The sequence below is a fragment of the Glaciihabitans sp. UYNi722 genome, assembly GCF_040549465.1.
Classification (GTDB): domain Bacteria; phylum Actinomycetota; class Actinomycetes; order Actinomycetales; family Microbacteriaceae; genus Lacisediminihabitans.
In genome coordinates this window covers 112206-153838 of sequence record NZ_JBEPTL010000008.1, presented here as the reverse complement: position 1 = coordinate 153838, position 41633 = coordinate 112206, and the positions used below count along the sequence as shown (strand labels likewise).

General features: G+C 65.7%; 42 protein-coding genes. 27 read left to right on the top strand and 15 right to left on the bottom strand.

Features of this window, described 5'->3' with window-relative positions; translation table 11 throughout:
• The first annotated feature begins 458 nt into the window (after positions 1–458).
• Genes ABIB56_RS08265 through ABIB56_RS08255 form a run of 3 tightly spaced genes read left to right on the top strand, consistent with a single transcriptional unit; the run spans position 459 to position 2558 of the window.
• The gene (locus tag ABIB56_RS08265) at positions 459–1856 is read left to right on the top strand and encodes an LLM class flavin-dependent oxidoreductase (protein WP_354568676.1); all 1398 of its coding nucleotides are present in this window, start codon (positions 459–461) and stop codon (positions 1854–1856) included.
• Positions 1853–2077, top strand: coding sequence for a hypothetical protein (locus ABIB56_RS08260; RefSeq protein ID WP_354568675.1), 225 nt, complete (start codon positions 1853–1855; stop codon positions 2075–2077). Before ABIB56_RS08265 ends, ABIB56_RS08260 begins: the two co-directional genes overlap by 4 nt.
• Positions 2034–2558 (top strand): acyl-CoA dehydrogenase family protein, encoded by a 525-nt coding sequence (locus tag ABIB56_RS08255; protein WP_354568674.1) that lies wholly within the window; start codon positions 2034–2036, stop codon positions 2556–2558. The genes ABIB56_RS08260 and ABIB56_RS08255 overlap by 44 nt, the downstream gene beginning before the upstream one ends.
• A gap of 18 nt (positions 2559–2576) precedes the next feature.
• Here the strand turns inward: ABIB56_RS08255 and ABIB56_RS08250 are convergent, their stop codons facing one another.
• The 3 genes from ABIB56_RS08250 to ABIB56_RS08240 all read right to left on the bottom strand — a co-directional run bounded on the left by ABIB56_RS08250 (position 2577) and on the right by ABIB56_RS08240 (position 5317).
• Positions 2577–3260, bottom strand: a complete 684-nt coding sequence (locus ABIB56_RS08250; protein WP_354568673.1) for a methionine ABC transporter permease — start codon at positions 3258–3260, stop codon at positions 2577–2579.
• Positions 3257–4282 carry a methionine ABC transporter ATP-binding protein gene (locus tag ABIB56_RS08245; RefSeq protein WP_354568672.1) on the bottom strand — a complete coding sequence of 342 codons (1026 nt, stop codon included), beginning with the start codon at positions 4280–4282 and terminating at the stop codon, positions 3257–3259. Before ABIB56_RS08245 ends, ABIB56_RS08250 begins: the two co-directional genes overlap by 4 nt.
• A gap of 75 nt (positions 4283–4357) precedes the next feature.
• A complete protein-coding gene (locus ABIB56_RS08240) occupies positions 4358–5317 on the bottom strand; it encodes a MetQ/NlpA family ABC transporter substrate-binding protein (RefSeq protein ID WP_354568671.1) in 960 nt (319 codons plus the stop codon).
• 268 nt (positions 5318–5585) lie between these two features.
• On the opposite strand from ABIB56_RS08240, the gene ABIB56_RS08235 reads away from it, so the two are divergent.
• Entirely contained in the window at positions 5586–6002 is a 417-nt protein-coding gene (locus ABIB56_RS08235; protein WP_354568670.1) for a GntR family transcriptional regulator, read from the top strand.
• Positions 6003–6090: 88 nt separating this feature from the next.
• Here ABIB56_RS08235 and ABIB56_RS08230 read toward each other — a convergent pair whose 3' ends face one another.
• The gene (locus tag ABIB56_RS08230; RefSeq protein ID WP_354568669.1) at positions 6091–6525 is read right to left on the bottom strand and encodes a hypothetical protein; all 435 of its coding nucleotides are present in this window, start codon (positions 6523–6525) and stop codon (positions 6091–6093) included.
• A 179-nt stretch (positions 6526–6704) separates the two neighbouring features.
• On the opposite strand from ABIB56_RS08230, the gene ABIB56_RS08225 reads away from it, so the two are divergent.
• Positions 6705–7181 (top strand): hypothetical protein, encoded by a 477-nt coding sequence (locus ABIB56_RS08225; RefSeq protein ID WP_354568668.1) that lies wholly within the window; start codon positions 6705–6707, stop codon positions 7179–7181.
• Positions 7182–7338: 157 nt separating this feature from the next.
• On the opposite strand, the gene ABIB56_RS08220 is transcribed toward ABIB56_RS08225, so the two are convergent.
• A complete protein-coding gene (locus tag ABIB56_RS08220) occupies positions 7339–7539 on the bottom strand; it encodes a hypothetical protein (protein ID WP_354568667.1) in 201 nt (66 codons plus the stop codon).
• Between the two features lie 186 nt (positions 7540–7725).
• Between ABIB56_RS08220 and ABIB56_RS08215 the strand changes: the two genes are divergently transcribed.
• From ABIB56_RS08215 to ABIB56_RS08205, 3 genes are read left to right on the top strand one after another with little or no spacing between them, the layout of a single operon-like run.
• Entirely contained in the window at positions 7726–8298 is a 573-nt protein-coding gene (locus ABIB56_RS08215) for a TetR/AcrR family transcriptional regulator (protein WP_354568666.1), read from the top strand.
• 2 nt (positions 8299–8300) lie between these two features.
• Complete coding sequence (locus tag ABIB56_RS08210; RefSeq protein ID WP_354568665.1) at positions 8301–11213, top strand: MMPL family transporter; 2913 nt, start codon at positions 8301–8303, stop codon at positions 11211–11213.
• Positions 11210–13066, top strand: a complete 1857-nt coding sequence (locus ABIB56_RS08205) for a YhgE/Pip family protein (RefSeq protein ID WP_354568664.1) — start codon at positions 11210–11212, stop codon at positions 13064–13066. The genes ABIB56_RS08210 and ABIB56_RS08205 overlap by 4 nt, the downstream gene beginning before the upstream one ends.
• Before the next feature lie 164 nt (positions 13067–13230).
• Here the strand turns inward: ABIB56_RS08205 and ABIB56_RS08200 are convergent, their stop codons facing one another.
• Entirely contained in the window at positions 13231–14106 is an 876-nt protein-coding gene (locus ABIB56_RS08200; RefSeq protein ID WP_354568663.1) for a sugar phosphate isomerase/epimerase family protein, read from the bottom strand.
• A 55-nt stretch (positions 14107–14161) separates the two neighbouring features.
• On the bottom strand, positions 14162–15130 hold the full coding sequence (locus ABIB56_RS08195; RefSeq protein WP_354568662.1) for a magnesium transporter CorA family protein: 969 nt from the start codon (positions 15128–15130) through the stop codon (positions 14162–14164).
• A gap of 92 nt (positions 15131–15222) precedes the next feature.
• Between ABIB56_RS08195 and otsA the strand changes: the two genes are divergently transcribed.
• From otsA to ABIB56_RS08160, 7 genes are all read left to right on the top strand, one after another.
• On the top strand, positions 15223–16722 hold the full coding sequence (otsA, locus tag ABIB56_RS08190) for an alpha,alpha-trehalose-phosphate synthase (UDP-forming) (protein WP_354568661.1): 1500 nt from the start codon (positions 15223–15225) through the stop codon (positions 16720–16722).
• Positions 16722–17537, top strand: a complete 816-nt coding sequence (otsB, locus tag ABIB56_RS08185; protein ID WP_354568660.1) for a trehalose-phosphatase — start codon at positions 16722–16724, stop codon at positions 17535–17537. Before otsA ends, otsB begins: the two co-directional genes overlap by 1 nt.
• Before the next feature lie 127 nt (positions 17538–17664).
• Positions 17665–19374 carry a dihydroxy-acid dehydratase gene (ilvD, locus tag ABIB56_RS08180; protein WP_354568659.1) on the top strand — a complete coding sequence of 570 codons (1710 nt, stop codon included), beginning with the start codon at positions 17665–17667 and terminating at the stop codon, positions 19372–19374.
• A 59-nt stretch (positions 19375–19433) separates the two neighbouring features.
• Positions 19434–21260 (top strand): acetolactate synthase large subunit, encoded by a 1827-nt coding sequence (locus tag ABIB56_RS08175; RefSeq protein ID WP_502917582.1) that lies wholly within the window; start codon positions 19434–19436, stop codon positions 21258–21260.
• Positions 21261–21282: 22 nt separating this feature from the next.
• The gene (gene ilvN / locus ABIB56_RS08170; protein ID WP_354568658.1) at positions 21283–21789 is read left to right on the top strand and encodes an acetolactate synthase small subunit; all 507 of its coding nucleotides are present in this window, start codon (positions 21283–21285) and stop codon (positions 21787–21789) included.
• Between the two features lie 17 nt (positions 21790–21806).
• On the top strand, positions 21807–22907 hold the full coding sequence (gene ilvC, locus ABIB56_RS08165; RefSeq protein ID WP_354568657.1) for a ketol-acid reductoisomerase: 1101 nt from the start codon (positions 21807–21809) through the stop codon (positions 22905–22907).
• Between the two features lie 131 nt (positions 22908–23038).
• A complete protein-coding gene (locus ABIB56_RS08160; RefSeq protein WP_354568656.1) occupies positions 23039–23680 on the top strand; it encodes a DUF998 domain-containing protein in 642 nt (213 codons plus the stop codon).
• Here ABIB56_RS08160 and ABIB56_RS08155 read toward each other — a convergent pair.
• The 3 genes from ABIB56_RS08155 to ABIB56_RS08145 are packed head-to-tail and all read right to left on the bottom strand — an operon-like array spanning position 23677 to position 25287.
• Positions 23677–23934: a DUF6510 family protein gene (locus ABIB56_RS08155; protein WP_354568655.1), complete on the bottom strand. Its 258-nt coding sequence runs from the start codon at positions 23932–23934 to the stop codon at positions 23677–23679. The two genes, ABIB56_RS08160 and ABIB56_RS08155, sit on opposite strands and share 4 nt — an antisense overlap.
• A gap of 16 nt (positions 23935–23950) precedes the next feature.
• The gene (locus ABIB56_RS08150) at positions 23951–24697 is read right to left on the bottom strand and encodes a ferredoxin reductase (protein ID WP_354568654.1); all 747 of its coding nucleotides are present in this window, start codon (positions 24695–24697) and stop codon (positions 23951–23953) included.
• A complete protein-coding gene (locus tag ABIB56_RS08145; RefSeq protein WP_354568652.1) occupies positions 24694–25287 on the bottom strand; it encodes a sulfite oxidase-like oxidoreductase in 594 nt (197 codons plus the stop codon). The genes ABIB56_RS08150 and ABIB56_RS08145 overlap by 4 nt, the downstream gene beginning before the upstream one ends.
• A 108-nt stretch (positions 25288–25395) precedes the next feature.
• On the opposite strand from ABIB56_RS08145, the gene ABIB56_RS08140 reads away from it, so the two are divergent.
• The 4 genes from ABIB56_RS08140 (at position 25396) to ABIB56_RS08125 (ending at position 28851) form a co-directional block, all read left to right on the top strand.
• Positions 25396–26325 carry an aldo/keto reductase gene (locus ABIB56_RS08140; RefSeq protein WP_354568651.1) on the top strand — a complete coding sequence of 310 codons (930 nt, stop codon included), beginning with the start codon at positions 25396–25398 and terminating at the stop codon, positions 26323–26325.
• A 28-nt stretch (positions 26326–26353) separates the two neighbouring features.
• Positions 26354–27436, top strand: coding sequence for a GTP 3',8-cyclase MoaA (moaA, locus tag ABIB56_RS08135; RefSeq protein ID WP_354568650.1), 1083 nt, complete (start codon positions 26354–26356; stop codon positions 27434–27436).
• Positions 27429–27710: a MoaD/ThiS family protein gene (locus ABIB56_RS08130; protein WP_354568648.1), complete on the top strand. Its 282-nt coding sequence runs from the start codon at positions 27429–27431 to the stop codon at positions 27708–27710. The genes moaA and ABIB56_RS08130 overlap by 8 nt, the downstream gene beginning before the upstream one ends.
• 148 nt (positions 27711–27858) lie before the next feature.
• The gene (locus ABIB56_RS08125; RefSeq protein ID WP_354568647.1) at positions 27859–28851 is read left to right on the top strand and encodes a hypothetical protein; all 993 of its coding nucleotides are present in this window, start codon (positions 27859–27861) and stop codon (positions 28849–28851) included.
• 200 nt (positions 28852–29051) lie between these two features.
• On the opposite strand, the gene ABIB56_RS08120 is transcribed toward ABIB56_RS08125, so the two are convergent.
• The 4 genes from ABIB56_RS08120 to ABIB56_RS08105 are packed head-to-tail and all read right to left on the bottom strand — an operon-like array spanning position 29052 to position 32746.
• Positions 29052–29465: a molybdopterin synthase catalytic subunit gene (locus ABIB56_RS08120; RefSeq protein ID WP_354568645.1), complete on the bottom strand. Its 414-nt coding sequence runs from the start codon at positions 29463–29465 to the stop codon at positions 29052–29054.
• Complete coding sequence (gene moaCB / locus ABIB56_RS08115; protein WP_354568644.1) at positions 29458–30441, bottom strand: bifunctional molybdenum cofactor biosynthesis protein MoaC/MoaB; 984 nt, start codon at positions 30439–30441, stop codon at positions 29458–29460. The genes ABIB56_RS08120 and moaCB overlap by 8 nt, the downstream gene beginning before the upstream one ends.
• On the bottom strand, positions 30438–31634 hold the full coding sequence (locus ABIB56_RS08110) for a molybdopterin molybdotransferase MoeA (protein WP_354568643.1): 1197 nt from the start codon (positions 31632–31634) through the stop codon (positions 30438–30440). Before ABIB56_RS08110 ends, moaCB begins: the two co-directional genes overlap by 4 nt.
• A gap of 2 nt (positions 31635–31636) precedes the next feature.
• Complete coding sequence (locus tag ABIB56_RS08105) at positions 31637–32746, bottom strand: ThiF family adenylyltransferase (protein WP_354568642.1); 1110 nt, start codon at positions 32744–32746, stop codon at positions 31637–31639.
• 70 nt (positions 32747–32816) lie between these two features.
• On the opposite strand from ABIB56_RS08105, the gene ABIB56_RS08100 reads away from it, so the two are divergent.
• The 6 genes from ABIB56_RS08100 to ABIB56_RS08075 all read left to right on the top strand — a co-directional run bounded on the left by ABIB56_RS08100 (position 32817) and on the right by ABIB56_RS08075 (position 36824).
• Positions 32817–33221 carry a TOBE domain-containing protein gene (locus ABIB56_RS08100; protein WP_354568641.1) on the top strand — a complete coding sequence of 135 codons (405 nt, stop codon included), beginning with the start codon at positions 32817–32819 and terminating at the stop codon, positions 33219–33221.
• Between the two features lie 2 nt (positions 33222–33223).
• The gene (gene modA, locus ABIB56_RS08095; protein WP_354568640.1) at positions 33224–34024 is read left to right on the top strand and encodes a molybdate ABC transporter substrate-binding protein; all 801 of its coding nucleotides are present in this window, start codon (positions 33224–33226) and stop codon (positions 34022–34024) included.
• Complete coding sequence (locus ABIB56_RS08090; protein WP_354568639.1) at positions 34024–34839, top strand: ABC transporter permease; 816 nt, start codon at positions 34024–34026, stop codon at positions 34837–34839. Before modA ends, ABIB56_RS08090 begins: the two co-directional genes overlap by 1 nt.
• Entirely contained in the window at positions 34836–35870 is a 1035-nt protein-coding gene (locus tag ABIB56_RS08085; RefSeq protein WP_354568638.1) for a sulfate/molybdate ABC transporter ATP-binding protein, read from the top strand. Before ABIB56_RS08090 ends, ABIB56_RS08085 begins: the two co-directional genes overlap by 4 nt.
• 136 nt (positions 35871–36006) lie before the next feature.
• Complete coding sequence (locus tag ABIB56_RS08080; RefSeq protein WP_354568636.1) at positions 36007–36414, top strand: hypothetical protein; 408 nt, start codon at positions 36007–36009, stop codon at positions 36412–36414.
• The gene (locus ABIB56_RS08075; protein ID WP_354568634.1) at positions 36411–36824 is read left to right on the top strand and encodes a hypothetical protein; all 414 of its coding nucleotides are present in this window, start codon (positions 36411–36413) and stop codon (positions 36822–36824) included. The genes ABIB56_RS08080 and ABIB56_RS08075 overlap by 4 nt, the downstream gene beginning before the upstream one ends.
• 396 nt (positions 36825–37220) lie before the next feature.
• Here ABIB56_RS08075 and ABIB56_RS08070 read toward each other — a convergent pair whose 3' ends face one another.
• Positions 37221–37610 carry a DoxX family protein gene (locus ABIB56_RS08070; RefSeq protein ID WP_354568633.1) on the bottom strand — a complete coding sequence of 130 codons (390 nt, stop codon included), beginning with the start codon at positions 37608–37610 and terminating at the stop codon, positions 37221–37223.
• Positions 37611–37777: 167 nt separating this feature from the next.
• Here ABIB56_RS08070 and serA point away from each other — a divergent pair, with 167 nt between their 5' ends.
• A complete protein-coding gene (gene serA / locus ABIB56_RS08065; RefSeq protein ID WP_354568632.1) occupies positions 37778–39367 on the top strand; it encodes a phosphoglycerate dehydrogenase in 1590 nt (529 codons plus the stop codon).
• A 92-nt stretch (positions 39368–39459) separates the two neighbouring features.
• Positions 39460–41352 (top strand): DUF2207 domain-containing protein, encoded by a 1893-nt coding sequence (locus ABIB56_RS08060; protein WP_354568631.1) that lies wholly within the window; start codon positions 39460–39462, stop codon positions 41350–41352.
• Positions 41353–41633: the final 281 nt, after the last annotated feature.

Sequence of the window (41633 nt, the reverse complement as noted above, 5' to 3'; positions counted from 1 at the left end):
AAGGCCGGAGGCTCCGCCATACCCACCCCCGGAAACCTCAAATCGAACCCAACCGAACCTGCTCACCAACGCGGACCGGTGGATCGAGGCTAAGCGGAACGTGAGTTAGCGGCACAGGGCATTTGGTCCCGAATCTTAGGTACACGGATCAGGCGGCGCCGGGCTCCGCCGCAGCCACTTCAATATGAGATTCGGGGACGTCGACCAGGTAATTCGGGAGAAGATCACCAAACACCGCGCACAGCGGCTGGGACGTAGCGGCTCCGCCTCGCGCTGCCGTATGAACTGCACTGCCAGACCATGGGTCTCTTCACCCGGGGTAGCGACACCACCCGCGTGCCGTCCGTTCCCGCCGGTTGCGTAATGTGACGCTCCGGTTCGCCTGCTTCATGCGCTGACGGAAGGATCGAAGGCAGTGGTTGCGACACAGTCGCGCCAGCCACCGATACGGAGCGCAGATGACGAAGCAGATCTCTTTCAACCTGTTCGAGATGAATACGGTTGGACATATTTCTCACGGGTTGTGGGTGCATCCGGAGAATACCCGGCACCGGTTCAACGACCTCGATTTCTGGGTGGAGGAGGCGAAGCTTCTCGAGGAGGGCCTCTTCGATGCCGTGTTCCTCGCGGACGTGATCGGCACCTATGACGGGTATCGGGCGGGGCCGGAGACGGCGTTGCGAGAGGGGGTGCAGATTCCGTCGAATGATCCGTTGTTAGTGATTCCGGCGATGGCTGCGGTGACGAAGCATTTGGGATTCGCGGCGACGTTCTCGACGACCTATGAACCGCCGTTCGCTTTTGCACGGCGGGCGTCGACGCTCGATCATCTGACGAAGGGGCGGTTCGGCTGGAACATCGTTACCTCCTATCTGCCGAATGCGGCTCGGAACTTCGGGTTGGCGGATGAGGTTGCTCACGATGACCGGTATGGGATCGCGGAGGAGTATCTGCAGGTTCTGTATAAGTTATGGGAGGGGTCGTGGGATGACGATGCGGTGATCCGCGACCGGGAGCACCGCATCTACACGGATCCATCGAAGGTGCGGTATATCAACCACGTCGGCGCGAACTATCGGGTTGCTGGTCCACATTTGAGCGAACCGTCCCTGCAACGCACCCCCGTGCTCTTCCAGGCCGGCAGCAGCTCCCGCGGCAAGGCTTTCGCCGCGCGGCATGCCGAGGGAGTGTTCGTTGGGGGTACGACCATCGAGTCGTACCGCAAGAATGTGGCGGACATCCGCGCCCTGGCGGAAGAGAACGGTCGCGGCCGGGACAGCGTCAAGACCTTCGCCAGCGCCGTGATCGTGGTGGACAAGGATCGCGAGAGCGCCCTGGCCAAGGCTGAAGAGTACAAGCGACTCTCGAGCGCCGAGGGATACCTCGCGCACGCCGGTGGTGGTGGCATCGACCTCGCCGCCTACCCGAAAGACGCACTGATCTCCGACATCCTTGCCGCCGAAAACCGAAGGGGACGCGACAACTCTCCGGAGAACCGTCGGTACGCGCCAGGGGCGACGGTGGGGGAGGCCCTCGAGACTCTCACGCGTTTCGATCGCAGCGCTTTCTTCGTCGCCGGATCGCCCACGGATGTCGCCGACGCGATCGAAGGCTGGGTGCGCGACACCGACCTCGACGGCTTCAACCTGCGCCAGTTCCTCACGCCTGGTACCGCCGAAGACTTCATCGAATACGTGGTGCCCGAACTCCAGCGCCGCGGCCTCTACCGCACGAAGTACGAGGAGTCGACACTGCGCGAACGACTGTTCGGCACGGGACACGCGCGACTTCCCGAGACGCATCCGGGGGCGCGCTACCGTGGCGGTGCCCACCTCGACGACGGACAGTCCGCTTGAGTGCCGCGTCGTCGGATACCGAGCTCACCGAACGCTTCCGCCCGGTCTTCGCGCGTATCGCCGAGGGCACCCTCGAGCGTGAACGCTCTCGCCTGCTGCCCTTCGAACCGATCGATTGGCTGAGGGAGGCCGGTTTCGTTGCCCTGCGGGTGCCGCTCGGACGGCTTCGGCCAGCGGATGACCGGAAGCGGCACCACGGTGTTCGATGCCGCACGCGTTGACCCGGCCCACATCATCCGCCTCGTCGATTCTGAGGCTCATGAGCACGCCAGCGTCACCGCCCTCTTCCAGACCGTACTGATGTCGGCGCTCTGGGGCATCGGTCGCGCCGACTTCAGCGCCGACAGCCTCACCCTCGCGGTGGCTTCTCGGCTCGACGCCATCGACGCAGCCCGCCAGGCGGGAACCGATGGCCCTGAGCTGCACACCGCCGCCCAGATCGCAGCCTTCAAGGCGCAGCAGATCGTGCTGCCGACAATTCTCGAGGCGGCGACCCTGCTGTTCGAGGTCGGCGGCGCATCAGCGACCAGCACTGCCCGTGCCCTCGACTGCCACTGGCGAAACGCGCGCACGATCGCGAGCCACAACCCGTCGATCCAGCGTGAGCAGGCACTGGGTGACTACGCGCTCAACGGCACACTGCCCGTTGCTGCCTGGGTGACGTCGACGATCGAGCAGCACGCTGCGGCATCCGCTCTCTGATCCCCACCGGCGCAGTCCCTACCGGCGCAGCGCCTTGCGGGCCAGCCAGTTGCCGAGAAACTGCACCAGTTGTACGAGTACCACGATCACCACGACGACCGCGAAGGTGATCTCCCAGTTGAATCGGGCGTAGCCGTATTGGATGGCGAAGTCACCGAGCCCACGCCCGCCGATCACGCCCGCGATCGCGGACATGTCGATGATGGCGATAAAGACGAAGGTATAGCCGAGGATGAGCGGGCCGAGTGCCTCGGGCACGAGGAGCGTAAGGATGATGCGCCACGGCCCTGCGCCGACCGCCCGTGCCGCCTCGATGGTGCCGGGGTCGATGGTCACCAGGTTCTGTTCGACAATGCGGGCGATGCCGAAGGTCGCACCGATGATCATGGCAAAGATGGCCGCGTTCGAACCGATCGTCGTGCCGACGACGACCAGCGTGAGAGGTCCGAGAGTGGCGATGAGGATGATGAACGGGATCGGCCGCACGATGTTCACGACCACGTTGAGAATGTTGAAGACGACGACGTTCTGCAGGATATTGCCCCTGCGGGTCGTATAGAGGAGCACGCCGAGCACCAGGCCGAGCAGCCCTCCGACAATCAGCGTCACGATCACCATGTAGAGGGTGAGACCGAGGTTCTCGACGAGCAGCGGAAACATCTGCCCCCAGTCCGTGATCACGGCGCGCAAGATGCCTGTCATGCGCTGACCTCCTCGACGGCGGTGACCGATCTCAGCTGGGCGATCAACCCGTCCACCGATTTCTCCGGCCCGTCGAGTTCGAGGGTGAGGCTGCCAAACGAACGCTCCTGGATCGCACCGATCCCGCCATAGACCACCTCGAATTGCACGCCGTGGTCGGAGAAGGCGTGCGACAGAATGGAGCCGATGCGCAGTGACTCGTGGATCTCCACGTTGACGATCCTGCCCGTGTGCGCCTTCTGCAGGCGGTCGAGGTCGTTCTCGGTCGGTTGGTTGCGGATGACGGTGCTGATGAAGCGGCGTGCGGTCTCCGTCTGCGGGTTGGAGAACACGTCGAAGACAGCACCGTGCTCGACGACCTTGCCGCGTTCGAGAACGGCGACCCGGTCGGCGATGGAGCGCACCACATCCATTTCGTGAGTGATGACAATGATGGTGACGCCGAGTTCTCGATTGACCTTCTTCAGCAGGCGCAGCACCTCCTGGGTGGTCTCGGGGTCGAGGGCGCTTGTCGATTCGTCGGCGAGCAGCAGTTTGGGGGAGGTGGCGAGCGCCCTGGCAATGCCGACGCGCTGTTTCTGGCCGCCGGAGAGCTTGTCGGGATAGTCGTGGGCCCTGTCCAGCAGGCCGACGAAGTCGAGAAGCTCCGCTACCCGCCTGTCGCGTTCCGGCTTCTTCCATCCGGCCACTCGCAGCGGGTAGGCGACATTGCCGGCGACGGTGCGGGACTGAAACAGGTTGAACTGCTGGAAGATCATGCCGATGCCGAGGCGCACTGTACGCAACTCGGACTCCCGCATCACACCGACATCCTGGCCGTTAACCAGGAGGCGACCCGACGTGATGCGCTCGAGTCCGTTGACCAGTCGCACCAGCGTGCTCTTGCCGGCGCCTGAGTAGCCGATCACGCCGAAGATCTCGCCCTCCTCCACCGACAGGTCGATGCCGTCGATAGCCGTCACCGTCTGCTGCTTGGTCTCGAAGGTCTTCGAGACCGCTTCGAATTGCACGATCGTTGACACTGTTCTCCCTCTGCCGCTCAGCGCGATGCGATTCCGATCCACAGAACCGACATCGCCTCGGGTACTCCCGCGCGACTATTGAGCAGCTTTGACTTCGGACTCGATCTTCTTCAGTAGGGCCCGAAGCTGTTTGCCCGAGTACCCGTCCACGATCACCGCTGTGCCGTTCGACGATTCGACGACCGACTTGAGTACCTCAGGGTCGTGGTACAGCTTCGCGAATTCGAGGTAGGCAGGGTTGTCAATGTCGGCGACGCGAGCCACGATCAGGTTGATGTAGGGCTGCGCACCCGGTGACTTCGGGTCATCGGCGAAGATGGCCGATTGGGGGTCGATCTTGGCATCACGCACGAAGTTGTTGTTGATGACCGAGCCGTCAACCGAGGGAAGCGACAACGCTGTCTGCGCGGCGTCGACAGTGGCGACCGTGACGCGAGACTTCGAGGCGTCGATGTCGGCCGGAGTCGGTGCGAACTTGTCGCCCTTGAGCACGATCAGCTTGGCGGACTGCAGCACGAAGAGTGCGCGAGCCTGGTTGGACGGGTCGTTCGGGATGGCGATGGTGCCGCCCCGGGGGATGTCGTCGACCGACTTCCACTTCTGCGAATACAGCCCGAGAGGCACGATGAGAGTCGAGGCGATCGGTTCGAGATCGTTGTTGGTGTCGACGTTGTACTGGGCGAGGAAGCGCAGGTGCTGGAAAGAGTTGAGATCGGTCTGCTTCTGCTGCAGCGACGGGTTGGGCTGCTGATAGTCGGTGAAGTTGACAGTCTCGACGATGATGTTCTTCTTCGCAGCCTTCTTCTTCAGGATGTCCCAATAGGGCTGGTTCGCATCCGAGGCGCCGATCTTGATGGTCACCGTCTTTACGCTGTCGGCCGACGCCGTCTTCGGGGCGGAGAGGTTCACGATGATGAGTGTTGCGGCCACCGCTACGACGATGACTGCGGCGATAACGCCGGCGATCCAACCGGTCTTGCTCTTCTTGCGCTGGGGGAGCTGTGGCGCTCCACCGGCGTTCACGGTGTTAGACAATGGGGCCTCTTTCGAACGGACTATGGGAACTCAGGGCGCATCTCCTGCGCCCTCTCAGCATCCGGTTCCCCGCGTCAAGGCCGCAAACTGTGTTCCGAAGTGTGACCGCTCGTGACGTCACATTTCACTCGATTTGGCTGCGGGTACAACCACCGTCTCCTCACCCCGTATTGGGTTAATACCACGGAGAGACATCACAACGCCGCTCTGTTAGCGTTGAGGCAGATACAGGGGGACTTCGTCTTCTTCTGGGTCTCCTGATGGTTGTTTGTCGGGCGCGGAGTTCTCGATCGCACCGGGCACCCCGCTGTTCCACCTGGAGCGCGTGCGCCTGCTCAACAACGTGCCGATCGCCATCGACCTCACGCGAATACCTTCCGAGCTGGTTCCAGGATTCACCGAGGTCGACTTCGCGACCGACTCGCTTTACGAGAGGCTCGCCGAGGCAGGCCTCGAACTGCTGCGTGCCGACTCGACCATCGAGGCTCGCCAGGCCGACGAATATGCTGCGAAGCATCTCGTGCTCAAGGTGGACAAGCCGGTGCTGGTGATGAAGCGGCTGGTGGTGGATAACGCCGACAAACCGCTCTTCACCTCCACGATCCATTACAGCGGCGACCGCTACCGGCTGCGTACCTTCTTCTCCCGGTCGAACGCGCTGTCGCGGACGAAGCGCGGTCGCTAGATCGGCGTCAGGGTGCGGGCGTCAGGCTCGCCAGCATCCCGGTGACGGCGGCGGCGTCATAGCGATGGCCGTGTACTGCGGCTAGACCTCAGGCGACGAGCTGCTCCGAGGAGTGCTGGCTGTGGTGCTCGTCGATCTCCGCCGCTGGCGGGTCCATTTCGACGGGTTTAGTGGTGGGAGGAGCGAAACGTGCCCACTCCGGCGGCGCGACATATTCCGCTACGAGAATGCTCTCGGTATCGACGGATTCTTCGATGATCTCGTCCACAGGCTGGGCGGAGTGCACATTGGCGACGGGCTGGTGCGGTGCGATGTGCGCGGCAACATCCCAGGCGAGCCGCTCCGCGACGGTTTCGCTGAAGACGGCGTTGTTGTCCGTCGGCTTGCGGAAATCAATGCTCCACATTCCGCCGACGCCGATCGCTGCCGTGAGGCGCTCGCGGACGAGTTCGTAGACAAGCTCCTGGAGCTCTTCGTACTCCGCCGGGCTGACCTCGCGGGTGCGCTTTCCTGCATCGGACATGTGTCGACCTTCAATCACGCGGAACGATTGTTGCCTCATTATCGATTGCGTCCCCTGTTCGGGGTGGCAGGACACGCCGCAGGTCCTATTGCGGCAGGGAAACCGTCGCGCGACCGTTCGCGGTCTCCTATCGACGGTGACCGCGACGCGGGAAGGCTGGCAGGGGCAACGACTAGCTGGTGGGCGGCGTCCTCGGAGTGCGCGGCTTGGAGGCGGGCTTCGTCAACGGAGCGGTAGTGGTTGGTGTTGTGATTGCGGCAGGCTTCGTCGCAGCCGGTTGTGCTGATGCGACCGGCTTGGTGGTCGCAGGTTTTGTTCTTGCCGCTGCGGTTGCGACTTTCGGGGCCGGAGGAGTGGTGGCGACCGGAGCAGTGCGCGCCGCAGGCGCGGTACTGGCGGGAGCAGTGCGCGTGGCAGGTGCCGTGCTGGCAGGAGCGGTGGTCGCAGGAGCGGTGCTGACTGGTGCGGTGGTCGCGCGTGCGGTCGGTGCCGCTGCCGTCGCGGGTGCAACCGGAGGAATGGGCGGAGCGTCCGGTGTCGCCGGACGGGCAGCCGCGGCCGGGGCGGGTGGCGCCGGAGGAGCGGCCGCGGCCGGTGATGTCGGGGCGATCGGTGCAGGCGGTGCGGGGCGGACCGGCTCGTTCTTGGCGATGTAGAGCTGGGCAGCACGTGTGCCGACCAATAGGAAGCGCACGAGCAGGAAGATGAGGCCGATGAGCACAGCGAGACACAGCAGGGAGATGAAGCCCCCGATGATGAAGCCGAAGAATCCGGCGATCTGTGGTCCGCCCGGGAAGTATGGTCCGTTCATGGTTACACTCCTAGTTCGTCGAACTCGTCGGCATCCTGCGACTGCTTCACGATGGTACCGACGGCTATGGCGACGCTGGCAGCCCAGCTGACCCACATCAGGATCAGTCGCCAGTCACGCGGACCTTTGCGGGTGGTCTGGAGGGTGCCCCAGCCGCCGAGAACAGCACTGATCAGGCTGCCGCTGAAAATGAATTTGCGCACGTTGGTCTCCCGCGATCGGTAGATTCAACGCTACCCCGTCGCGACGCAAGCTCGCAGCCCGGCACGGCGGCGGGATCATTGGGGTTCGCGCTGATGCACCGGGGAACCTGAGCGGAAGCTGCCAAGCGACTGGCAAACTGACCGATCGGACAGTCTCTGACCGATCGGTCAGTTACTGTCGTCTCCATGTCCACCTCTGCCGAAGATCTGCGCGCCATCGCGCTCGCCGAATTCTCGACCGCCGGCTACGCCGCGACCTCGCTCCATCGCATCGCTGACCTCGCCGGCCTCTCCAAATCGAGCGTTCTCTATCACTACGCGTCGAAGGAGACGCTGCTCGAAGCGACAGTCGCTCCGGCCATTCATCGGATGGAGGAGATCCTGAATGCCCTCGAGGCAAGTGCTCTCACCCCGGCAGGCCGCGCGGCCTTTCTCAGCGAGTTCGTGGACTTCATCCTGCTGTACCGACGCGAAGTCAACATGTTCATCAACCAGGGACCGTCCCTCGTCGACGTTCCGGTGATCGATGAGGCGAACGAGATCGTGCACAGGCTGGCCGACTTCTTCGCGGCCAACACGGCGTCGATCGAAGAGAAGATGCGCTTCGGCATCGCCCTCGGTGGCGCGGCCTACATGCTCTGTTCCCCGGAATCCATGGCCTTCGACACCGACCAGGTCGATGAGGCGCGTACCGCACTGCTCACAATCCTTACCGAGCTCCTCGCCCCCGTCACCGCTCCCGCCGTGATCGGAGAATAACCATGGCGACCCTCCTCTACCGTCTCGGCCGTTTCGCCTACCGCCGGTCATGGACTGTCATCGGGGTGTGGCTGCTGCTGCTGCTCGGCATTCTGGGTGGCGGCATCGCGCTCGGCGGCCAGACCCAGGAATCCTTCGCGATCCCGGGTACGGAATCGCAGAACGCGCTCGATCGACTCGACGCGGTGTTCCCCGCCGTCTCCGGCGCGAGTGCGCAGGCCGTGGTGGAGGTGCCGGCAGGCGCATCCGTCAACGACCCCACCTACAAGGCAGCGATCGAGAAGATGGATGCGGCGATCGAGAAGATCCCCGGAGTCGACTCGGTCCTCAGCCCGTTCTCCGAGTACGCCGGCGGTTCCATCAGCGCCGACACGCAGATGGCCCGCACCCAAATCCAGTTCACTGGCGCCGTTGCGGATGTCTCCAACTCCACGATCGCGAAGCTGAAAGACACGGCATCGATCGGCACGGACGCCGGCATGACTGTCGCATTCGGGGGACAGGTGTTCTCCGACAACTCTTTCGGGATCACCGTCACCGAAGTCTTCGGCCTGTTGTTCGCCGCCGTCGTGCTGCTCATCACATTCGGTTCGCTCATCGCCGCCGGCATGCCGCTGCTCAGTGCACTCATCGGCGTCGGCATCGTCATGGGCGGCATCACCGCGATCTCCGCTTTCACGACGGTGTCGAGTTCCGCACCGCTGCTCGCCCTGATGATCGGGCTGGCCGTCGGGATCGACTATTCGCTCTTCATCCTGTCCAGGCATCGAAACCAACTGGCCGCGGGGGAGGACCCTGAGGAATCGGCAGCAACGGCCGTGGGTACTGCCGGCAGCGCCGTCGTCTTCGCCGGGGTGACCGTCATCATCGCCCTGCTCGGCCTGCTCGTGGTCGGCATCCCCTTCCTGAGCGTGATGGGAGTCGGTGCGGCGTTCGCCGTGCTGATCGCCATCGGCGTCGCCACGACTCTCGTGCCCGCCCTCCTCGGCCTCGCCAAGGGACGACTGACCCCGAAGCCCGGCTCCCGCGCCTACCGTCGCGCCATGGTGCACGACGAAGGGAGCAAGCCGACCATGGGCCTGCGCTGGGTCAAGGGCGTCATGAAGCGTCCCATCCTCGCGACGGTCGCGGTCGTCGCAGTGCTCGGCACCCTCGCCATCCCGGCGCTCAGCCTCGATCTCAACCTGCCGGACGGTGCATCCGAGCCGAAGGGATCCACCCAGCGCCAGGCCTACGAGATGATCAAGGAGGGCTTCGGAGCGGGCTACAACGGTCCGCTAATCGTTGCCGTTGACATCACCCAGACCACGGACATCCAGCCAGACCTCGCGGCTATCGCCTCGAAGTTGACGGGGCTCGACGACGTCAGCGGGGTGAGCCAGGGAATCCCGGATGCCGCGCTCGACACCGCCATCATCCAGGTGACGCCGGCCAGTGCCCCTGACGCTCCTCAGACCAAGGCACTCGTGCAGTCGATCCGCGATCTTGGCCCGGAGATCGAGAAGCAGTACCACACCCCGATCTCGGTGACCGGCGCCACGGCCGTCGGTATCGACATCTCCAACCGACTCTCCAGCGCGCTCATCCCCTTCGGTGCGATCGTGGTCGGCCTCTCGATCATCCTGCTCATGATGGTCTTCCGTTCCGTGCTGGTGCCGCTCAAGGCCGCGCTCGGCTTCCTGCTCTCGGTTGTCGCATCGTTCGGCGTCGTCGTGGCGATCTTCCAGTGGGGATGGCTCGGCGACCTGCTCAACGTAGAGAACCCCGGCCCGATCCTGAGTTTCATGCCGATCCTGCTCATGGCCGTGCTCTTCGGGCTCGCGATGGACTACGAGGTCTTCCTCGTCTCCGGCATGAGGGAGGAGTTCGTGCGCACCGGCGATGCCAGACAGTCGGTTGCGAAGGGCTTCGCCAACGGCGCGCGTGTGGTCACCGCGGCGGCGCTCATTATGTTCTTCGTCTTCTTCGCCTTCGTGCCCGAGGGCTCTGGCACCATCAAACCGATCGCGCTCGGTCTCGCCGTCGGCATCGCCTTCGACGCGTTCCTGGTGCGGATGACGCTCGTCCCGGCCATCATGACGCTGCTCGGCCGCGCCGCCTGGTGGATGCCGAAATGGCTGCAGAGGGTGCTCCCGAACATGGACATCGAGGGCGAGCACCTGCGCAAGCACCGCGAGGCTGTCGTCTGGGCCGTCGACAAGCACGGGGAGGCGATCAGTGCGGAGGGGCTCTACGCGGGCTCCCCCGAGCACAGCGTCGGGCCGATCTCGCTCGGCATTCCGGTCGGTGCGCTCGTGCTCGCGAGCGGTGACGCGGGCGACCGCAGGCTCGTCGCCGCTACCGTGGCCGGCCGTCTCGACCCCGTGGCCGGGCGGCTGCAGGTCGCGGGGCATCCGGTTCCCTCCGAGTCCGGAAAGGTGGCGCGTCTGGTCGCCATGGCGGATGTCGGCGGTCTCGAGCGCGCCGAGACCTCCGTCACCCTGGGCGAACTGCTCGACGAACGGCTGCGCCTGACCCAACCGTGGTATCGCGTCTGGCGGGGGCCTCGCCGTGCGCAGCGCTGGATCGCCAGCATCAACTCCGTGCTCGCCGAGGTCGCGCCATCGGACGGAGTCCCGGTGCACGCCGACTCGACCCTCGACGAGCTGCCGCAGCGGGAACGCGCCATCGCACTCGCCACCATCGCGCTGGCCGAGGGCACGCCGGTCGTCGTGCTCAACCAGCTCGACACCTTCGCGAGAACGGATGACGAGACCGCCTTCCTCAGCGCGATCTGCCGTCTCGCTCCCGCCACCACCACCCTCGTGATCGGTACGCCGCTCGCCATCAGGTCCGCGCCCGCGGTAACCCGTGGTGGTCGCCCGATCGCCACCATTGATTTCGCCTCGCTCGACGCCAGAGGAGTACTCCAGTGAGCCAGCCCAGCACCCCGGTCACCCGCGCGAAGTGGCTACGTCGAACCGCGATCGCCGCAGTGGTCTTCATCCCGCTCGCCTTCGCCGGCCTCTTCGTGGGAGCGCTCGCCCAGGCCGACACCGCCACGGCCCGCATCCCGGCGGCGATCGTCAACAGCGACAAGCTCGTATACCAGACGGCCGCCGACGGCACCAAAAATCCGGTGTTCGCCGGCCGCCAGCTGGTGACAGAACTCACCGGCGGCAGTAAGGGGTTCGACTGGACGATCAGCAACAAGGTTGACGCTGACAGGGCGCTCGCCGACGGTACCGTCGATGCGATCCTCACCGTGCCGAAGGACTTCTCCTCGTCGATCCTCTCCCTCAGTTCCTCCGCTCCCAGGCAGGCCGACCTCGCCATCCACACCGACGACTCGCACAGCTACCTGACCGGGGCTGTCGCGCAGGCCGTCGGCGACGGCATGGTCAACGCCTTCGGCAAGACGATCACCGAGCAGTACATCTCCGGCATCTACGCGAGCGTCGGCCAGCTGGGCGGCTCGCTCAGCACAGCCGCGGATGGCGCCGGCGGCATCGCGAGCGGAGCGACAGGTCTCAGCGGCGGCCTCTCGACCCTCGCGAGCGGAGCGGCCTCCGCGTCCACCGGTGCGGCCTCGCTCTCTGGCGGCATCGCCAAGTACACGAGCGGTGTCGACTCGCTCAGCGGGGGCCTCGCAACCCTCAGAGGATCGGCCGGCAACCTGACCCCACTGAGCCAGGGCATCGCTGCGACCTCGGCGCAGATCGCGGCACTCTCCGCACAGCTCCAGACCGCCAGCCCGCTCGAGGTCCCCGCGATCAGCGACAACCTGGCCAAGGCCTCGGCTGCGCTCGCTGGCCTGAGCGCCCAGAACTCGGCGCTCGCCGCGGGCGTGCAGGGCGGGGTCGCGCAGAGTGCTTCCGGTGCGTCGCAGCTCGCCGCGGGATCTGCGGGGCTGCGCTCGGGCGCGAGTTCGTTGGCCGGCGGAGTGGAGCAGCTTTCTGCGGGGGCAGCCGCCTCGGCATCCGGCGCATCGCAACTCGCATCTGGTGCCGGGGATCTGGCTTCAGGCCTCAAGTCGGGGGCGGACCAGCTGCCGCCGAGCGACAGTGCCGCCAGCGCCAGGTCTGCGAAGATCGCTGCCGACCCGATCGGTCTCACCGTCACCCGCGACAACAAGATCGCCGACATCGGCCAGGTGATCGCCACCTTCTTCGTTCCGCTCGGTCTCTGGGTCGGTGCGCTCGCCGTGTTCCTGGTGCTGCGTCCGGTGAGCCGTCGCGCACTCTCCTCGACCGCGGGCAACGGACGTCTCGTGGCATCCGCTCTCGCCAGGGCCAGCGCGGTCACCGCCGGCCAGGCTGTGCTGCTCGTCGCGCTGCTGCACCTCGCCGTCGGTGTGCCGTGGTCGTCGCTTCCCGCGACCTTCGGCTTCTCGCTGGTGATGTCGCTGGCTTTCACCGCCTTCCACTACCTGCTCACCATCGGACTCGGACGCGCGGGCCTCGTGGTGTCGCTCTTCCTGCTCGCGGTGCAGGTCACCTCGACCGGCGGTCTCTACCCTGTGCAGCTGCTGTCGCTGCCGTTCCAGTGGATCAGTCCGTTCCTTCCGCTGACCTACGGAGTGCAGGGGATGCAGGGCATCATCGCGGGCGGAGATCCAGGCCCGGCGATTATCGCGGCCCTCGCCCTGTTGGCTTTCGGCGTCGGCTGCGTGCTGGTGGCACTTCTCGCCATCCGGCGCACGAGGCGGGCCCAGGCCCTCGGACTCACGACCGCCACGGCGCCGATCCGGCAGCTGCGTCCGGTGCGGGTAGCGCCCAGCGCCAGCTGAGCTGCAGCGCAACCATCCTCGAGTTGGCAGTTGTGGCGGCTTGGGCGTCAACCCAGGTCACCACAACTGCCAAGTCGGCAGCGGTGAGAGGGCAGCCGCGGCGGAGGGCGGCAGCGGTGAGAGGGCAGCCGCGGCGGAGGGCAGCAGCGGTGGGGACAGCCTCGTCAGGAGTTGCGGCGGATCGAACCCATGGCCTTGCGGGACGCCCGGCGGATGATGCCTGGATAGTTCGTCTCCGAGCCAACCGAGGGCTCGGTGCTGCGCGCGGAGCCGAGCTTGTCCCGAGCGAAATCGAGAGTCTCGCGCAAGAGGTCGAGCCGCGCCTGCTCTGACTTCGCCTTGCGCGTGTTCACTTCGGCGACGACGTTGCCTGTCCAGTTCTGGGCGGCGAGATATTCGAGAACCTCGGCGACGGGTTCCGTGCCGCGGCCCGGAAGCAGATGCTCGTCGAAGATCTGGCCCTCGTCCTGCGATCCGGAGCCGTCGCAGAGGTGCACGTGGCGGAGCTTGTCGCCCATTGCCATAGCCAGTTCGAGCGAGTCGCGGCCGGAGAGCGAGGCGTGCGAGAAATCGAGGGTCATGGCGTCGCAGTCCATGAGCGTCGGGTCGTAACCGGGGGAGTAGGCCTTGAGGCTTCTGCCCTTCACCTTCCACGGGAACATGTTCTCCACGGCGATCTCGACGGCGTAGGCGCCTGCGGTCTCGCGTACGATCCGCAGAAAATTGTCGGCGTAGGTGGCTTGCCAGCGGAACGGCGGGTGGACCACGACGGAGGTCGCGCCGACAGCCCGCGCCAGTTCGGCTGACTTCTCGAGTTTCACCTGCGGGTCCCTGCCCCAGACGAAGTGGGTGAGCAGCAGCACGGGAGCGTGGATGGAGAGGATGGGCATCTCGTACTCTGTCGCCAGCGCGAGCAGGGCATCCGGATCCTGAGTGACCTCGTCGTTGGTCACCATAATTTCCACGCCGTCGTATCCCGCCAGCTTGGCGAGCCGAAAGGTGTGCTCAGTAGCCAGGGGATAGGCGCAGGACGTGCTCATGCCGACACGGATCATCACTGCCGAGTTTAGGTGCGCTTGCCTGAATGGCAGATGTCTAGATCCAGTCGCGCTTCTTAAAGCTGAGATACAGCGCGATCGAGACGGCGGCCATCAGACCGAGAGAGAACCAGACTCCCCACACCGTGCCGTAGCCGAGGAATTTGAGGTTCTGGCCGAAGAATCCGGTGATGGCAGTAGGGATGGCGATGATGGCGGCCCAGCTGGTCACCTTCTTCATGATGAGGTTCATGCGATTGCTCTGGATGCTGAGATTCGTTTCGAGAATCGTCGAGACGAGGTCGCGCAACGACTCCGTCGACTCTGTCGCTCGCAGCACGTGGTCGTAGACATCCTGGAAGTAGGGCTGCATCTCGGGATCGAAAGCGTTCAGGTCGCGGCGGAGAACGGTGTTGACCACCTCGCGCATCGGCAGCACCACGCGACGGAGTTCGACGAGGGATTTGCGGAACTCGAAGGAGCGGCGCTGCACCTCCTTGTCGCGCGGCCTGTCGTCGAAGAGCGCATCCTCGAGGGTCTCCATGGCGGTGTCGAGCTGCTCCACCACCTCGAAATGGCCGTCGACGACCTCGTCCAGCAACCCCCAGAGCAGGAAGGAGACGCCGTGCTTCGCCAGGTCGGAGACGTTGTCCCAGCGAGCGACGACCTTATCCATGTCGAACTCCGGACCGTGCACCGTGATCAGTGCCCGCTCGGTGATGAATGCCTTGACCTCTGTCTTGCTCAGTTCGCCGGTCTTCTCGTCGAGCTTCACGGCGTAGGCGGCAAGGAACAGGTGGGTGTCGTAGCGGTCCAGCTTCGGTCGCTGGTGCTCGTGCACGGCATCCTCGACGGCCAGGGGGTGCAGGCTCAGTTCCTCTTCGATGACCGCCAGGTCCTCCTCTGTTGGCGAGATGAAGTCGGCCCACACTGTGCAGTCCTTCTCGCCGATGTGGTCGGAGATCTTCTCGACGGGAAAGTCCGTGGTCTTCAGCGAGCCTTTGCTGTACAGCCGGGTAGTCACCATGTGGGCAATGCTAGTTGTCCCCCGACTGGTAACGTGGGGAGGGCTTGCCGAAGAGGGTGCGCGGCATCACGACAACGGAGTAAAGCAGTTCTATGAACAGCACGGTGAAGCCCAAAATCAGCGGAAAATACGACTTTGTGGTCGTCTCCAACCGCCTGCCCGTCGACCGGGTGATCGAGGCTGACGGCTCCGCCAGCTGGGCGCGTTCCCCCGGCGGTCTGGTTACCGCGCTCGAGCCCGTCATGCGTCAGAACGACGGCGCGTGGATCGGATGGGGCGGGCAGCCCGATCTGGAATTCACGCCGTTCGAGAGCGAGGGCATCCATGTCGTGCCGGTCGCCCTGAGCGCGGCGGATCTGAAGTACTACTACGAGGGCTTCTCCAACGACACGCTCTGGCCGCTCTATCACGACGTGATCGCGCCGCCGAGTTTCCATCGCGAGTGGTGGGAGAGCTATGTCGAGGTCAACCAGCGGTTCGCGGATGCCGCTGCTGCCGCCGCATCGCCCGGCGGGGTGGTGTGGGTGCAGGATTACCAGCTCCAGCTGGTGCCCAAGCTGCTGCGCGAAATCCGGCCGGACCTCACCATCGGGTTCTTCAACCACATCCCCTTTCCTCCGTACGGCATCTATTCGCAGTTGCCGTGGCGCACGCAGATCATCGAAGGGCTCCTCGGGGCCGACGTGATCGGTTTCCAGCGGGTCGCCGACGCCAGCAACTTCCAGCGTGCCGTTCGTCGGCTCAAGGGATACGTGACCAAGGGCTCCCAGGTCGAGGTGCCGCTGGTCGACATGTCGCCAGGGGTGAGGGTATTCGGCGAGATCAAACGCCAGGGCTCGTTCCGCACTGTCGTCGCGCGTGCCTTCCCGATCTCGATCGACGCCTCCAGCTTCGAGGAACTCGCCCGTACGCCGGCGATCCAGGAGCGGGCGAAGCAGATCCGCGAAGAGCTGGGAAGTCCGAAGACAATCATGCTCGGCGTCGACCGCCTCGACTATACGAAGGGGATCGGCCATCGTCTCAAGGCCTATGGTGAGTTGCTTGCCGAAGGCAAGCTGAGCTCGGAGGACGTCACGCTGGTGCAGGTCGCGAACCCCAGCCGCGAGCGGGTGCAGGCCTATATAGAGCTGCGCGACGAGATCGAGTTGACCGTAGGACGCATCAATGGCGACTACGGAACGATCGCCCACGTTCCGATCAGCTACCAGCACCACGGGTTTCCTCGTGAGGAGATGGTGGCCCTGTATCTCGCTGCCGACGTGATGCTCGTGACGGCCCTTCGCGACGGCATGAACCTGGTTGCCAAAGAGTACGTCGCCTGCCGTTTCGACGACGACGGTGTGCTCGTGCTCAGCGAGTTCGCCGGCGCTTCCGATGAGTTGAAGCGCGCCCTGCTCATCAACCCGCACGACATCGATGGGATGAAAGAGAAGATCATGGAGGCGATCGGGATGCCGAAGCGCGACCGTGCCGCCCGGATGCGGTCGATGCGCAAGCGAGTTCTCGAGCACGACGTGTCCCGCTGGTCGGCCGACTTCCTGAAGGTACTGGAGAGCCGCGCGCACCATGGTTCGCAGGGTCATCTGCTCTAATGGTCGACCTCGACACGCCGCCCAATTCTTCGCGCCTGCCGGAGTCGTTCATCAGGGCGCTCAGCGAGTTGGCGCGCACCAGGCGCCTGCTGGTGGCCCTCGATTTCGATGGCACCCTCGCACCCGCGGTGGATGATCCGGAGCAGGCCCGTGCGCTGCCCGAGGCTCGCGAGGCCATTCTCCGCCTGCTCGCGATACCCGACACCAGAGTCGCGCTGGTTTCCGGTCGTGCCCTCACGAGCCTTATCCAGGTGTCGGATCTCCCGGACACCGCCCTGCTGGTCGGTTCGCACGGCATCGAACTGCGGCTCGATTCGCCCGACGACCAGGTCTTGCTCGACACCGCCGAGTTCGCGCGCGTCGACGTTCTCCGCGAGGTGCTGAGCGAGGTCGCCGATTCTTTTGACCAGGTCTGGCTGGAGCCGAAGCCCGCCGGTTTCGCGCTGCACACCCGCCTTGCCACCGAGCGGAACAGCAGAATCGCCCACCTCGTCGCGCGCAGTGAGACCGCGGCGCAGCTCGACAACCTGACAGTCCGCAGCGGCAAGGACGTGCTCGAGTTCTCCGTGCGCTCCACCACGAAAGGCGAAGCCGTGGAGCACCTGCGCGAGTACACCGCAGCGACGGCGGTGTTTTTCGCCGGCGACGATGTAACAGACGAGGATGCCTTCGCGGCGCTCGGGGCCGGCGATGTCGGTCTCAAGAGCGGCGAAGGCCCGACCCTCGCGAACTTTCGGGTCCCCGGCCCGACCGACGTGGCGCGCGCGCTCAACCTCCTGGCCGACCTCCGCGAGGGCGACGTTCACGAGCGGTAGCGCCGATCGTCACTTCTGGCGTTTAGGTCCGGTGGGCGGCTGCGGTGAGGGAATGAATCTCCCCCTCCACCCGGCGCACCGCGGAGGCGCGGATTTTCGACACGCGAGGAAGTTCTACACTCGTAACATGCCGGAAACGCCGTCCTCGCTGCCCGATATCAAACCTCGCTCCCGCACCGTCACCGACGGTATCGAAGCCACGACCTCGCGCGGGATGCTCCGCGCGGTCGGGATGGGGGACGCCGACTGGGAGAAGCCGCAGATCGGTATCGCCAGCTCGTGGAACGAGATCACACCGTGCAATCTCTCCCTCGAGCGCCTCGCACAGGCGTCGAAAGAGGGCGTGCATTCCGGCGGCGGCTACCCGCTGCAGTTCGGCACCATCTCCGTCTCCGACGGCATATCGATGGGCCACGTCGGCATGCACTTCTCACTCGTGAGCCGCGAGGTCATCGCGGACTCCGTCGAGGTCGTTATGGAGGCCGAGCGCCTCGACGGCTCCGTGTTGCTCGCCGGATGTGACAAGTCGCTGCCCGGCATGCTGATGGCTGCCGCACGACTGAACCTGGCATCCGTGTTCCTCTACGCGGGATCGATCGCCCCCGGCTGGGTCAAGCTCACCGACGGCACGGAGAAAGACATCACGATCATCGACTCCTTCGAGGCGGTCGGTGGTTTGAAAGCCGGCACGATGAGCGCAGAGGATGCCCACCGCATCGAGTGCGCATTCGCGCCTGGTGAAGGTGCCTGCGGAGGCATGTACACCGCGAACACCATGGCCAGCGTCGCCGAGGCGCTCGGGATGAGCCTGCCGGGCTCCACGAGTCCGGCCGCGGCCGACCGCCGTCGCGACTACTTCGCGCATCGCAGCGGCGAGGCAGTGGTCAACATGCTTCGCCTCGGGATCACCACCCGCGACATCCTGACCAAGGACGCTTTCGAGAACGCGATCACCGTGGCGATGGCGCTCGGCGGCTCGACCAACGTCGTGCTGCACCTGCTGGCGATCGCGCATGAGGCCGAAGTGGACCTCACCATCGACGACTTCAACCGCATCGGCGACAGAGTGCCGCACATCGCGGACATGAAGCCCTTCGGTAAGTACGTGATGAACGACATCGACCGCCACGGCGGTATCCCGGTGCTGATGAGAGCACTCCTCGAAGCCGGGCTGCTGCACGGGGACGCTCTAACCGTCACTGGAAAGACCGTCGCCGAGAACCTTGCAGAGCTGAAGCCCGACGAGTTGGACGGCACCGTCCTGCGCAAGCTCGACAACCCGATCCACAAGACCGGCGGACTCACCATCCTCAAGGGCTCACTCGCGCCCGATGGTGCCGTCGTGAAGACCGCCGGTTTCGACGCCGATGTCTTCGAGGGCCCGGCACGCGTTTTCGAACGCGAACGCGAAGCCATGGACGCTCTCACCGAGGGCAAGATCTCGAAGGGCGACATCGTCGTCATCCGCTACGAGGGCCCGAAGGGCGGCCCTGGCATGCGCGAGATGCTCGCCATCACCGCGGCCATCAAGGGCGCAGGGCTCGGCAAGGATGTACTACTCTTGACTGACGGCAGGTTCTCAGGCGGCACAACCGGACTGTGTATCGGCCACATAGCACCCGAAGCAGTGGACGCAGGTCCGATTGCCTTCGTGCGCGATGGTGATCTAATACGGGTCGATATCGCAGTTCGCTCCCTCGACCTACTCGTCGAGTCGGCTGAGCTCGCAGCTCGCCAGTCCGGCTGGGCTCCACTTCCCCCGCGCTACACCCGTGGCGTTCTCGCTAAGTACTCGAAGCTCGTGCACTCGGCCGCAGAGGGCGCCATCACTGGTTAGGTACAGTACCGGGTAACTCCGCGCTCACCATTCGTGACTACTACTCCAAGGAATATCTGATGTCCACGGAATCGATCCCCATGCCGAAAGGTGCGCCGGCCAGGTCGGCAGAACTGCCGAGGCCGGCCGAAACCTCTAAGCCAGAACTGCTCACCGGTTCCGGTGCCATCCTCCGCTCACTCGAAATGCTCGGCGTCAAGGATGTCTTCGGACTCCCGGGCGGTGCGATCATGCCGTTCTACGACGAGTTGATGTCGTCCACCGCCATCCGCCACATCCTGGTGCGCCACGAGCAGGGTGCAGGCCACGCGGCAGAGGGTTACGCTTCGGCCACCGGCAAGATCGGTGTCGCCATCGCGACCTCCGGTCCCGGTGCCACCAACCTCGTGACCGCGATCGCCGATGCCTACATGGACTCGGTGCCGCTGCTCGCGATCACCGGTCAGGTCTTCTCCACCCTGATGGGCAGCGACGCGTTCCAGGAGGTCGACATCGTCGGCATCACGATGCCGATTACCAAGCATTCCTTCCTGGTGACGCGCCCGGAAGACGTTCCGGCGACCATCGCCGCCGCCTACCTCATTGCCACTACCGGGCGTCCAGGCCCGGTGCTCGTCGACGTGACCAAGGATGCGCAGCAGAACACCGCGCCGTTCATCTGGCCGCCTAAGGTCGACCTGCCGGGCTACCGTCCCGTCACGAAGGCGCACGGCAAGCAGATCCAGGCGGCGGCACAGCTGCTGGCCCGGGCCAAGCGCCCGGTGTTCTATGTGGGCGGCGGAGTCATCCGCGCCAAGGCGTCGGCTGAGCTGCTCGAGCTCGCCGAGGCGGTCGGCGCTCCGATCGTGACGACGCTGATGGCGCGTGGGGCCTTCCCCGACTCGAACAAGCTCAACCTGGGCATGCCGGGCATGCACGGCACGGTTCCGGCGGTGCTCGCCATCCAGGAGTCCGACCTCCTCATCTCGCTCGGTGCGCGCTTCGACGACAGGGTCACCGGCAAGCCAAGTGAGTTCGCGCCGAATGCCAAAGTCGTACACGTCGACATCGACCCGGCGGAGATCTCCAAGATCCGCGTGGCCGATGTCCCGATCGTCGGCGATGCCAAGGACGTCATCGCCGATCTCACCGTCGCGTTCGCGGATGCCACAAGGGGAACGAAGCCGGACCTCAGCGAGTGGTGGGTGCGCCTCGACCAGCTGCGCGCGCAGTATCCGCTCGGCTACGACGAGCCAGACGACGGCCTGCTGTCGCCCCAGTACGTGATCGAGCGGATCGGGCAGATCACCGGGCCGGAGGCCATCTACGCCGCCGGCGTCGGCCAGCACCAGATGTGGGCCGCGCAGTTCATCAAGTACGAACGGCCAAACGCCTTCCTCAACTCCGGCGGAGCGGGAACCATGGGCTACGGGCTTCCGGCTGCCATGGGCGCGAAGGTCGCAGAACCCGATCGCACGGTATGGGCGATCGACGGTGACGGATGCTTCCAGATGACCAACCAGGAGCTGGCCACCTGCACGATCAACAACATCCCGATCAAGGTCGCGATCATCAACAACTCCTCGCTCGGCATGGTGCGCCAGTGGCAGTCGCTGTTCTACGACGGCCGCCACTCCTTCACCGACCTCAACACCGGTCACGGTACCGCCATGATCCCCGACTTCGTGAAGATGGCTGACGCCTACGGTGCCCTCGGCATCCGCGTCACCACGAAGGAGGAGGTGGATGCCGCGATCACGCTGGCCAACGAGACCAACGACCGTCCCGTCGTCATCGACTTCATCGTGAGCCGGGATTCGATGGTCTGGCCGATGGTTCCGCAGGGCGTGGGCAACTCGTCGGTGCAGTACGCGCGGGAACACGCGCCGGAGTGGGAAGAGGAGTAATGCTGATGAAGGGATTCAGGCGATGAGCCACGTTCTTTCCCTCCTGGTCGAAGACAAACCGGGTCTGCTGACCAGGGTCGCCGGCCTTTTCGCCCGTCGCGGATTCAACATCGAGAGCCTCGCCGTCGGTGCCAGCGAGATCGCGGGACTCTCCCGGATCACGGTGGTTGTGGATGTCGAGGAGCTTCCGCTCGAACAGGTCACCAAGCAGCTCAACAAGCTGGTGAACGTGATCAAGATCGTGGAACTCGACCCTGCGCAGACCGTCGAGCGTGAACACATGCTCATTAAAGTGCGGGTCGATAACACCACGCGCAGCCAGGTCCTCGAGGCTGCGACCCTGTTCAGGGCGCGGGTCGTGGATGTTGCGACCGACGCCCTCGTGATCGAGGTCACTGGCGACACCGCCAAGGTGCAGGCGCTGCTCAGGGTGCTGGAGCCGCACGGCATCAAGGAGATCGCCCAGTCCGGTCTCCTCGCCATCGGACGCGGTGGCAAGAGCATCACCGAACGCGTCTTCAAGAACTGACTCAACGGTCCCTGAGCTTGTCGAAGGGACCGCAGCAATCCGGCTCCCTTCGACAAGCTCAGGGAGCAAACCGAACAGAAAGAACAGGCACAGTGACCGAGATTTTCTACGATAAAGACGCAGACCTCGCGCTCATCCAGGGCAAGAAGGTCGCCGTCATCGGCTACGGCTCGCAGGGCCACGCCCACGCGCAGAACCTCCGCGACTCCGGCGTCGAGGTCGTCGTCGGCCTCAAGCCCGATTCGAAGTCGAAGCAGAAGGCGGAGGAAGCCGGGTTCACCGTGCTGACGTCTGCAGAGGCATCCGAGTGGGCCGACGTGATCGTCATCCTCGCGCCCGACCAGCACCAGCGCGGCCTCTACGCGGCGGACATCCAGCCGCACCTGGCCGACGGCAAGGCGATCCTCTTCGGGCACGGCTTCAACATCCGCTTCGGTTACATCAAGGCGCCGGAGGGCGTTGACGTGATCATGGTCGCTCCCAAGGGTCCTGGCCACACCGTGCGCCGCGAGTACGAGGCTGGCCGTGGCGTTCCCGTCATCGTCGCCGTCGAGCAGGACGCCTCAGGCCAGGCCTGGGAGCTCGCCTGGTCGTACGCGAAGGCGATCGGCGGCCTGCGTGCCGGTGGCATCAAGACCACCTTCACCGAGGAGACCGAGACCGACCTGTTCGGCGAGCAGGCCGTGCTCTGCGGTGGTGTCTCTCAGCTCGTGCAGTATGGTTTCGAGACCCTGACCGAGGCTGGCTACCAGCCGCAAATCGCCTACTTCGAGGTGCTTCACGAGCTCAAGCTCATCGTCGACCTCATGTGGGAGGGCGGCATCGCCAAGCAGCGCTGGTCGGTCTCCGACACCGCTGAGTACGGCGACTACGTCTCCGGCCCTCGCGTCATCGACCCGCACGTGAAGGAGAACATGCAGGCCGTGCTCGGAGACATCCAGTCGGGTGCCTTCGCGGAACGTTTCATCGCAGACCAGGATGCCGGAGCGCCCGAATTCCTCGCGCTGCGTGAGAAGGGTGCCCAGCACCCGATCGAAGCGACAGGCAAGGAACTGCGTGCTCTCTTCGCCTGGAAGCAGGTCGACGAAGACTACACGGACGGTTCGGCCGCGCGCTAACAGTTCACGAGAGGAGGGCCGACATTCGTGTCGGCCCTCCTCTGTCGTTGCGCAGGAGGAGAACTCACCCCACGCTGAAAGCGGCTGCACACCTCACAATTTGCGGGCGGTCAAGCTGCAAGACTGGAGGAATGAGGCCGACACCCACCGCCGGCATCCGTCGTGTCTTCGCCACGACAGCGATGGCGATCGTGCTGCTCTACCTGGGGATCGACGTTGTCCTGCAGCTGCTGCCGCCGCACTACAGCGTGGTCTCGGATGCGGAGAGCGACCTCGCCGTCGGTCCCTACGGCTGGGCGATGGCGGTCAACTTCTTCGCCCGCGCGGTGATGAGCGGTTGCGTGATCGTGGTGGTCTCGCTCAGCGCTCCGGCATCCGCGCTCCGTCGGCTGGGCGCAGTGCTGCTCGCGGTCGCGGGGCTGTGCTCGGCCGCACTCGTCTTCGCTCCGACAGATGTGAACCCGACCGGCGAGTTCGGCATGACGCCGCACACGACGATCGGTTTCGTGCACGTCGTGTTCGCCACCACAGGATTCGTCGTGGTACTTGCCGCGATGACAGTGCTCACCGTCTGGTTTCGCACGGTGAGCAGGCGTCGCGCACCGGCCGTTTTCCTCGTCGTCGCCCTGGCCGGTCTTCTCGCGCTCGCCCTCAGCCTCGCGATACTGCCCCAGATCGTCGGCATCACCGAGCGGATCTGCCTGGCCGGCATCCTCGGCTGGGCATTCGCGCTGAGCGCGGTGTTGAGAAATCCGCAGCGGAGCGAGGGCTAGCGCGGCACCTGCAGCCAGGCCATGCCGCGAAGTTCGATGCAGGTGAGTTCCGGCTCCTGCACCAAAACCATGAGCACGCCATCGCAGCTGCGGCAGCGCACGATCATGCTCGCCGGTTCGACGTAGACCATGGCGCAGGCGAGCGTGGCGACATCCCCGCAGGAGACACAGCGAGCGGATGCCGTGGTCACGTCGAACTGGAACAGCTCGGAGAGTGGTCCGGCCAGCGCGTTGCCGTCAACGTGTCCGGTCATTTCGCACCCCTCGACATCATTTGCCTCCGAAACGCTCGGTTTTGACCCGCTGCGGATCGTGGCCGAGTTCGACCAGCGCGTTGGCGACCGTCTCGACGAAACCTGTCGGGCCGCAGACGAACACGGCGGGGGAGAGGCTGGCGGGAAAGGCGTCGGCCTCGAGATCGGCCTGGGTGAGGCGACCGGCCGGACGCGGCCAGCCGTGCGGTGTGCGGCGGGTGTACGCCCAGGTCACGTCGAGTCCGGGCGACGGGTTCGCCAACTCTGACCGGAAGAACGCGTCATCCGGTGTTCGCACGGAGTAGAGAAGCCGGAACGGCGCGGCGCTGCCCGATGCCGCGTGCGAGCGGATCATCGCCACCAGGGGCACGATGCCCGAGCCACCGCCGATGAGTTGCACGGGCCCGGTCTGCGCCACCTCTTCGATCTCTGGACGCCAGACGAACCATCCGCCGAGCGGGCCACGGATTTCCAGCTGGTCGCCCACCATCAGGTCGTCGACCAGGTAGGGCGACACCTCGCCGGTCGGCAGGCGGTCGACGGCGAGCTGCACTCGGTTTCCTGGCCCCGCGGAGGCAACAGAGTACGAGCGGGTGGCGGTGTAGCCGTCGGGTGCGGTGAGTCGAACATCCGCATGCTGGCCGGCGATATTGCCGCCCCAGCCAGGAACGTCGAGCACGATGCTGCGCCCGGATGCAGTCTCCGTGCGGGTCTCCGTCACGACGCTCACCTTCCAGATGCTCGGCTGAGCGACGTCTGTCACGAATAGCGCTGTTCGAGCCAGGGATCACCGTAGATGTTGTAACCGTTCTGCTCCCAGAACCCAGGGTCATCGTCGTCCATCATCACGAGGCCGCGGATCCACTTGGCGCTCTTCCAGAAGTACAGGTGCGGAACGAGCAGTCGTGCAGGGCCGCCGTGCTCGGGGTCGAGGTCGGCGCCGTCGAACTCGAAGGCGATCCACGCTTTGCCGCCGAGCAGGTCGGCCAGTGGAAGGTTGGTGGTGTAGCCGCCGTAGGAGTGCGCCATCACGTACTCGTCGGTGGTCTTGATCCCGGCGAAGAGCGTGTCGAGCGACACCCCGCGCCAGGATGTGCCGAACTTCGACCAGCGCGTGACGCAGTGGATGTCGGTGGCGATGTCTTCGATCGGCAGGTTGTGCAGCTCGTCCCAACTCCAGCGGTGCACGGCGCCGGACTCGGTACGGATACTGAACTGCCAGTCGGCTGTGTCGATGCTCGGTGTGGGCCCGGCGGAGAGCACGGGGAAGTCGTCTGTGAGGTACTGGCCGGGCGGAAGGTCGGGATTGTGCTCGCGACTGCGACCGGAAAAACCGCGAGAGATGATGCCCATCAAGTGCTCCTTCGGTTGATCCAAGCCTAGCCACCTGAGCCTCGATGACGTCGGCGAATTTTTCGGTTCCGTGTCAGGACCACTCGATGAGCGGGGGAGAATGGAGGTATGAAGACGATGACCTTGCCGAACACAACCCTCGAAGTCTCCGACATCATCCTCGGGCTGATGCGCATCGAACCGCTCAGTGATGAGGGCATCCGCTCTCTGGTCGGAGCGGCCAGAGACAGCGGGATCAACTTCTTCGATCATGCCGATGTCTACGGCGGCAAGCCGCACCAGTGCGAGAGGCGGTTCGGCGAGGCGGTGACCTTCTCGACCGAGGAACGTGCAGCCGTCACCATCCAGTCGAAGGTCGGTATCCGCTCCGGGTTCTGGGACTACTCGAAGGAGCACATTCTCGAATCCGTGGACAAGTCCCTGGCCGCACTGCAGACCGAGTACCTCGACATCCTGCTGCTGCACCGCCCCGACGCGCTCGTCGAACCCGATGAGGTCGCCGCGGCCTTCGACACGCTGCTGGCCGCGGGCAAGGTGCGCAACTTCGGCGTCTCGAATCACACGCCAGGCCAGGTCGAGTTGCTCAAGCGCTCGGTGACGCAGCCGCTCATCGTGAACCAGGTGCAGCTGAGCATCACGCACGCCCCGTTGATCGCCGCGGGCATGGCGGCCAACATGGCAGGCCTCGACCAGTCGATCGACAGGGACAACGGCATCCTCGACTACTGCCGCCTCAATGACATCACACTGCAGGCCTGGTCACCATTCCAGAAGGGGTTCTTCGACGGAGTCTTCCTCGGCGACCGCGAGACTTACGCCGAACTGAACGATGTGATCGACCAGCTCGCGAAAAGCTACGACGTACCTCCGGCGGCCATCGCCGTGGCCTGGATCACCCGCCACCCCGCGCACATGCAGGTCGTGCTCGGAACGACGAATGTCGAGCACCTTCGGGACTCGGCGGCCGGTTCGGATGTACCGCTCACCCGTGAGGAGTGGTACCGCCTGTTTACCGCAGCCGGTCACATCCTGCCGTAGTCTAGCGTGGAGCGCTTAGGGTGAAACTATGACGCAACTCGACCTGGGGATCCCCGGCATTCGGCGGGATCCCGCCCGGATGCCGTCCACAGTCGGGCGTCCGGATACCGCGGGACTCATCGACCGCTTTGGTCGCACCGCTCGCGACCTCCGTATCTCGATCACCGAGAAGTGCTCGCTGCGCTGCACCTACTGCATGCCGGAGCAGGGGCTTCCCGCCATTCCGCGTGAGAACCTGCTCACCGCGACCGAGATCGCCCGCCTTGTCGGCATCGGCGTTCGAGACCTCGGCGTGCACGACGTACGTTTCACCGGGGGTGAACCGCTGATGCGGGCCGACCTCGCCGAGATCGTCGGACTCTCGTCGGCCGTCGCCGACGGTGCCTCCATTTCGATGACGACCAACGGCATCGGGCTCGACCATCGCATCCACGAACTGGTCGCTGCCGGTCTCACCCGCATCAACATCTCGCTCGACACCGTGGATCGCGACCACTTCGCCAGGCTCACCAGACGCGACCGCCTCCCCGCAGTCTTCGCGGGTATCGAGGCAGCGAAGGATGCCGGGCTCACCCCGCTCAAGATCAACGCGGTGCTGATGCGTGACACCCTCGCGGGCGCCGCCGACCTGCTCGAATGGTCGCTGGCGAACGGCGTGCGGCTGCGCTTCATCGAACAGATGCCGCTCGACGCCGATGAGGCCTGGGCGCGCGACAACATGGTGGATGCCGCAGAGCTCCTCGATGTGCTCGGCGCGCGTTTCACCCTCTCCCAGCCACACCGCGAGGATCCGTCTTCCCCGGCCGAAGAGTGGATCATCGACGGCTACCAGCAGCAGGGTGTCCCGGCCACCGTCGGCATCATCGCGTCCGTCACCCGCTCGTTCTGCGAAGCCTGCGATCGTACCCGCATCACGGCGGAGGGTACCGTGCGCTCCTGCTTGTTCGGCGACGACGAGACCGACCTGCGCGCGCTCCTCCGCAGCGACGTGGACGACGAGACGATCGCCACCTGGTGGCGGGCGGCCATGTGGGGCAAGCAGGCAGGGCACGGGATGGAGCGCGCCGACTTCGTGCGTCCGGTGCGCAGCATGGGGGCGATCGGTGGTTGAGGCGTCTCCGGCCGCGGCCGCTTCGACAGGCTCAGCCTCCGTCGAGGTGCGGTACTTCGCCGCCGCAGCCGAAGCGGCCGGCCGCGAGGGGGAGTCGCTGCCCTTGGTGCCCACGGTCGGCGAGCTGCGGGCCGTGCTCATCGAACGCTACGGTGATGCGATGTCGCGAGTGCTGGCATCCGGTTCGTTCCTGGTCGACGGTGTCGTCAGCCGTGATGACTCGCGAGCGGTCGGCGCCCGCGTCGACGTTCTGCCGCCCTTCGCGGGCGGCTGACGATCAGCGCGCCGATTTGTTATCAGCGCGCCGGTTACAGCAGCCGCGCTGATAACAAAGCGCCGCGCTCACGGAACAAAGCGCCGCGCGGATGGTTGGGGGCCGATTGCAGTTCGTAGCGGATGACCGGGTGCGACAGGATCAAGTGGTGAAGTTTTCCAAGCTCATCGCCCTGACGCTGGTCGCATTGGGTGTCCTGGTCGGGGTAGCGGGATGCTCGGCCCCTGCCCTGTCCGCGAAACCGACGAACGCGACAGAGCCTTCGATCGCCGACTACGTTGCCGCCGAACTCCGCCGGATGCCCGGGGTGGAATCGGCGACGGCGATGCAGCTGCCTCTTGCCCCGCCGCGCGCGACCCGGCCGCCTGAGACTCAGGGCACGCCAGGCTCGTCGCCGCGCCCCGCGCCCACGCTCGATCCGTGGGATGCGCACCTGTGGAAGGTGCAGATCGAGGTGATTCTTGCGGCGGGAGTGAGCCCGAGCGCGGCGGCCACCGTGGCGAAAAAGGAGCGTGCGCTGTCCGACCGTTTCGCGATCGGTGGTGCCGACCAGTGGCAGGCAGTTCTCGAGGCCGGGACGCAGACCGGGGGAGGCGACACCGACACCTCGCCGCGGCGTGCCGCAAGCATCGTCGTCTACCCGGCGAAAGACCCGCAACGGGTCGTGCAGTCGGCCCGTGTGACCGCCGAGGTGGTCGAGTACCCCGGCGTGCTGTCGTTCTCCGCCGACACGCAGGTCCCCTCAATCGAGACGTCGACGACGCAGCAGCTCGCAGATGTCTATGACGAGTTGCAGAAGACGGCCCCGTTCCGCGCCGGAGCGGACTATTGGGCCGACGGCGGCCGGGTGCGCATCGCCGATGTGCCGGACCACCTCACGGACGCGGCTGTGCACGCGATCTTGAGCGCGGCATCCCAGTTTCCGAACGCACAGTTCTGGCTGCAGACGCCGCGCGACCGCGACCATTGGCCGGTGCTCTACGTCGCCAAGCTCACCGGTACTCAGGATACGGAGATCGCGGCCCTGTTCTCCGCGCCAGCGATGGCGAACGCCAACGTCAGCATCGCTCCGCTGCCGTACATCATCACCGCCGTCGCCGGGGGTGCTCCGTCGCTGAGCGGCAACTTCGGCGGCGGCTGAGCGTCAGCGCGGTGTTTTGTTATCAGCGCGGCGGTTGCAACAGCCGCGGTGATAACAAAACACCGCGCTGACGGATGGGGGCCCGACGGATGGGGGCCCGACGGCTGGCGCCGACGGATGGGGGCCGCGACGGCTGGCGCCGACGGATGGGGGCCGACAAATGGGGGCGCCGACGGATGGGGCCGCGACGGCTGGGCCGGTTACAGCCCGACCCACTCCGTCGCGCCGTCGGTGAGGTGTTGGCGCTTCCAGATCGGCACCTGCGACTTGATCAGTTCGACGAGGCGCTCGCAGGCCTCAAAGGCTTCGCGGCGGTGTGGTGCGGCGACCGCGGCAGCCAGCGCGGTGTCGCCGACCACCAGCGACCCGACGCGGTGTGCGGCCGCGACACGCAGGCCGGTCTCGACCGCGACCTGGTTGCAGCAGTCCTCGAGAAATCGTTGGGCATCCGGATGCGCCTGATAGTCCAGCGCGGTCACGGCGAGCCCGTGATCGTGGTTGCGCACGATCCCGCGGAAGGTCACGAGCGCCCCGTGTTCCGCGGCCATGACGAAGTCTTCGATCACTGTGCCATCGATGGTGAGCTCGGAGATCACCGCGAGCACCCTACTCATGGGCGCCACCGCCTGCGACCTGCGCGACGAGGTGCTCCAGCAGGCCGTCGAGCACGGCGAGACCGTCTTTCACTCCACCGGTAGACCCTGGCAGGTTGACAATGACGGTGTCACCGGCGGTGCCGGCGAGGCCGCGGCTGAGCGCCGACTTCGGGGTCACGGTGAGCCCGCGGGCGCGAATAGCTTCGGCCACCCCGGGTATCTCGCGGTCCAGGATGGCGCTGGTCGCCTCCGGTGTGCGATCACTGGGACTCATACCGGTGCCCCCGGTCGTGATGATCACGGCGGGTGCGGTGGCGACCACGCGGGCCAGCTCGCCGGCGATGTCAGCATCCGCTACCACGGTGACCGCGTCGACGCTGTAGCCGCGTGCGCGGAACCATTCGGCGATAGCGGGACCCGTGGTGTCTTCGCGCGCGCCGACGGCCCCGGCAGTGGAGGCGACGATCACAGCTGCGGTTGATGGCCGCGGCACCTGCGGTTTTGTGCGATCCGGCTCGATGCTGCCGTCCCGGGTCCAGTGCCCACGCTTGCCGCCGGTCTTCTCCTCGAGCCGCACGTCGGTCAGCGTCGCGGCCGGATCGACGGCCTTCACCATGTCGTGAAGGGTGAGGCCTGCGACGGTGACGGCTGTCAGCGCCTCCATCTCGACCCCGGTCTGTCCGGTGGTCCTGGCGGTGGCCGTGATGAGGATCGAGTTCTCCCCGAGCTCGAAGTCCACCTTCACCGAGCTGAGGGCGATCTGATGGCAGAGCGGGATGAGTTCGCTGGTCTTCTTCGCCCCCGAGATGCCGGCGATGCGGGCGGTTGCCAGCACGTCGGCTTTCGGCAGGTGGTCTGCGCGAACCATGGCCACGACATCCGGCCGGGTGATGAAGCGGCCGGTGGCTGTGGCGGTGCGGGCGGTTACCGACTTGTCGCCGACATCCACCATGCGGGCTCGCCCGTCGGAGTCGAGGTGGCTGAGTCCGCTCATAGTTGCCAGGTTTCCACGGTGTCGCCCTCTTTCAGTTCTGTCGTCTCAAGCGGAACATCGACCAGTACATCGGATGCCGCGAGACCCGCGACGAGATGCGATCCGGGTCCGGAGACGATCTCCACTCTCTCACCCGGGAGCGTTCGCCCGCGCAGGAACTGCCGCTTGCCGGGTGCCGACCGCAGGTCGGCGGCCAGCATGAGCTGTCGGCGCTCGGCCGCCGCGAGCCCGGCGACTTCTCGCAGCAGCGGTGCGACGAAGATCTCGAAGGAGATCTGGGTGCTCACCGGATTTCCGGGAAAGCTGACGACGGGAATCCCGTTGAACTCGCCTGTCGCCTGCGGTCCTCCCGGTTGCATCGCCACGGTGCCGACCCTGGCGCCGAGCGGTTCCAGTAGTTCGCGCACCACCTCGTAGTCGCCCATCGAGATGCCGCCGGAGGTGATGATGAGGTCCGCACCCCGTGCAGCCTCGACCATCGAAGCACGAAGACTCTTCGGATCGTCATCCTGGTTGCGTGCCGCGAAGCTCACGACGGCTCCGCTGGCCGGTACCGCCGATTCGAGTGCGATCCCGTTCGCGTCATAGACCTCACCGAGTGCGGCCGGTCGCCCGGGCTCGATCAGTTCGGCTCCGGTGGTGACAACGGCGACCCGCACGCGCGACCTCACCTCGACCTCCCCGATGCCGGCGGCGGCCAGCGCCGCCAGGTGGCGGGATGCGAGACGGAGCGCCGCCGGCAGCAGTCGATCACCTGCGCGCAGGTCGCTGCCGCGGTCGCGCACATACTCGCCGGGCGAACGGGAGCGAGTAATGGTGACCGTGTCACCGTCGCTGGCGGTGTCTTCGATCGGCACCACGGCATCCGCCCCATCCGGAACCACCGCGCCGGTCATGATGCGCACCGCTGTACCTGGTTGCAAGGCAGAGGGTTGCCCGGCTCGTGCCGCGACCTCTCCGACGATGGGCAGGCGGGTCGGCGCACTGGCGATGTCGGATGCCACGACCGCGAAGCCGTCCATCTGAGAATTGCGGAACAGCGGGAGGTCGACGGGTGAGAGCACCTCGGCGAAGGTCACCCGGCCGAGTGCATCACCGAGCGGGACCAGCTCCGCCCGCGGCTGCAGGGCTTCTGCCAGCAACTCCCGCACATGTGCTGCGTGTTCTTCGACGGTTGCTCGTGCAGCGTCCATGCTCAGTACCTCGCCACTGTCGGATCGATCAGGCGCGACCAGGCGTCGATGCCGCCCTCCAGGTGCCGAGCGTCGGTGAATCCGTGCGCCCTGAGCAGCTCTAGAGCGCGAACCGAACGGATGCCGTGGTGGCAGTAGGCGACGATCGGGGCGTCGGTGTCCATGGTCGCCAATCCTCCTTCGAGAGTGCCAAGAGGAATCAGCACCGCACCTGGCAGGCTTGCGATCTCGGCCTCCCACGGCTCGCGCACGTCGAGCAGTGTGAGAGGAACACCGGTTTCCAACTCCGTGGCGAGCTCCTGTGCGCTGAGTTCGCCAGTGGCCGGAGCCAGGCCGCAGAACAGGTCGTAGTCGATGAGGTGGTCGATCGGCGCAGCGGAGGGATCGCGCTCGTAGGAGAGTTCCCGAAAGGAACCGCTGAGTGCATCGAAGGTGGTGACGCGCCCGATCAGCGGGGTTCCGATGCCGGTGAGGATCTTGATGGCCTCGGTGGCCATGATCGAACCGATGGTGGCGCACACCGTCGGCAGCACACCGCCCACCTCGCAGGAGAGCACGGACCCGGGCGGCGGAGGGGCGGGGAAGAGGTCGCGGTACTGCGGACCGCGCTCTGCCCAGGCGACGCCCGCCTGCCCGCCGTACTGTGCGACAGCTCCCCAGACCAGGGGGATGCCGCTGAGCGTTGCGGCGTCGTTGGCGAGGTAGCGGGTGGGAAAATTGTCGCTGCCATCGATTACGAGGTCGTAGTCGGCGAAGAGTTCGAGGGCGTTCCCTGAGACCAGTCGCCTGGCGAGCACGACGACCATGGTATCTGGGGTGATGGCCGCCACGGATTCGGCGGCCGACTGTGCTTTGCCGCGTCCGACATCCGCGACGCTGTGAATGTGTTGGCGATGCAGGTTGCTGAGTTCCACGGTGTCGTCGTCGACGATGCCGATCGTGCCGACACCTGCCGCCGCGAGGGCCGGGATCACGGTGCTGCCGAGGCCGCCGGCGCCGATCACGAGCACGCGTGCGGCGGCGAGCCTGTGCTGTGCCTCCGTGCCGAATCCGGGGAGGATGACCTGTCGCGAGAAGCGTGCCGTCAGACCGGGGGACGACGAGAGCTGCATGTTCCTGATTCTGTCAGGTGGTCAGGGAAACGTAAGATCTGCCCGTGAAATCGGAGCTAGAGTCATTGTTGTGCCGCAAATACGGATCAAGGATGCCGCGCTCTATCTCGGGGTGAGTGACGATACCGTTCGTCGTTGGATCGACAACGGGACCATGGATGCGTCGAAGGACGACTCCGGGCGCACCGTCGTCGACGGCTTCGCGCTGGCTACCCTCGCCCGCGAGCACGCCGTGCTTCCCGACGATCCCTCGGGCATTGGGCGGTCAGCGCGGAACAGGTTCGTCGGTCTGGTCACGAACATCATCATGGACACCGTGATGGCGCAGGTCGAACTGCAGTGCGGTCCTCACCGCGTCGTCTCGCTCATGAGCAGCGAAGCGGTGCGCGAACTCGGTCTCGAACTCGGTTCGGTCGCCATCGCGGTCGTCAAGGCCACAACAGTCATCGTCGAAACCCCGACGGAAAAGGCCTGAACGTGAAACTCTCCCGTCGGTCCATCGCCGTCGTCGCGCTCGCCGTCGGTGTCGCGCTCGGAACCACGGCGTGCTCACCGAGCGCGCCTGTAACGTCGTCCTTGGCGTCCGATAAGGCGCCGGCGCTAACCGGATCGATCACCGTGTTCGCCGCCGCATCGCTCACCACGACCTTCCAGGACCTGGCCGATTCGTTTCAGAAGGAGAATCCGGGCACCACCGTCTCGCTCAGTTTCGCCGGCTCATCCGACCTGGTGACTCAGATCACCGCCGGCGCTCCCGCAGACATCTTCGCCTCGGCCGACACCAGGAACATGGCGAAGCTCACCGATGCGAACCTGGTCGACGGCACCCCGGTGAACTTCGCGACGAATGTGCTGGAGATCGCGGTTCCACCGGGCAACCCGGCATCCATCAAGAACTTCGCTGACCTGGCGAAACCCGGCGTGAAGACCGTCGTCTGCGCTCCGCAGGTTCCGTGCGGTTCGGCCACCGTCACCATCGAGCAGGCGACGGGTGTGACCCTGACCCCGGTCAGTGAAGAGTCGGCGGTCACCGACGTGCTCGGCAAGGTCTCCTCCGGTGAGGCCGATGCCGGTCTGGTCTACGTCACCGATGTGAAGGCCGCAGGCTCGAGTGTCACGGGCATCGAATTCGCGGAGTCGAGCACAGCGGTGAACACCTATCCGATCGCGGGCCTGAAGAGCACGAAGTCGCCGAAGCTGGTCGCGGCGTTCATCACGTACGTCACCGGCGCCGCCGGGCAGAAGAAGTTCGCCGCGGCCGGGTTCGGCAAGCCATAGTGGCCGGGAGGCGGCGTCCGGCGGTCCCGGCATGGGTGCTCGCCGTCGCCGTCGTCGGCGCGGTATTCGTGCTGTTCCCCCTCGTCGCGATGGCGACCAGGGTCGACTGGCCGAATTTCGTCACACTGGTGACCTCCCCATCATCCGTCGCGGCCCTGCTTCTGAGCCTGCGCACCTCCCTCGCTGCGACCGTCGCCTGCATAGTTCTCGGGGTCCCGATGGCGCTCATGCTCGCGCGCACCAGTTTCCGCGGCCAGCGTTTCGTGCGGGCACTCGTACTGCTGCCGCTCGTGCTGCCGCCGGTCATCGGCGGAATCGCTCTGCTGGCAGCCTTCGGCAGGCGCGGCCTCCTCGGGCAGACCTTCGACTTTCTCGGGATCTCGATCGCCTTCTCGACCACGGCCGTGGTGATCGCCCAGACCTTCGTCGCGCTGCCCTTCCTCGTGCTCAGTCTGGAGAGTTCACTGCGTCTCGCCGGAACCCGCTATGAGGCGGTGGCTGCAACCCTCGGGGCGCGACCGACGACAGTACTGCGCAGGATCACGCTGCCGTTGATCTTCCCCGCGCTGCTCTCCGGTGCCGTGCTGTCTTTCGCGAGGGCGCTCGGAGAGTTCGGGGCGACGCTGACCTTCGCGGGAAGCCTGCAGGGCGTCACCCGAACCCTGCCGCTGGAGATCTATCTGCAGCGGGAGACGGATCCGGATGCCGCGGTCGCTCTCTCCCTCGTGCTGGTGGTCGTGGCAGTGCTGGTCGTCGGCCTCACCCTGCGCACCTCGGCAGGGTCCGCGCTGGTCCGTCGAGGGCTGGCCTCGTGACTCTCACGGTGGAGGCGAGGGTGGCCGAGCGCGGCTTCGATCTGGCGCTCGGTGTCGGGCAGGGCGAGACCGTTGCCATCCTCGGCCCGAACGGTGCGGGCAAGTCGACACTGCTCGCCATCATCGCCGGTCTTCTGAGGCCGGATGTCGGCCGTGCCGAATGGGCAGGAACCCCGCTGTTCGATGTCGGCGGTTCCCGGAACACCTGGCTGCCGCCGCACCAGCGCGGTGTCTCACTGCTCGCTCAGGAGCCGCTGCTCTTCCCGCACCTGAGCGCCCTCGACAATGTCGCTTTCGGCCCGCGGAGCGCGGGCCGGAGCAGGGATGCGTCCCGCGCGGTGGCTCGCGGCTGGCTCGTCGAGGTGGAGGCATCCGACCTGGAGAGAGCGAAGCCGGGAAAGCTCTCCGGCGGCCAGGCGCAGCGCGTCGCCGTCGCGCGGGCGCTCGCCTCTGACCCGAAACTACTGCTGCTCGATGAGCCGCTCGCAGCCCTCGACGTCACCGTCGCCTCGACCCTGCGGCGGATGCTGCGGCGCGTGCTCGCGGACCGCACAGCGATCGTCGTCACCCACGAGGTGCTCGACGCACTGACCTTCGCCGATCGGGTCGTGGTGATGAACGGGGGAGCCATCATCGAGCATGGTCCGACCCGCACCGTGCTCGAGCAGCCGCGGCATCCGTTCACCGCGCAGCTGGCCGGCCTGAACCTGGTCACCGGCAGGAGCACGGCCACGGGTTTGGTCACCGACGATGGTCTACCGATCTCCGGAGAGTCGATCGGTGTCGGGGTGCGAGCGGCAGCCGCCATCCGTCCGTCCGCCATCGCGGTGCATCGGGACAGGCCCGTCGCCGACACCGTGGTGCGCGTGGTTGTGAGCGATCTCGAACCGCGTGGCGACTTCGTGAGGGTGCGGGCCGGCGCGCTGTCCGCGGATATCGCCCCTGGGCGGGCCGCGGCCCTGGACCTGGCGCCGGGCGTCGGGCTGTACTTCTCTTTCGCCGCATCCGAGGTCTCGATCTACGCACTCTGAACCCGCCGACCGGCAGCACCCGAAGACAGGGTTCCGTCATGGCGAAGACCAACACCGGGCTTGAGCCCGGGGCATCCGCTGTTCGAGCACCTGGTCGAAGTGATCCCAGCTGGGGCTGAACCGCTAGGGTGCTGACATGAGCGCTGAGCCGGATGACGAAGCCCTGAGCTGGGGTGGCGAGAAGGATCCGACCCACGTCGACTCGCCCCAGCCGGCCGAGCCGGAACCCTCAGACGGCGCCGAAGAGGTGCAGCCTGCGCTGAGTTCTGTCGCGCTGGTCACCTTCGGAGTGTTCGGCGGCATCTTTCTGCTCTACGTCGTCGGCTGGATCATCGCCGTGCAGCGCATGGCGGGCAGCCTCGGCAATCCCTTCTTCGATTTCATGAACCGCCTCGGCGAGGTGCTGGCTATCGCGTCCCCGGCGGCTTGGTTTGTCGGCGTGCTGTTCCTCACCAGGGAATGCCGCACATTCGTACGAGTGCTGTGGTTACTACTCGGCATCGTCATCCTGGTGCCGCTGCCCTTCATTCTGGGGACGAAATGACCGACGACAGGGCAATGAGCCCGGACGATGCCGCGACTGAATCTGCCATCGTCGATGACGCAGGCATCGGCCGCCGCGGAAAGCTCGGCCGGCTGAGTATCGTGATCACAATCGTTATCGCGATCATCTTCGGACTGTTCTACGCCTACAACCTCTTCTGGGCGATCTCCAACGTCGTCGGGGTGACCACCCAGATCAACAGCTACAACGTCAACAGGGTGAAGTTTGGCCTGGAGGCTGTGTCGACCCCGTGGGTAGTGCTGATCGCCGACGTGCTGATCTCGCCGGTGGTCTATGCACTGGCATTCTTCCTCGGGCGGCGGCAGACGATCTTTGTCAAGATCGTCTACTTCTTCCTGGGCCTCGCGGTGGTCGCAGCTGTTTTGCTGACGCTGATCGCGCTGGCCTGATCGCGCTGGCCTGTCCCTCTGGCCGGGTCTCGCTGGCCGAGTCGCGCTGGCTGGTCCGGCTGGCCGAGTCGCGCTGGCTGGTCCGGCTGCGATCCGCGATCTCGACCGCACCGCCAGCTCTGCTTGCGTTTCCCTCACCGTTTCTCCGGAGGATTCGGCCCTGCCGTCCCGGTTGACCTCAATTTCCGGCTTCCGAGCAACAATCCTCCGGAGAAACGTGTCAGCGGCAGCATCCGATCGGGTCAGCGGCGGAGACCGTCCACTCACCCGCAGAACGGTGGTCGGATGCTGTTTCTCCGGAGGAATCAACCCTGCCGTCCCGGTTGACCCCGATTTCCCACCTCTGAGTAGCAATCCTCCGGAGAAACGAGGCGGCGGCGGCAGCGTGTAGCCGGGTCAGACCACCGCGACCAGTATCACCGCGATGAGGACCACCTGGGCGATGTAGCGCGGCCAGAACGGGATCGACGCGCTGCCAAACTTCTCCGGGTGCTCCGCCGCGTAGACGTTGGCCGGGAAAACCGCGATCAGGAAGAGCATGAGCGCGATACCCGCGGCGAAAGCCGTCCATGGCACCAGGATGCCGATGCCGCCAGCGATCTCGCAGACGCCGGTGAACCGTACAAGGTTCTTGCCGGTCAGCAGCCCGCCACGCTTGAGGTAGGACGGAACCATGGCAGCCATCGCCCGCGCCGGTTTCGCGCGGAAATGGTTGACGCCCATGCCGAGGAACGCGATCGCGATCAGGATGCGCAGCACGATTTGCACGATGTCGAACGCGGTCATCGTGGCAGTCTTTCAGTAGCGGCGCACCCGCGGCTGTGAATCGCGGTGTCATCCTCGTCTCGCGGTGTCATGCGGAAAAGACGACAGTCGAGACTGGGATAAAGTTCTAGAGCCGTCCGCGCAGTTGTCGCGGCGTGCCATCCTCAAGCAAACGAAGGACTCGATTCGTGGCAAATCCGATCGTGCTGATCGCAGAAGAACTCTCACCGGCAACCGTCGAGGCCCTCGGTCCCGATTTCGACATCCGCTCCGTCGACGGCACCGACCGACCGGCCCTGCTGGCTGCGCTCGCCGATGCCAGTGCGATCCTCATCCGTTCCGCGACCCAGGTGGATGCCGAGGCCATCGCCGCCGCGAAGAACCTCAAGGTCATCGCCCGGGCCGGTGTCGGTCTCGACAACGTGGACATCAAGTCGGCGACCGAGGCCGGCGTCATGGTCGTCAACGCGCCAACGTCGAACATCATCTCAGCCGCCGAACTCACCGTCGGCCACATCCTGAGCCTCGCGCGCCACATTCCGGCCGCGCACGGCGCGCTGGCAGCTGGCCAGTGGAAGCGCTCGAAGTACACCGGTGTCGAACTGTTCGAGAAGACCATCGGCATCATCGGCCTCGGTCGTATCGGCGCGCTGATCACCGCCAGGATGCAGGCGTTTGGGACCAAAATCGTCGCCTACGACCCCTACGTCACCGCAGCGCGCGCGCAGCAGCTCGGCGTGACTCTGCTGCCCCTCGAGGAGCTTCTCGCCCAGTCCGACTTCGTGACCATCCACATGCCGAAGACCCCGGAGACCACGGGCATGATCTCCGACGCCCAGCTTGCGCTGATGAAGCCGACAGGGTTCATCGTGAACGTGGCGCGCGGCGGCCTCATTGACGAGGCGGCCCTCCATCGCGCGCTCACCGCCGGTACCATCGCCGGCGCCGGTCTCGACGTCTTCGTCAGCGAACCTCCGACCGACTCGCCGCTGCTCGGCCTTCCCAACATCGTCGTCACCCCACACCTCGGCGCGTCGACGGATGAGGCGCAGGAGAAGGCCGGTGTCTCCGTCGCCAGGTCGGTGCGTCTCGCTCTCTCCGGCGAGCTCGTGCCCGACGCGGTGAATGTCGCCGGCGGCGTCATCGACCCGTCGGTGCGCCCCGGCATCCCGCTGATGGAGAAGCTCGGCCAGGTCTTCGCCGGCCTCGCCGACAGCCCGGTCACCGGGGTCGAGATCGAAATCCGCGGCGAGATCGTTGAGTTCGACGTGAGCGTGCTCAAGCTCGCCGCCCTCAAGGGGCTCTTCACCAACGTCGTGAGCGAATCGGTCAGCTACGTGAACGCGCCGCTGCTCGCCGAGCAGCGCGGCCTCGCCGTTCGTCTCATCACCGATCCGGTCAGCGACGAATACCGCAATCTGCTCACTATCCGCGGCGTGCTCAGCGACGGTGCCCAGCTCTCGGTGTCGGGTACCCTCACCGGCCCGAAGCAGGTCGAGAAGATCGTCGAGATCAACGGTTACGACGTCGAAGTGCCGGTCGCCGACCATCTCATCGTGATGATCTACACCGACCGTCCCGGAATCGTCGCCGTGTATGGCAAGGAGTTCGGCGATGCCGGCATCAACATCGCCGGTATGCAGATCAGCCGTCGTGAGGCCGGTGGCCAGGCGCTGAGCGTGCTCACCGTCGACTCTCCGGTGCCCGACGGCCTGCTCGACACCGTGCGCGACGCGATCAAGGCCGACCTCCTGCGCGAGATCGACATCACTGAGTAGCCCGACATCACCGAGCAGCTGGACATCACCGAGCAGCTGGACATCACCGAGTAGCCCGAAGTTTCGAGAACCGCTCGGATAGGCTCGATCGCGTGACCCGGCTTCCACGCATCCTCGCTGCCCTGGCTGTTTTCCTTTTCGCGGGGGCTGCGCTGTTCGCGCCGGTTTCGGCATCCGCTCGCCCGGGTGCGGTCTCGGCGGGCGTGGAAGATTTCAGCTTCAGTTCCTACGACGCTGATTTCTACCTCTCCCGCGACACGGAGAATCACGCCACCCTCACGACCGTCGAGACCTTCGTGGCGAAGTTTCCGAGCTCCGACCAGAACCGCGGCATCATCCGGGCTATCCCCAATGATTACGACGGGGTGCCGCTGAACACCGCAGTCACCTCGGTGACGGATGCATCGGGCGCAGCCGTGCACTACGACACGACGACCAGCAACGGCTTCACCGAACTCGCTCTCGGCACCGACGACTACGTGCACGGTGAACAGAGCTACGTGATCACCTACACGCAGCAGAATGTGGTGCGCCACTTCGCGGATACGAACGACGACGAGCTCTACTGGGACACCAACGGCACGGGATTCGATCAGCCGTTCGGACGGGTGACGGCACGCGTGCACGTGGATCCGTCGATCACGTCGTTCCTCACCGATCATGACGCCTGCTACCGCGGTGCCGAGGGCTCGACGGACACCTACACCTGCGACATCACCAGGTCGACGGACACGGATGCCGCGGGCGCCCTGTTCACCGCGAGCACCACCGGTCTCGAAGCTCGCCAGAACCTCACCGTGGCCATCGGCTTCACGTCGGACACCTTCGTGCAGGTGCCGGCGGAGACCCAGCCCGGCGATTCGGGACCAGCCGCCGATCCGCCGTGGTGGTCCAACCTCGTCGCGTGGCTGTTGGCCGCCATCGCCGCCGCGGGTGGAGTCTTCGCCGTGCTGCGCCGCACGGTACTCGGACCGCAGGATTCCCGGGGTCGAGGCATCACCATCCCGCAGTACAGCCCGCCGAAGGGCCTCAACCTGATGGAGGCCGCGGCCCTCGTCCGCCGCACGGGCAGCGGTTTCGCCGCCCAGTTCGTGAGTTTCGCGGTGCGCGGGAACGTGCGCATCCTCGACTATCCGCTCGAGAAGGACGATGGCGACTACACGCTCCAGTTCCTCCATGCCGACAACGTCGATGACGACGAGAACCGGCTGCTCCGCGAACTGTTCGGCGACGGCCTGCCTGTCGGCGCCACCCGCGCCCTCGGGGTGGTCGACGACACGCTCGCCGGCAAGCTCAGCGCGATCCAGAGTGGCGTAGGCGCACGGCTCATCAGCCGTGGTCTCCGCGCGAAGGTCTCCTCGATCGGCGGCGTCGTCGTCATGATCGCGGCCTTCCTTCTCCTCTTCCTCTCGATCGGTCTCACTGTGCTGTTCTCCGCACTCGGGGCCTTCAGCCCGTGGCTGATCCTCGCCATCGCGATCTCGTTCATCCTGATCTTCGTGGCGGCGGGTGTCGCAGTGAGGCCGGCGGTGCTCACCGACGCGGGTGCGGATCAGCGCGACTACCTCCTCGGCGTGCGCGACTATCTCCAGCTTGCAGAGGCGGATCGCTTCCGCATGCTGCAGAGCCCTCAGGGTGCGGAGCGGATCGACGTCGGCGACAAGGTCGAGATGGTCAAGCTCTACGAGAAACTGCTTCCGTTCGCCGTACTGTGGGGCATCGAGCGCGAGTGGGCGAAGGAACTCGCGGTCTACTACGACGCTGGCGTGCGCTCGCCGGGCTGGTACGTCTCAAGCGGCACCTTCAACTCCCTGATCTTCGCCCAGACGCTCGGCGGCTTCTCCTCGTCGGTCACGACGACCTCGACGCCGACTCCGAGTCCCTCCTCGTGGTCGGGTAGCAGCGGAGGCAGCTTCTCCGGCGGCTCGTTCGGCGGCGGATTCTCCGGAGGCGGAGGCGGCGGGGGTGGTGGCGGCGGCCGCTGATCCGCCTCCAGTTGGTCTGCTCTGCGCCCGGGCGTGCCGCTCGCGTTGCGCCGAAAACGCAGGAGATCTTCGCAGAAACGATGTGGGCGGCATCCATCGAGTGATTATGCGGCCGGATCTCCTGCGTTTTCGGCACTGTTTTCGGCACTCCGACCGGCGAGGAAATTAACCACGTGTTCCGGCGCCTCGCTTGGTACGGTGGAGTGGTACCACACGCAGAACAGGAAGACAGACCATGGCTGCAGTATTACTCAGCATCCTCAGCGTTATCGTGCTCTTCG

Coding starts and splice junctions, on each gene's coding strand:
- ABIB56_RS08155 (WP_354568655.1), bottom strand. CDS start 23,934: ATGACCGGACACGTTGACGGCAACGCGCTGGCCGGACCACTCTCCGAG.
- ABIB56_RS08255 (WP_354568674.1), top strand. CDS start 2,034: ATGACCGGAAGCGGCACCACGGTGTTCGATGCCGCACGCGTTGACCCG.
- ilvD (WP_354568659.1), top strand. CDS start 17,665: ATGCCGGAAACGCCGTCCTCGCTGCCCGATATCAAACCTCGCTCCCGC.
- ABIB56_RS08070 (WP_354568633.1), bottom strand. CDS start 37,610: ATGACCGCGTTCGACATCGTGCAAATCGTGCTGCGCATCCTGATCGCG.
- moaCB (WP_354568644.1), bottom strand. CDS start 30,441: ATGAGCGGACTCAGCCACCTCGACTCCGACGGGCGAGCCCGCATGGTG.
- ABIB56_RS08175 (WP_502917582.1), top strand. CDS start 19,434: ATGTCCACGGAATCGATCCCCATGCCGAAAGGTGCGCCGGCCAGGTCG.
- ABIB56_RS08265 (WP_354568676.1), top strand. CDS start 459: ATGACGAAGCAGATCTCTTTCAACCTGTTCGAGATGAATACGGTTGGA.
- ABIB56_RS08200 (WP_354568663.1), bottom strand. CDS start 14,106: ATGAGCACGTCCTGCGCCTATCCCCTGGCTACTGAGCACACCTTTCGG.
- ilvN (WP_354568658.1), top strand. CDS start 21,283: ATGAGCCACGTTCTTTCCCTCCTGGTCGAAGACAAACCGGGTCTGCTG.
- ABIB56_RS08080 (WP_354568636.1), top strand. CDS start 36,007: ATGAGCGCTGAGCCGGATGACGAAGCCCTGAGCTGGGGTGGCGAGAAG.
- ABIB56_RS08120 (WP_354568645.1), bottom strand. CDS start 29,465: ATGAGTAGGGTGCTCGCGGTGATCTCCGAGCTCACCATCGATGGCACA.
- ABIB56_RS08140 (WP_354568651.1), top strand. CDS start 25,396: ATGAAGACGATGACCTTGCCGAACACAACCCTCGAAGTCTCCGACATC.
- ABIB56_RS08105 (WP_354568642.1), bottom strand. CDS start 32,746: ATGCAGCTCTCGTCGTCCCCCGGTCTGACGGCACGCTTCTCGCGACAG.
- ABIB56_RS08250 (WP_354568673.1), bottom strand. CDS start 3,260: ATGACAGGCATCTTGCGCGCCGTGATCACGGACTGGGGGCAGATGTTT.
- ABIB56_RS08145 (WP_354568652.1), bottom strand. CDS start 25,287: ATGGGCATCATCTCTCGCGGTTTTTCCGGTCGCAGTCGCGAGCACAAT.
- ABIB56_RS08195 (WP_354568662.1), bottom strand. CDS start 15,130: ATGGTGACTACCCGGCTGTACAGCAAAGGCTCGCTGAAGACCACGGAC.
- ABIB56_RS08075 (WP_354568634.1), top strand. CDS start 36,411: ATGACCGACGACAGGGCAATGAGCCCGGACGATGCCGCGACTGAATCT.
- ABIB56_RS08230 (WP_354568669.1), bottom strand. CDS start 6,525: ATGTCCGATGCAGGAAAGCGCACCCGCGAGGTCAGCCCGGCGGAGTAC.
- ABIB56_RS08215 (WP_354568666.1), top strand. CDS start 7,726: ATGTCCACCTCTGCCGAAGATCTGCGCGCCATCGCGCTCGCCGAATTC.
- otsB (WP_354568660.1), top strand. CDS start 16,722: ATGGTCGACCTCGACACGCCGCCCAATTCTTCGCGCCTGCCGGAGTCG.
- ABIB56_RS08160 (WP_354568656.1), top strand. CDS start 23,039: ATGAGGCCGACACCCACCGCCGGCATCCGTCGTGTCTTCGCCACGACA.
- ABIB56_RS08110 (WP_354568643.1), bottom strand. CDS start 31,634: ATGGACGCTGCACGAGCAACCGTCGAAGAACACGCAGCACATGTGCGG.
- otsA (WP_354568661.1), top strand. CDS start 15,223: ATGAACAGCACGGTGAAGCCCAAAATCAGCGGAAAATACGACTTTGTG.
- moaA (WP_354568650.1), top strand. CDS start 26,354: ATGACGCAACTCGACCTGGGGATCCCCGGCATTCGGCGGGATCCCGCC.
- ABIB56_RS08210 (WP_354568665.1), top strand. CDS start 8,301: ATGGCGACCCTCCTCTACCGTCTCGGCCGTTTCGCCTACCGCCGGTCA.